The sequence below is a fragment of the Kitasatospora sp. NPDC002543 genome (genome assembly GCF_053594915.1).
In genome coordinates, this window is the sequence record NZ_JBSFWR010000027.1 from 1 (window position 1) to 57,671 (window position 57,671).

At 72.6% G+C, this 57,671-nt stretch carries 36 protein-coding genes (1 of these 36 running past the window's edge); 13 read left to right on the forward strand and 23 right to left on the reverse strand.

Annotation, left to right across the window (positions count from 1 at the left end; genetic code table 11):
- Positions 1-808: 808 nt before the first annotated feature.
- On the reverse strand, positions 809-7,756 hold the full coding sequence (locus ACWD4P_RS14400) for an RHS repeat domain-containing protein (RefSeq protein WP_449779807.1): 6,948 nt from the start codon (positions 7,754-7,756) through the stop codon (positions 809-811).
- 601 nt (positions 7,757-8,357) lie between these two features.
- Here ACWD4P_RS14400 and ACWD4P_RS14405 point away from each other — a divergent pair.
- Positions 8,358-12,638: a LamG-like jellyroll fold domain-containing protein gene (locus ACWD4P_RS14405; RefSeq protein ID WP_449779808.1), complete on the forward strand. Its 4,281-nt coding sequence runs from the start codon at positions 8,358-8,360 to the stop codon at positions 12,636-12,638.
- Positions 12,639-12,851: 213 nt separating this feature from the next.
- Here ACWD4P_RS14405 and ACWD4P_RS14410 read toward each other — a convergent pair whose 3' ends face one another.
- Both ACWD4P_RS14410 and ACWD4P_RS14415 read right to left on the reverse strand, forming a co-directional pair.
- The gene (locus ACWD4P_RS14410) at positions 12,852-13,406 is read right to left on the reverse strand and encodes a hypothetical protein (protein ID WP_449779809.1); all 555 of its coding nucleotides are present in this window, start codon (positions 13,404-13,406) and stop codon (positions 12,852-12,854) included.
- Positions 13,407-13,516: 110 nt separating this feature from the next.
- The gene (locus tag ACWD4P_RS14415) at positions 13,517-20,518 is read right to left on the reverse strand and encodes an RHS repeat-associated core domain-containing protein (RefSeq protein ID WP_449779810.1); all 7,002 of its coding nucleotides are present in this window, start codon (positions 20,516-20,518) and stop codon (positions 13,517-13,519) included.
- 401 nt (positions 20,519-20,919) lie between these two features.
- On the opposite strand from ACWD4P_RS14415, the gene ACWD4P_RS14420 reads away from it, so the two are divergent.
- Positions 20,920-25,428 carry a LamG-like jellyroll fold domain-containing protein gene (locus tag ACWD4P_RS14420; RefSeq protein ID WP_449779811.1) on the forward strand — a complete coding sequence of 1,503 codons (4,509 nt, stop codon included), beginning with the start codon at positions 20,920-20,922 and terminating at the stop codon, positions 25,426-25,428.
- Between the two features lie 107 nt (positions 25,429-25,535).
- Here the strand turns inward: ACWD4P_RS14420 and ACWD4P_RS14425 are convergent, their stop codons facing one another.
- The 4 genes from ACWD4P_RS14425 to ACWD4P_RS14440 form a co-directional block, all read right to left on the reverse strand.
- Positions 25,536-26,267, reverse strand: coding sequence for a hypothetical protein (locus tag ACWD4P_RS14425; RefSeq protein ID WP_449779812.1), 732 nt, complete (start codon positions 26,265-26,267; stop codon positions 25,536-25,538).
- A gap of 90 nt (positions 26,268-26,357) precedes the next feature.
- Complete coding sequence (locus ACWD4P_RS14430; RefSeq protein WP_449779813.1) at positions 26,358-26,999, reverse strand: PadR family transcriptional regulator; 642 nt, start codon at positions 26,997-26,999, stop codon at positions 26,358-26,360.
- A 76-nt stretch (positions 27,000-27,075) separates the two neighbouring features.
- Positions 27,076-27,621 (reverse strand): YcxB family protein, encoded by a 546-nt coding sequence (locus ACWD4P_RS14435; protein ID WP_359828742.1) that lies wholly within the window; start codon positions 27,619-27,621, stop codon positions 27,076-27,078.
- Positions 27,622-27,801: 180 nt separating this feature from the next.
- Positions 27,802-29,844 (reverse strand): oxidoreductase, encoded by a 2,043-nt coding sequence (locus ACWD4P_RS14440; protein ID WP_449779814.1) that lies wholly within the window; start codon positions 29,842-29,844, stop codon positions 27,802-27,804.
- A gap of 318 nt (positions 29,845-30,162) precedes the next feature.
- Here ACWD4P_RS14440 and ACWD4P_RS14445 point away from each other — a divergent pair, with 318 nt between their 5' ends.
- Positions 30,163-31,401 carry an FAD binding domain-containing protein gene (locus ACWD4P_RS14445; protein WP_449779815.1) on the forward strand — a complete coding sequence of 413 codons (1,239 nt, stop codon included), beginning with the start codon at positions 30,163-30,165 and terminating at the stop codon, positions 31,399-31,401.
- A gap of 45 nt (positions 31,402-31,446) precedes the next feature.
- Here ACWD4P_RS14445 and ACWD4P_RS14450 read toward each other — a convergent pair whose 3' ends face one another.
- The gene (locus tag ACWD4P_RS14450) at positions 31,447-32,022 is read right to left on the reverse strand and encodes a TerD family protein (RefSeq protein WP_359828746.1); all 576 of its coding nucleotides are present in this window, start codon (positions 32,020-32,022) and stop codon (positions 31,447-31,449) included.
- 267 nt (positions 32,023-32,289) lie between these two features.
- Between ACWD4P_RS14450 and ACWD4P_RS14455 the strand changes: the two genes are divergently transcribed.
- From ACWD4P_RS14455 to ACWD4P_RS14465, 3 genes are all read left to right on the forward strand, one after another.
- Entirely contained in the window at positions 32,290-32,583 is a 294-nt protein-coding gene (locus ACWD4P_RS14455) for a hypothetical protein (RefSeq protein ID WP_359828748.1), read from the forward strand.
- 81 nt (positions 32,584-32,664) lie between these two features.
- Entirely contained in the window at positions 32,665-32,871 is a 207-nt protein-coding gene (locus ACWD4P_RS14460) for a CopG family transcriptional regulator (RefSeq protein WP_449779816.1), read from the forward strand.
- Between the two features lies 1 nt (position 32,872).
- Positions 32,873-33,220, forward strand: coding sequence for a VOC family protein (locus ACWD4P_RS14465; protein ID WP_359828751.1), 348 nt, complete (start codon positions 32,873-32,875; stop codon positions 33,218-33,220).
- 76 nt (positions 33,221-33,296) lie between these two features.
- On the opposite strand, the gene ACWD4P_RS14470 is transcribed toward ACWD4P_RS14465, so the two are convergent.
- Together ACWD4P_RS14470 and ACWD4P_RS14475 are read right to left on the reverse strand one after the other, a co-directional pair.
- The gene (locus ACWD4P_RS14470; protein ID WP_449779817.1) at positions 33,297-34,970 is read right to left on the reverse strand and encodes a glycerol-3-phosphate dehydrogenase/oxidase; all 1,674 of its coding nucleotides are present in this window, start codon (positions 34,968-34,970) and stop codon (positions 33,297-33,299) included.
- Positions 34,967-35,569 (reverse strand): TetR/AcrR family transcriptional regulator, encoded by a 603-nt coding sequence (locus tag ACWD4P_RS14475; protein WP_449779818.1) that lies wholly within the window; start codon positions 35,567-35,569, stop codon positions 34,967-34,969. The genes ACWD4P_RS14470 and ACWD4P_RS14475 overlap by 4 nt, the downstream gene beginning before the upstream one ends.
- A 74-nt stretch (positions 35,570-35,643) precedes the next feature.
- Here ACWD4P_RS14475 and ACWD4P_RS14480 point away from each other — a divergent pair, with 74 nt between their 5' ends.
- Entirely contained in the window at positions 35,644-37,212 is a 1,569-nt protein-coding gene (locus tag ACWD4P_RS14480) for an FAD-binding oxidoreductase (protein ID WP_449779819.1), read from the forward strand.
- Positions 37,213-37,312: 100 nt separating this feature from the next.
- Positions 37,313-38,221, forward strand: coding sequence for a diacylglycerol kinase (locus ACWD4P_RS14485; protein ID WP_449779820.1), 909 nt, complete (start codon positions 37,313-37,315; stop codon positions 38,219-38,221).
- 187 nt (positions 38,222-38,408) lie between these two features.
- Here ACWD4P_RS14485 and ACWD4P_RS14490 read toward each other — a convergent pair whose 3' ends face one another.
- Complete coding sequence (locus tag ACWD4P_RS14490; RefSeq protein WP_449779821.1) at positions 38,409-39,020, reverse strand: hypothetical protein; 612 nt, start codon at positions 39,018-39,020, stop codon at positions 38,409-38,411.
- Between the two features lie 369 nt (positions 39,021-39,389).
- On the opposite strand from ACWD4P_RS14490, the gene ACWD4P_RS14495 reads away from it, so the two are divergent.
- Complete coding sequence (locus tag ACWD4P_RS14495; protein ID WP_449779822.1) at positions 39,390-40,544, forward strand: Cmx/CmrA family chloramphenicol efflux MFS transporter; 1,155 nt, start codon at positions 39,390-39,392, stop codon at positions 40,542-40,544.
- Positions 40,545-40,753: 209 nt separating this feature from the next.
- On the opposite strand, the gene ACWD4P_RS14500 is transcribed toward ACWD4P_RS14495, so the two are convergent.
- Positions 40,754-41,389, reverse strand: a complete 636-nt coding sequence (locus ACWD4P_RS14500; protein WP_449779823.1) for an NAD(P)-dependent oxidoreductase — start codon at positions 41,387-41,389, stop codon at positions 40,754-40,756.
- A 102-nt stretch (positions 41,390-41,491) separates the two neighbouring features.
- Between ACWD4P_RS14500 and ACWD4P_RS14505 the strand changes: the two genes are divergently transcribed.
- Complete coding sequence (locus tag ACWD4P_RS14505) at positions 41,492-41,869, forward strand: winged helix-turn-helix transcriptional regulator (RefSeq protein ID WP_449779824.1); 378 nt, start codon at positions 41,492-41,494, stop codon at positions 41,867-41,869.
- 348 nt (positions 41,870-42,217) lie between these two features.
- Here ACWD4P_RS14505 and ACWD4P_RS14510 read toward each other — a convergent pair whose 3' ends face one another.
- The 7 genes from ACWD4P_RS14510 to ACWD4P_RS14540 form a co-directional block, all read right to left on the reverse strand.
- Positions 42,218-43,588, reverse strand: a complete 1,371-nt coding sequence (locus ACWD4P_RS14510; protein ID WP_449779825.1) for a DUF2252 domain-containing protein — start codon at positions 43,586-43,588, stop codon at positions 42,218-42,220.
- A 169-nt stretch (positions 43,589-43,757) separates the two neighbouring features.
- Positions 43,758-45,380, reverse strand: a complete 1,623-nt coding sequence (locus ACWD4P_RS14515) for a multicopper oxidase family protein (RefSeq protein ID WP_449779826.1) — start codon at positions 45,378-45,380, stop codon at positions 43,758-43,760.
- On the reverse strand, positions 45,377-45,850 hold the full coding sequence (locus tag ACWD4P_RS14520) for a hypothetical protein (RefSeq protein WP_449779827.1): 474 nt from the start codon (positions 45,848-45,850) through the stop codon (positions 45,377-45,379). Before ACWD4P_RS14520 ends, ACWD4P_RS14515 begins: the two co-directional genes overlap by 4 nt.
- Before the next feature lie 244 nt (positions 45,851-46,094).
- Complete coding sequence (locus ACWD4P_RS14525; protein ID WP_449779828.1) at positions 46,095-48,620, reverse strand: FtsX-like permease family protein; 2,526 nt, start codon at positions 48,618-48,620, stop codon at positions 46,095-46,097.
- A complete protein-coding gene (locus ACWD4P_RS14530) occupies positions 48,617-49,528 on the reverse strand; it encodes an ABC transporter ATP-binding protein (RefSeq protein ID WP_449779829.1) in 912 nt (303 codons plus the stop codon). Before ACWD4P_RS14530 ends, ACWD4P_RS14525 begins: the two co-directional genes overlap by 4 nt.
- 104 nt (positions 49,529-49,632) lie before the next feature.
- Positions 49,633-50,427 carry an aminotransferase class IV gene (locus tag ACWD4P_RS14535; RefSeq protein WP_449779830.1) on the reverse strand — a complete coding sequence of 265 codons (795 nt, stop codon included), beginning with the start codon at positions 50,425-50,427 and terminating at the stop codon, positions 49,633-49,635.
- Positions 50,420-51,463 carry a GNAT family N-acetyltransferase gene (locus tag ACWD4P_RS14540; RefSeq protein ID WP_449779831.1) on the reverse strand — a complete coding sequence of 348 codons (1,044 nt, stop codon included), beginning with the start codon at positions 51,461-51,463 and terminating at the stop codon, positions 50,420-50,422. Before ACWD4P_RS14540 ends, ACWD4P_RS14535 begins: the two co-directional genes overlap by 8 nt.
- A gap of 418 nt (positions 51,464-51,881) precedes the next feature.
- On the opposite strand from ACWD4P_RS14540, the gene ACWD4P_RS14545 reads away from it, so the two are divergent.
- Together ACWD4P_RS14545 and ACWD4P_RS14550 are read left to right on the forward strand one after the other, a co-directional pair.
- The gene (locus ACWD4P_RS14545) at positions 51,882-53,087 is read left to right on the forward strand and encodes a hypothetical protein (RefSeq protein ID WP_449779853.1); all 1,206 of its coding nucleotides are present in this window, start codon (positions 51,882-51,884) and stop codon (positions 53,085-53,087) included.
- Positions 52,994-54,181: a glycosyltransferase family 4 protein gene (locus tag ACWD4P_RS14550; protein WP_449779854.1), complete on the forward strand. Its 1,188-nt coding sequence runs from the start codon at positions 52,994-52,996 to the stop codon at positions 54,179-54,181. Before ACWD4P_RS14545 ends, ACWD4P_RS14550 begins: the two co-directional genes overlap by 94 nt.
- Here the strand turns inward: ACWD4P_RS14550 and ACWD4P_RS14555 are convergent.
- The 4 genes from ACWD4P_RS14555 to ACWD4P_RS14570 all read right to left on the reverse strand — a co-directional run bounded on the left by ACWD4P_RS14555 (position 54,153) and on the right by ACWD4P_RS14570 (position 57,497).
- Positions 54,153-54,515: a hypothetical protein gene (locus ACWD4P_RS14555; protein WP_359827241.1), complete on the reverse strand. Its 363-nt coding sequence runs from the start codon at positions 54,513-54,515 to the stop codon at positions 54,153-54,155. The genes ACWD4P_RS14550 and ACWD4P_RS14555 overlap by 29 nt on opposite strands.
- Before the next feature lie 76 nt (positions 54,516-54,591).
- Complete coding sequence (locus ACWD4P_RS14560; protein ID WP_359827243.1) at positions 54,592-55,248, reverse strand: response regulator transcription factor; 657 nt, start codon at positions 55,246-55,248, stop codon at positions 54,592-54,594.
- The gene (locus ACWD4P_RS14565; RefSeq protein ID WP_449779855.1) at positions 55,233-56,489 is read right to left on the reverse strand and encodes a sensor histidine kinase; all 1,257 of its coding nucleotides are present in this window, start codon (positions 56,487-56,489) and stop codon (positions 55,233-55,235) included. Before ACWD4P_RS14565 ends, ACWD4P_RS14560 begins: the two co-directional genes overlap by 16 nt.
- 96 nt (positions 56,490-56,585) lie before the next feature.
- Positions 56,586-57,497 carry a DMT family transporter gene (locus tag ACWD4P_RS14570; RefSeq protein WP_449779832.1) on the reverse strand — a complete coding sequence of 304 codons (912 nt, stop codon included), beginning with the start codon at positions 57,495-57,497 and terminating at the stop codon, positions 56,586-56,588.
- Between the two features lie 142 nt (positions 57,498-57,639).
- Between ACWD4P_RS14570 and ACWD4P_RS14575 the strand changes: the two genes are divergently transcribed.
- Positions 57,640-57,671 carry the beginning of a LysR family transcriptional regulator gene (locus ACWD4P_RS14575; RefSeq protein WP_359827246.1) on the forward strand. The gene runs 853 nt beyond the window's last position, so only the first 32 of its 885 coding nucleotides appear in the window; the start codon lies at positions 57,640-57,642; its stop codon lies off the right edge, out of view.

Genomic DNA, 57,671 nt, shown 5'->3' on the forward strand with positions numbered 1-57,671 from the left:
TTCCCCCCCCCCCCCCTCTCCCTATATAAAAACCCCACCCCGGGGGGGGGGCCCCCCCCCCCCCCCCCCGCCACTGTCATGCATGCCGACTAGGGCGCCTCAGCACTCCACGGGGTCCCTGTCCACGATCAGAGCCACACGGTCTTCGGCTGGCGCACCGTCGCGCTGGACTGCCACCCGATACTCGCCTTGGAGGTCTCGAGGTATGGACACCGTATAGACAGTGCGTAGCACACCGCCAACGTCGACCGAGTAGCTCTTTCGTGCTGGAATATTTCTTCCCTGGCACGAAATTTGATTGATCGTCTCACCACTGGCCATCAACATGACCGACCACTGGCCATTGTGGAGACTACCTCCGAGAAAGGTTCCGACTCCAGGGTTCCGCCTCGCGGCAATGTCCGCGGATGGATCACATCCACGCGAGATAACCTTCGGTGACGCCGAACATATGGCACCAGTCTTCTCGGCCTGCCAGATCAGCTCCGGGCCGTAGCCGCTGTCGTACTTAGCGACCGTGAACTCGCCACCAGCCGGAGCATTGCCGTTCTCCTCAGCCAACTGCTGGATCTGCCGCATAGAGTCCTCTGGCATCGTCGACCCTGGAGATTCCCCGCCAGCCGATTCGGGTTTCACCAGCGCATCCGGCAGAACATCATGCCCACCATGTGCCCCAGTGCAAGCGCAGGCACCGAACAGCAGGCCCACGAGAACGGTACGAAGCTTCACCAAAAGCATCTCACGTCCCTCATCATCTTCTCCGATCAGCTGTCGATTTCCCGCCTAGAAGCGACCTCGAAACGAGTCGCTAGAGCTCATCGACGTCCCGAACCGCGCTGCGGTCCTCATAGATGACCTCCACCCAGTTGTGGATATAAGTGTTCACCCAGTCCTTCGACGTTACAGTTCCATCCTCGTGATAGTAGGTGGTCCGATAGACCCGCCGAGTGACCAGGGGCGACCACCCCGACAGGGTATTGGCTTTGACGTTCATGTTCTTCGTGATCGTCTTAGCCGTGGTCTTGCTTCCACCCTCGGTCTTGTCCTCCGAGTCCTCCTCGGTCCAGTCCCAGCTGGCCTCGCCGTCCACGCTCCCGAGCTCAACTGGCCCGACCTTGATTTTCGCCTCTGCACCACCCTTCATCTCATGGCCGGACGCCCTCTTCTTGCCGATCTGCCTGTTCCACTGCGTCATATCCGTGGTGGTCATGACCATGGTGCGCACACCATCTGTTGTGGCCCAATCGAAGTCCTTCCCGATCGTCTTGTCCGGGCCCATGGGATCCTGGGCCACGATCTCCGAGGAATGACCGATCACACCCTTCCCGCCATCGGGCACCGCCTGCTCCTTTCTGGGGCTGGGAAGGGTGTTCGTCAGCTTCTGCCTGACGTACTCGGCATAGCCCGCCTTGCGGAGCGGCTCCGACCTCTTGTTCTCCTCAACGATCTCGTTGTACCTCGAGCCCTTCCATTCGTTCTCATCAAGCTTGGTGCCCTTATTGGTGCAGTTGGCGAAGCCGCTCACGCACTCTTCCCACGCCATGCCCGTGGGGTCGGTCTTGTTGACCGGACTGTTGTTGCTGTAGGCGTAGGCGTTCCACTGCTGTGGGTCCTCGGGGAGGAGCAATGGGTCAGGGCTGAGGAAGCGGCCGGTGCTCGGCTGGTACTGGCGGGCGCCGAGGTTGGTGAAGCCGGTGGTGTCGTCCTTGAGGCCGCCGACGTAGCCCTTGTCGCCGGCCCAGGAGTTGGTCGCGCCGGATCCGCGCGCGACGCCGAAGGGATCGGTCCAACGGCGGGTCTCGGTGCTGGTGGCCGAGTCGATGGACAGGGTGCCGGTGTTGTGGTGGTCGGTGAACTGGTAGGTGAGCTTGGTCGGGCCCTGCCTGACCAGGGTGATCCCACCGGGGAGGGTGTAGTAGCGGGTGCCCGTGCTGGTCTTGTTGCCGGTGTCGTAGACGAGTTCGTCCCCGCCGCCGAGGTTGACCGTGACCTTGCCCGGGTTGCGGCGGATCACCTGGTTGCCGTCCGCGTCGTAGACGTAGCTGGTGGTGGAGCTGCCCTGCTTCATCGAGGCGAGCTTGCCCTCGGCGTCCCAGGTCAGCTCCGTGCCGTTGGCCGCGTCGACGGCGTTCCAGGTGGAGGTGCCCCACTTGGACACCCAGCCCGGCGCGTAGACGATGAACTTGCCGTCGTCCTGGACGACCGCGAAGTACTTGCTGTTCGCGCCGATCCAGGTCTGCGAGGACCACAGCGGGACGCGCTGCGGGTCGTAGACCACGAAGTTGCCGTCGTCCTGCATGGTCGCCCAGGCACCCGGGTGGTTCTGGGTGTTGGTCGACCAGGTCACCAGGCCGGTGCGCAGCGAGGTCAGCACGAGGTTGCCGTCGGTCTGCATGGTCAGCTGGGTGGAGTTGGAGCGCACCGACTCACCGGAGTTGAGCACGAAGCCCGCGCCCAGCGTCTTGGTCGCGCCTGGGTTGACGATCTTCGTGGTGTTCCCGGCCGCGTCGTACTGGTTGCTCCCGGGGGTGCTGCCGTTGTTCGGGAAGGTCGACTTCACCGTCGTCGGCACGTGCGGACCGCCGGTGCCGCCGCCCGTGCCGGCCGCAGTGGTCGGCGTGTTGCGGCTGCCCGGGGCCGGGAAGGCCTGGTCGACCGTCAGATCCTTCGACGTGTCACCGGTCGGGTTGTGCATGACCAGCTTGGTGCGGTTGCCGACCGCGTCGTAGGTGTAGTCCTGCCAGTACGCCGCACTGCCACCCACCGTCGTCTTCGCCGGCGCGACCGCACCGGCGGTCGGCGTCGCATTCGCACACGCACCCTGACCGGCCAGGGACGGCGTCGGCTGCGCCAACTTCCCTGTGTCCGACCACGCCGACGTCAGCCGGCCCAGGTAGTCGTGGGTGAAGCACTGCAGGTCGGTCGCGGCCGGGGTGTTGTTCGGGATCGTCCGGATCGCGGTGATCTGGCCCGCCGGGTTGTAGGCGTAGGTGGTGTTCTGGACGGTGCCGGTGGTGGCGGTCTGCTTGTCGACGTACTGGGTCAGCAGGCGCCCGGTCGGCTCGTCGTACGTGTTTGTCGCGACGATCTGCGTACCCCACGGATTCATCGTGGTACGGATGTTACGCCCGTAGGCATCCCAGTCCGCCTGCCGCAGATAGGTGTAGCCGGCCCCACTGATGTCGTTGAGCTCGCCGTAGGACTCGTAGTTGTAGGTGATCGACTCCTGGGCCAGGTCACCCGCCGCGGCGCGCCCGTCAGCGATGATGGAGCCACTGATCGGGTTGTACGCCGCCGTGTAGTCGAAGGTCGCCTGACCGGTCTTGCCGATCTCGCTACCGGGAATGGAGACGGTGGTCTTCGTCGGACGGTAGGCGGCGTCGAAATCGCCAACGGACTTGGTGTACGCCGCGCCCCCGGCACCACCGACGTAACGGGTCGAGGAACTGGCCTGCCCCTTGGCCACGGTGTCGTAGGTGTAGCCGGTCAGCTGGTTCGCCGGGTCTGTCGTTCCGCTGTACGTACCCGTCTTGCGGCCCAGCAGGTCGTACGTCATCGCGATCGTCTGCCCACGCGCGTCCGTCGTGGTCGCGACCCGTCCGCCCGCGTCATACGTACGTGTCGACACACCGGAGTCCGGGTCGTCGTTCTTCACCAGACGACCGCGCTGGTCGTAGGCCAGGCTCCAGCTGTTACCTGCGGCGTCCACCCGGGTCGCCGGCTGGCCATACGCGTTGTAGGTGTACGTGGTGACGTCGGCGTCGGCCGGATTGCCGGTCGCCGTCGGCGTCCGGTACTGCCACAACTGGGTGGTACGACCACGGGCGTCGGTGACCGTGCTGGTCGCGGTCGCACCGGTCGGCGGCGACACGTCGACCCGATCCGCCCCCGGGTACGCCGTGGTGTTCGTGGTCTGCAGCGTGCCCAGCGCCACGAACTGGGTGCTCACCGCGCGCCCCAGGCCGTCGAACTGGATCACGCTCACGCTCGGCACCTTCGCGCCGTCGGGGATCCATCGGGTGGTGTTCGGAGTGGTGGTGTCCTCGTAGTAGTTGTTGTACTTCCGGTTGACGCGCCCCTGCGAGTCGTAGAACGTGTCCGTGATCAGGCGGCCGTGGTAGGAGGAGACCGCCGGATCGTCCTGGGTCTGCACCAGGCGGCCCAGACCGTCCAGGATCTGCACCGACTTTCCGTAGGTCTTGCCGTCCGGACGCAGCGAGTTCGTCGTTGTGGTGGACGGTGACGACATGCCGTTGACGGCGTAGTCGTAGGTGGCGTTGGCGTTGCCCGCCGTGTCCTGTCCCGGAGCCCAGACCGCCTTCAGACGGCCGAGCCCGTCGTAGGTCTTGGTCACTGCGCGACCGTTGGGATCGCTCGTGGTGAGTGCCAGACCGCGCGCAGGGTTCAGCGTGACCGTGGTCGTGCGGGGAGTGCCCTCATCCGGCGCGCCGGCCGGAGCCGGAGTCCCGGTGACCACCTTGTTCGGCAACTCGCCCGGACTCGCCGGGCTGTACACGGTCGTCGTGGTCGCGCCGCCGGGGTTGGCCTTGTCGGTGACCGTCGGATCGGTGGCAGCCGTGGTGCGGCCGTACGTGTCGTAGCCTGCCGTGGCCTTGAGGACGTACTGTGCCGCCCCATTGGCGTCGTAGTGGTCCAGGACCTGGGTCCCGGTGGCCTCGCCCTTGGCTCCGGCACTGCCGAAGTCCTGGCCGTCGTAGAGCGTGCGGGTGCCGGAAATCGTGTTGGCCGACGACGCGTCCGCAGTGCAGGCGTTGGCACCGGAGATCACGAAAACCTCGGAGACCAGGCCGGTCATCTGCTTGTTCGCCGGGGCCGCGTAGCGGTAGCGGGTGCACACATCCGGCGTGCCGTCGGCCGTACTCAGCGAGGTAGTGAGCCGATTGTTGTTACCGGGGTCGGTGGCCGTCACGGTCGAGGAGGTGCGCGTACCGGTCGTGGTCACTGCCGTGGTAGTCGAGGTGACCTTGGTCGCCTGGTACCGGGCCACCAGGTCCGGCAGTCCGGTCCGGGTGCGCGTGGCCTTCGCAACGGGGGCCTCGTACGTGTTCACCGTGTACGAGAGCGGCGAAGCCGGATCGGCGGACACGTCCGCGTAGCTGTCCGTCTCCAGGATCTGGCCGAACAGCCAGTCGGAGTCGACCCGCCCGCCGCTCTTCACGCCCGCGACGGAAGCGGCCTTGGCCTTGCCGTCCGCCTTGTAGTCGCCGTCCATGCCCTGGTAGTAGCTGGTGGTCGACTTCGCCTGCGGCCCGTCCTTGCCGGAGCCGGTCACCGTGGTGACACTGGCGTAGCCGCGGAACTGGTCCCAGGTGCGGTAGTCCGACTCGACCAGCGCACTGTCGCTGCGGTGCCACCCGGCCGGACCGTAGGTGTACGAGGTCGTCGTCGCCACCGCGCCGGTGACCAGCTTGGCGTTCGGGTCGACGGTGACCGTCTCCACCGGATACCGCAGGAACCAGTCGTCCACCGTGGCCTGCACACCGGTGTCGAACCACTTCACCGGGAAGCAGCTCTTGTCGTTGTTGTCCGCCGCGGCCGGCATCCTCCCCGCCGTGCGCGAGCAGGACTCCTTGGCGTACGAGACCAGGATCGAGCCGCCGGTCTCGGTACTGATGACCGCCATGCGCGGGCGGTAGTACCGCGGACGTGCCGGCACCAGGCCGTCGACCCGGTTGGGCAGCAGCTCGTCGGCGAAGGTCATCTCCGGAAGCGCCTGCTCGGCCTGGCCGTTGGCGGTGTCCTTGCCTGTGCGCTTCACCGACTGCAGCCAGGCGATCGGCGCGTTGTCCGTCGCGTTCTGCGGCGTCTTGAACACGTGCTTCAGATCGTAGTGGTCCACGGGGCGGTACGAGCCGCCCGAGCGGATCGACGTCGTGATCCCGTTCAGCCACTTCGTCGACCAGTACGACGGGCTGAGATTGGTGCACGTCCCGGTGTCCGGGCACTGCTTGTCCAGCGGGGCGTCCGGCCAGTTCACCGCGTTCGCCGCTGTGCGCTGCGAAGGGTCGCAGGCCTTGGCATCCGCCGCCAGGCAGCGCTCCCCCGATTCGAAATCGATCTTCGACGCCGCCTGGTAGGTGCCGCCGGCGGTGAGCTGGTCGGACAACAGCTGCCCGTAGCCGATCGAGGCGAGCACACCACCGCGGGTGTACGACGTGTTCGCGCCCTTCCCACTGTTCTGGGCGCCTCCGCGCGCGTACACGTTGGTCTCGGGGGTGTAGGAGTAGGTGGTCAGGTTCCCGTGCGGATCGACCACGTAATCCAGGTTCCACCGCCACGCCGTCTGACACCAGGAACCCTTGCCCTTGGCCGCGTCATAGCACGGGTCACCCGCGTTCGGCGAGTACACCGGCACCGTCCAGGCCGACTTGCTCTCCGGGCCGACCTTACTCGGCGAACCATCGGCCGCCGGAAGCTGGTTGAGGCCGAAGTAGTAGACCACTCCCGCGGTGTCCGTCACCTTCAGGTACGAACCGTTCCAGGTGCCGTTGTTGGCGCCGGTCAGGAACTCGACCTTGGTCCCGTCGTCGTTCTTCAGGTGCCAGGTGCACTTCGACTGCTCGTCGACACCGTTGCCGGCCGTGCAGGAGGCCTCCGGAACGAGTTCACCGGAGTGTCCGCCCAGCGACAGCGTCAGGTTCGCACCACCCCAGCAGTGGTCACCGGACCCCGGGATACCGGCCTTGTCACACACCCGGTAGCCACGCTCGACGAACCCGGAACTCAGATCCCAGCCGTCACCGATCCACGACGCCTGCGCGTTCGTGGACGCCGTCTTCCCGTCCACCGACGCCGAGTCGTAGCCCAGCGCCAGCGTGGGAGCGGTACCTCCGAGGGTCGACGGGGTCACGATCGGATAGCTGTAGGTGAACGACCCCGAGCCGCCGCCCGCCGCCCATGCCTGGCTCGGCGACAGCGGCGTCGCGCTGTAGGTGCCGGTCCCGCTCGAAGGGGCGGCGGTGAGTGCCAGCACCACCTGCGCGGGAGCGGCGGCCAGTGCCGGCGCACCCGCGGACTTGGCCTGAGCGTGCTGCGCCTCGGCCGAGCCGTTCGCGGCCGCGGACAGGTCGATGTCCGCCACGAGCCGCTTGGCCTGCTCGTCGTAGTGCGAGGCGACCGGCGTGCGCACCTGGCAGCCGTCGGCGTCCGGCGTCGTCAACGCGCACTCCGGCAGGACCGCCAGCCCGGCCCGGTGCGCGAAGTCGCCACCGGCACCCATCGATGCCAGGTCGAGCCCCACCCGGACCTTCCCGGGCTGGGCCCCGTCGCCGTTCTGCGACAGCGTCACCAGCGTCGCCGACGCGCCCGCGTCCGGACCGGACCCCGGTGCGGCCGCGAGCTCCACCTGCACGGGCGCGGCGGCAGCCGCATCGCCCGCGCGGGCGACCGGAGCCACCCAGACCGGCAGGTCGCCCGCCTGCTTCGAAGCTCCGACGACGGGATCCCGCCCGTCCGCCGGCCCGGTGTTCCGGTCGGTCGGCGCGTCCAGCGTGACCGTTGCCGTGCCGTGCTTCGGCTGCGTCGCACTCTTCGGTGGCACCCAGTCCGGTGAACCGGTGCTCGGCGAGGACGACTTGGGCTTGTCCGCTGCTCCGGGCACCGAAGCCGTCCGCTGGAGCGGCGTGTTCGGCGGCGACCAGATCTTGCCCTTGCCTCCGTCCGCGGGGGCGGCGACCGCGGTACCGAGCGGCGCGGCCAGCATGCTCAGCACGGCAAAGGAACCGAGAATTGCCATTCGAGGCTTGCGCCACCGGGATGGGGGCTCACTCCATCCGGATTCACCGGGTGGTCTTTCTACTTCGGAAGACATTTTTTACCCCCCAAGAAGAGTCCGCGCCGCGGCTCGACGCGGACAGGATCTCGCAGGAGGGTAGGGGACAAACCATCCAATGGTCGAGCGACTTGAGGAAGGGCTGAGGGTGTGATCGATGTCACATTCAAGAAAATCGGCGAGCCCCCACCAAATCGGACACGCCTCTGAAAATAAGAAGTTGACGGTCCTTTGACCCCAGGCGGTAGTTTGCTGGGCGCCTCTGCACACATCCTTTGCAGAGTCAGATCCTTGTCCTGATCGGGCCCGATCGGGGCATCTCTCGTGGGGGTACTTCGCCATGCCTGCCGCTCCGCCCGGAGCTACAACCGGAGCAAGTCGTTCCAGATATCCGTCACGGACCGCTGTCGCCACCGCGGTCGGCCTCGCTCTGGCACTGACCTCGGTCGCGCCGTTCGCCTTCGCTGACGGCCCGTCGGCCACCATCGGCCTTCCTGCTGACGCCTCGTCCGCCGGTACCGCGGCCGGCAGTCCCTCGGCCATCCCGCCGGAGCTCGCGGCGAAGATGGACGCCGTCGACGCCGAACGCGCCGGCAACAGGCCGCCGATCAGCCCGACCGACCGGGCGATCGCCGAGGCGCAGAAGACCGGCGAGCCCGTCCCGGTCCCGGAGTTGACGGACGAGGTCAGCGAGACCGTCGCGACTCCGGCCGGCCACCTCAAGCGCACCGAGCACGTCGAGCCGCAGCGGGTGAAGCAGAACGGGGCCTGGGCGACGCTCGACGGCGCCCTCGTCCCGGACGGCCAGGGCGGCTACCGCCCGAGGACGGCGCTGTCCGGGGTGCGGCTGTCCGGCGGCGGCGAGGGCCCCTTGGGCACCCTGACCAGCCCCGACGGCGAGACCCTCACCATCGACTCGCCGTTCCCGCTCACCAAGCCGACGCTCGACCCGGGCGGCGAGGCACTGCTCTACCCCGAGGTCGCCCCCGGGGTCGACCTCAAGGTGACCACGTCCAAGTTCGGTGGGCTCTCCACCGTCCTGGTCGTCAAGACCGCCGAGGCGGCGAAGAACCCGGCGCTGAAGAAGGTCCGCTTCGGCACCCGGGGCAAGGGCGTGTCCGTCCGGGCCGACGAGGCCGGCAACCTCACCGCCACCACCGCCGACGGCACGTCCCGCTGGCACGCCCCCAGCCCGCAGATGTGGGACAGCTCGGCCGCCGCTCCGGTGGCGGCCGCCAAGTCGGCCCCCGCGCTGAGCGGTGCGGCGGGCGACGCCCCGAAGCCGCGGACCGAGGCGCGCAGCACCGCCGAGGGGCCGGGCGACGGCGCGAAGATCGCCACCATGTCGACCACCGTCACGGCCGACGCGGTCGAGCTGACCACCGACGACGCGGTGCTCGGCAAGGGCCAGGGCCCCTGGTTCATCGACCCGGCCTGGATCCCCGACCGCAACGTGGCCAACAACTGGACCTGGACCCAGGCCGCCTACCCGGGCAAGGCCAACATCGGTCGGACCACCGCCGGCGGGGACCAGTACGCGCGTCCCGGTGTCGGCTACCAGGGCTACCGGGTCGACAAGGGCATCGAGCGCTCGTACTTCCAGTTCGACACCCACTGGTACCGGGGCGCGATCATCAACCGCGCGACCATGTCGGTGTGGGAGCACGAGTCCTCGGACTTCTCCTGCACCAACAAGTACACCCTCGACCTCTACCTCACCAGCCCGATCAGCGACCAGACCACCTGGAGCAACCCGCCCGTGAACCAGGGCGGCCGGCTCGGCGAGGCCTCGGTCCCGGGCGCCGGTCAGCCGGGCTGCGGCGGCGAGTACCAGTTCAACTACGACGTGACCGGGGTCTACCGCTCCTACGGCACCTCCCTGGACACCCTCACCTTCGGGGTGTTCGCCCGCGACGAGTCCAACACGGCCGCGTTCAAGCGGCTCGGCTACAACCCGGCCGTCGAGATCGAGTACGACCGCGTCCCCAATGTCCCGACCGGCACCTTCGCCTCGCCCGCGCCCACCACGGCCGTGCCGTGGGCGAACAACCAGGGCTGCGGCAACGGCACGATGGGCTGGATGAACTCCGCGTCGGGCTTCAACGGCGCCGTCACCCTGAACGCGACGGTCAGCAGCCCGGTCCAGCAGTCGCTCTACGGCTGGATGGGCATCTGGGACTACGCCGACACCAACCGGGCCGACAGCGGTCAGACCCCCGAGGTGGCCAACGGCGGCACGGCCGCGTTCCAGGTCAAGCAGGGCCTGCTCCAGGACGGCCACGTGTACGGCTGGGACGTGATGGCCAGCGACGGGCTGGTCCAGCGCTCCGCCGGGAGCCCGCCCTGCCGCTTCGGTGTCGACCTGACCCCGCCGACCCTCTCCGTGCCGGACGTCAACTCCCTGCTGCCGGAGACCGAGCTCGACTACAAGCTCCCGCCGTCCGGCAACGGCCAGGTGACCAGGAAGCACGTGGGCCAGCAGGGCCTGGTGCCGTACACCGCGGCCGACCCGTCCCCGGGCGGCAACGCCTCCGGCGTGGTCTGCGCGCGCTGGTCCTGGGACCCGCAGTTCGCCGGGGACGGCTGGTACTGCGGCGGCGGCATCAGTGACGGCTTCCCCGTCACGCTCTCCCGCTGGGGCACCAACATCCTGTACATGCAGGTGATGGACAACGCGCGCAACGTCTCGCCGGTCGCGCAGTACGCCTTCTACGTGCCGTGGAACCCGGACGGCCCGCCGCCGGTCTTCGGCGACGTCACCGGCGACGGTGCCCCCGACATCCTGCAACCCGACCAGGCCGGCTACCTGCGCGCCTACAACGCGCCGGGCAACTCGAAGGTCCGCACCCCGGCCGTGGCGGCCGTCGCGACCCCGGCCGACGCGCCCGGCGGCAAGGGCTGGAACAACATCCAGATCGCCCACCGCGGCACGCTCACCGGCGGCAACAACATCGACGACGTGTTCGCCCACGCGCCCGGTGACCCGGAGCTCAAGCTCTACCCGAACCCCGGGAACACCGGTGTCTACGGCCGGATCGACAAGTCCGTGCCGATCGCCAAGCCGAAGTGCGTGAAGACCTCCACCGAGGACTGCTCCTGGCTGACGGCGGCCGGCTACAACGCCACCGACTGGTCCGGCACGCTGCGCATCGCCGCCCTCGGCGACCCGGTCTCCACCGACCTCGACCCGAAGCTGGGCTTCAAGAACAAGACCGGCCTGCTCACCGTCGAGAGCACCGACAACGGTGCCGACGCGGCCCTCTGGTACTACCCGGCCACCAACGCCAACACCCTGGGCAAGCCCGTCCGGCTGGCCGCGTCCGGGTGGAAGAACAAGGAGCTGATCACCCCCGGCGACTGGGCCAAGCAGGGCCACCCGGGTCTGTGGGCCCGTAACCTCGCGGCCGCCGCCGACGGGCCCAAGGACGACATCCTCGCCTACACCTTCGCCACCGGGACGGTCCTCGCGATCGACAACCAGGGCGTTCCCATCAACGACAGCAACGGCAAGCCGCTGCTCGTCCCGACGCTGACCCAGATGCTGCCGGTCGGCACCCGGATCGGCTGGGTCTCCACCGACACCTACCCGGTCATCGGCTCGGACGGCGACCTCACCGGCAACGACAACCCCGGCCTCTGGGCCCGGAAGACCGACGGGACCCTGGAGATCTGGTGGGGCCAGCCCACCACCCCCGGCAACCCCTCGGCAGGCTTCGGTTGGTTGGCCGGTCCCAGCCCGATCGGGAACATCTCGGTCGCCCCCCAGTGGTGGGCGCTCGACGGCACCGGTGACAGCAGCAGCACCAACACGCTGTACAAGAACGGCGGCGATCCCAAGGCCGCCTACCCCGCCGGGGCCGCACTCACCACCGACCACAACCGCGCGGCGAACAAGGCGACCGCATTCGACGGCGCGACGCTCTACCGCACCACCGCACCGGTCAACTCCGCTTCCAACACCCCGGGTTTGGACACCACCCAGAGCTACAGCGTCTCGGCCTGGGTGAAGATCAACAACACCGACAAGTACCAGACAGCGGTCTCGCTCACCGGCGACAACAACAGCCCGTTCTTCCTGCAGTACTCGACGGTCTTCAAGAACTGGGCCTTCGTCCTGCCGAACGGCGACAACGCGACCGACTGGTACGCCGCGTACGACCGCAATGCCGTCACCACCGCGACGGCCGGCCAGTGGACCCACCTGACCGGTACCTACAACGCCGCGAACGGCATGGCCACCCTGTACGTCAACGGCCTGGCCGTCGGCTCAACCAAGGTGGGAACCGCGTGGAAGCCCCCGGCGGGCAGTCTCAACATCGGCGGCGCCACGTACAACAACGGCGCCGCCGGCGACTACGTCAACGGCGCGATCGGCGACGTCCGGGTCTACCCGTACGCGCTGACCGACCCCCAGGTGAACACCGTCGCCACGTCGCAGTCCATCGTCCACATCCGCAGTGCGGTCGACAAGCACAAGTGCCTGGACAACTGGGGCAGCACCGCGGGCTCGCCGGTGGTGATCTACGACTGCTGGAACGGTGACAAGCAGCACTTCACCACCACCCGGGACAACCAGCTCAAGACCGTGCCGAACGGCCTCTGCCTGGGCACCCGGGACGCCAACGTCATCGACGGCACCCCGGTCGTCTCGCAGCCGTGCAGCAACTCCGGCGCCCAGACCTGGATCCGCCGCTACGACGGCACGCTCTACAACCCGGCGTCGAACAGATGCCTGGACCTACCCGTGTCCAACACTCAGAACACCACCGCACTGGCCGTCCGGCCGTGCGGGATCCAGGCGAACCAGCACTGGATCCTCGACAACGAGACCCCCGCGGGCGTGTAATCCCCCGGAGGCCGGATACCATCGCGGCCCCTCGCCGAGCGCCCTGCGCGTTCGGTGGGGGGCCGCCCTGCGGCAACCTCCTCGACGGCCCGTCGACGGCCTTCCCGGAGGTCGTCTATCACCCGTGAGCCCCGGCAGGGGCGGCGCCGGCCAGTACGAGGTCCGTACCGGAAACCCGCTCGGCTGCTCCCGCTCACCCAAGCCCGCAGCCGCTCAACTCTCCTCCCTGATCTTCGGGTTGACCGTACAGAAGTAGACCCGGCTGGCCTGCCTGTCGAAGTAGAAGCTCCCCGAGTACTGGGTCCGGGTGACCGACTCGTCGAAGGCCCTGCTGTGGAGCCACCTGGTCGGGTCGCCCACCTCGGCGGCGATCTCCTGCGGGACGCCGCAACCGATGGAGACCTCCTCCCACGTCCCCTTCCCCGTGATCTCCGCCAGCGTCGCCGGCTCGACCTGCGCCACCCCCTGCACACTCACGTCGGTCGGCCCGGGTACCCACGTCACGGAGTTCTGCGTCAGCACCCGGTCGACCCACATCGCCGCCGACAGCGAACCCAACTGCGGGAAACGGCGCGTCAGCGGTTCGAGGTCCGTCCGCACCTGCGCCGGAGTCGTGGCGACGGCAGTGGGCCGGCGGTCCACACCCTGCTCGGTGGCTGCCGTCTTCGAGCCGGCTCCGCAGCCCGTGGCAAGCAACAACGCGGCGGGAACCGACATCAGCACCCCGGTCGCAGCCCCACGCCGCCGACTCACCATCATGCGCTTCATAAGATCGTTGTCCCTTGATCATCTGTAACTGGCTGATGAAGTACCGGTCGAATCGGAGAAGTTCGGGTCGGCCGAAAGCCTCGGGCCTCCGGCCGACCCGAACCGGCACGTCACCTGTGCTCCACGCCGTTCCCTCCGCCGCTCTTCGACCCGGTCGCCCCGATCGTCCACGAGACCGTCGTCTCCAGGCCACCGCGGGTCATGTAGGGCTTCGCCAGACCGAGGGTCGCGAACCTTCCGTTCACCGAGTCCGGAGTCCCGGTGCCGATGTCCTTCGCCTTCAGGTTGAAGTCATACCGATCCAGCACGTGGACAGTGAGCTTCATCGTCACCTTGTTCCCCTCCACTGCGACATCGGCACTGCCCCACAGGTGGAAGTCACCAAGGGCCTTCTGCCAGTTCTCCGTCGCCGGATAGAGATGCTTCCCGGCTGCAGTGACAGCGTCTCCCGTCATGCTGAAGGCCTTGCGCCCCGTCTTCAGCGCGATCTTCTCCGCCCAGCGCTGCGCCGATTCGACCTCGTCGTCCACCAGCTGACGTATGTTCTCGTCGTCTTCGTACGCTTTCCCGAAGTTCACCATGTAGTCACTCCCGGACCCGTCCATGTAGTGCATGTAGGCGTCGCCGCTGTCCTCAAAGGTAGAGGCGTTCTTCTGGAAGCCATCGCAGCCCTTCCATCCCGTCTTGCCGCACACCTGTGCCGCAATGCCCTTCATGCGCCATTGGGCGTAGTTCGCCTTGTCACTGTTCGTCGCTTTGACCGAGGGGTCGTACGGGAAGTCGTCCCCGAAGTCGACGTTGGGTTCCGCCGGGGAGCCGATGCGGTACTTGTCGTCGTTCGGATCGGGCGTTGAGACAGGGGCATACATGGCCTGGCAGTCTCGACTGTCGGGCCTCGTCAGGCAGCGGACATCAGGGTCGTACAGCCCCGTGCCGTCGGACCGGTTCAGCGGATCGTTGTGTGAGTACACATACGCGTTCCACTGCTGTGGATCGGCCACCGCCAGAACCGGGTCGGGGCTGAGGAAGCGGCCGGTGCTCGGCTGGTACTGGCGGGCGCCGAGGTTGGTGAAGCCGGTGGCGTCGTCCTTCAGGCCGCCGACGTAGCCCTTGTCGCCGGCCCAGGAGTTGGTCGCGCCGGAGCCGCGCAGGACACCGAACGGGTCGGTCCAGCGGCGGGTCTCGTCGGTGGTGGCCGAGTCGATGGAGAGCGTGCCGGTGTTGTGGTGGTCGGTGAACTGGTAGGTGAGCTTGGTCGGGCCCTGGCGGACCAGGGTGACGCCGCCGGGGAGGGTGTAATAGCGGGTGCCGGTACTGGTCTTGCTGCCGGTGTCGTAGACGAGTTCGTCGCCGCCGCCGAGGTTGACCGTGACCTTGCCCGGGTTGCGGCGGACCAGCTGGTTGCCGTCCGCGTCGTAGACGTAGCTGGTGGTGGAGCTGCCCTGCTTGATCGAGGCGAGCTTGCCCTCGGCGTCCCAGGTCAGCTCCGCGCCGTTGGCCGCGTCGACGGGGTTCCAGGTCTTGGAGTCCCACTTGGGCACCCAGCCCGGCGCGTACACCATGAACTTGCCGTCGTCCTGGACGACCGCGAAGTACTTGCTGTTCGGCCCGATCCACGACTGCGAGGACCAGAGCGGGACGCGCTGCGGGTCGTAGACCACGAAGTTGCCGTCGTCCTGCATGGTCGCCCACGCGCCCGGGTGGTTCGCGGTGTTGGTCGACCAGGTCACCAGGCCGGTGCGCAGCGAGGTCAGTACGAGGTTGCCGTCGGTCTGCATGGTCAGCTGGACGGAGTTGGAGCGCACCGACTCGCCGGGGTTGAGCACGAAGCCCGCGCCCAGGGTCTTGTTGGCGCCCGGGTTGGTGGTCTTCGTGGTGTTCCCGGCCGCGTCGTACTGGTTGGTGCCGGGGGTGCTGCCGTTGTTGGGGAAGGTGGACTTCACCGTGGTGGGCGCGTGCGGACCGCCGGTGCCGCCGCCCGTGCCGGCCGCGGTGGTCGGCGTGTTGCGGGTGCCCGGCGCCGGGAAGGCCTGGTCGATCGTCAGGTCCTTCGAGGTGTCGCCGGTCGGGTTGTGCGTGACCAGCTTGGTGCGGTTGCCGACCGCGTCGTAGGTGTAGTCCTGCCAGTACGCCGCGCTGCCGCCGACCGTGGTCTTCGCCGGGGCGACCGCGCCGCTGGTCGGCGTCGCGTTGGCGCAGGCTCCCTGACCGGCCAGGGACGGCGTCGGCTGGTTCAGCTTCCCCGTGTCCGACCAGGCCGAGGTGATCCGGCCCAGGTAGTCGTGGGTGAAGCACTGCAGGTCGGTCGCGGCCGGGGTGTTGTTCGGGATCGTCCGGATCGCGGTGACCTGACCCGCCGGGTCGTACGCATAGGTGGTGTTCTGGACCGTGCCGGTGGTGGCGGTCTGCTTGTCGACGTACTGGGTCAGCAGACGCCCGGTCGGCTCGTCGTACGTGTTCGTCGCGACGATCTGCGTACCCCACGGGTTCATCGTGGTACGGATGTTGCGCCCGTAGGCGTCCCAGTCCGCCTGCCGCAGATACGTGTAACCGGCCCCACTGACGTCGTTCAGCTCACCGTAGGACTCGTAGGTGTAGTTGACCGACTCCTGCGCCAGATCACCCGCCGCAGCACGCCCGTCCGCCATGATGGAGCCACTGATCGGGTCGTACGCCGCCGTGTAGTCGAAGGTCGCCTGACCGGTCTTGCCGATCTCACTGCCCGGAATGGACACCGTGCTCTTCGTCGGCCGGTAGGCGGCATCGAACTGACTCACGGACTTGCTGTAGGCCGCGCCCCCGGCGCCACCGACGTAGCGCGTAGAAGAACTCGCCTGCCCCTTGGCCACGGTGTCGTAAGTGAACCCGGTCAACTGGTTCGCCGGGTCCGTCGTGCCCTTGAAGGTGCCGGTCTTGCGGCCCAGCAGGTCGTACGTGAAAGCGACGGTCTGACCACGTCCGTCCGTGGTGGTGGCCAACCGGCCCGCGCCGTCGTAGGTACGGGTCGAGACGCCGGTCTCCGGGTCGTCGGCCCTGACTTGGCGGCCGCGCTGGTCGTAGGTGTAGCTCCAGGTGTTCCCTGCGGTATCGGCGCGCGAGGCCGTCTGGCCGCCCGGGGTGTAGGTGTAGGTGGAGACATCGGCATCGGCCGGGTTGCCCGTCGCGGTCGGCGTCCGGTACTGCCACAACTGGGTGGTACGGCCTCGGGCGTCGGTGACGGTGCTGGTGGCGGTCGCGCCGGTCGGCGGCGACACGTCGGTGCGGTCCGCCCCCGGGTACGCCGTGGTGGTCGTGGTCTGCGGCGTGCCCAGGGCCACGAACTGGGTGCTCACCGCACGCCCCAGGCCGTCGAACTGGATCACGCTCACGCTCGGCACCATCGCGCCGTCGGGGATCCACCGGGTGGTGTTCGGAGTGGTGGTGTCCTCGTAGTAGCTGTTGTACTTCCGGTTGACCCTCCCCTGCGAGTCGTAGAACGTGTCCGCGACCAGACGGCCGTGGTACGAGGAGACCGCCGGATCGCCCTGAGTCTGCACGACTCGGCCCAAACCGTCCAGGATCTGGACGGAGGCTCCATAGCTTTTGCCGCCCGCCCGAAGTGTCCGACTGGTGATCACAGACGGGGACTTGGTGCCGTTCACCGCGTAGTCGAAGGTGAAGTTGGCACCCGCCGTCGTGTCACGGCCTGGAGTCCAGACCGCCTTCAGCCGACCCACACCGTCATAGGACTGGATGACTGTATGGGCGTTGACGTCCGTCGTCTCGAGCGCGAGACCACGGGACGGGTTGTAGGTAACGGTACTCTCGCGCCGGGCTCCGGCGTCTGGTGCACCCTCCGGGGCCGGGGTTCCGGTGACCACGCGGTTGGGCAGCTCACCGGGGCCGGCAGAACTGTAGGCAGTAGTGGTGACGGCACCACCCGGGTTGACGCCGTCTCGGACGGTCGGGTCGCTCACAGAGACAACCCGGCCATAGACGTCGTAAGCGGTAGTCGCCGTGGTGACGTACTGGGCCGCACCATTGGCGTCGTAGTGGTCCAGCACCTGGACACCTGTGACCTCGCCCTTGATGCCCGCGTAGCCGAAGCCCTGGCCGTCGTAGAACGTGCGGACGCCGGACACCGTGTTGGCGGACGACGCCTCCGCAGTACAGGCATTGACCCCGGAGACCACGTACACCTCGGACACCAGTCCGGTGATCGCCAGGTTCTCGGATTCGGCGTACCGGGTGCGAGTACACACGTCCGGAGTGGCGTCAGCGCTACTCAGCGAAGTGGTGACCCGGTTGTCCTTCGCCGGGTCCCTGTTCGTCACCGCGGACGAGGTCCGCGATCCCGTCGTGGTCACGGAAGTGGTGGCAGAAGTGATCGTGGTCGCCTGATACCCGGCGACCAGATCCGGGAGACCCGGCCGCTTGTGGGTGGCGGTCGGCTTCAGACCGGCGCTTCGCTCGTAGGTGTTGACGGTGTAGGAGAGCGGCGATGCGCGGTCCGCCGCGGCGTCGGCGTAGGTGTCCGTCTCCAGGACCTGGCCGGACAGCCACTCCTCGTCGGTCCTGCTGCCGCTCTTCACCCCGGCGACGGACGCCGCCTTGGCGCTCCCGTTCGCCTTGATGTCGCCGTTCATGCCCTGGTAGTAGCTGGTCGTGGACTTCGCCTGCGGCCCGTCCTTGCCGGAGCCGGTCACCGCGGCGACACTGGCGTAGCCGCGGAACTGGTCCCAGGTACGGTAGTCCGACTCGACCAGCGCGCTGTCGTTGCGGCGCCAGGCCGCCGGACCGTAGGTGTACGAGGTCGTCATCGCCACCGCGCCGGTGACCAGCTTGGCGTTCGGGTCGACGGTGACCGTCTCCACCGGGTAGCGCAGGAACCAGTCGTCGACCGTGGCCTGCACACCGGTGTCGAACCACTTCACCGGGTAGCAGCTCCTGTCGTTGTTGTCCGCCGAGGCCGGCATGGCCCCCGTCGTGCGCGAGCAGGAGTCCTTGACGTACGACACCAGGATCGAGCCGCCGGTCTCGGTGGTGATGACCGCCATGCGCGGGCGGTTGTAGCGAGGCCGCGCCGGCACCAGGCCGTCGACCCGGTTCCTCAGCATCTCGTCGGTGAAGGTCACCTCCGGCAGCTCCTGCTCAGCCTGGCCGTTGGCCGTGTCCTTGCCCGTGCGCTTCACCGACCGCAGCCAGGCGATCGGCTCGTTGTCCGTCGCGTTCTGCGGCGTCTTGAACTCGTGGACGAAGTCGTACTGGTCCACCGGACGGTAGCCCGCGCCGGAGCGGATCGAGGTGGTGACGGAGTTCAGCCACAGCGTCGACCAGTAGGTCGGGCCGTAGTTGGTGCACGCGCTGTTCTCCAGGCACTGCTTGTCCAACGGGACATCCGGCCAGTTCGCCGCGTTCGCCGCCGTGCGCTGCGCCGGATCGCAGACCGCGCCGGACTTGCAGCGCTCACCGACGGTGAAGTCGATCTTCGCGGCGGGCTGGAACGCGCCGTTCGCCCCGAGCTGGTCGGACAGCAGCTGGCCGTAGCCGATCGAGGCGAGCACACCACCGCGGGTGTACACGGTCAGCTCACCCTTGCCGCCGTTCTGAGCGCCACCGCGCGCGTACCGGTTGGTCTCGGGCGTGTAGGAGTAGGTCGTCAGGTTGCCGTGCGAGTCGACCACGTAGTCCAGGTTCCAGCGCCACGCCATCTGGCACCAGGAACCCTTGCCCTTGGCCGCGTCATAGCACGGGTCACCCGCGTTCGGCGAGTACACCGGCACCGTCCACGCCGACTTGCTCTCCGGACCGACCTTGGCCGGAGTACCGTTCGCCGCCGGAAGCCGGTTGAGCCCGAAGTAGAAGACGGTGCCCGAGGTCGTGTCGGTCACCTTCAGGTACGAGCCGTTCCAGGTGCCGTTGTCGGCACCGGTCAGGAACTCGACCTTCGTGCCGTCGTCCCGCCGCAGACGCCAGGTGCACTTCGACTGCTCGTCGGCGCCGACGCCGCCCTTGACACAGGACTCGTCGTCCGGGACCAGCTCACCGGAGTGGCCCCCCAGCGACAACGTCAGGTTCGCGCCACCCCAGCACTGGTCACCCGAACCGGGAATGCCCGCCTTGTCACAGCCCCGGTACCCGCGCTCGACATACCCCGCGCCGAAGTCCCAGCCGTCGCCGATCCACGACGCCTGCGCGTTCGTCGACGCCGTCTTGCCGTCCACCGACGCCGAGTCGTAGCCCAGCGACACCGACGGCGCCGTACCGCCCAGGGCCGGCGGGACCACGACCGGATAGGAGTACGTGAACGAGCCGGAGGAACTCCCCGCCGCCCACGCCTGGCTGGGCGCCAGCGGGGTGGCACTGTACGTCCCGGTACCGCTCTGGGGAGCACCGGCCAGCGCCAGCAGCAGCTGCGGCGCGGCCGCCACGGTTCCGGCCAAGGCCGCCTCGGACCGCCGGCCCGGCCCGGCCGCGCTCGCCGCCGGCAGCTCGACGTCCGCGACCAGCCGCTTCGCCGCCTCGTCGTAGTACGAGCCGACCGGCGTACCGGTCCGGCAGCCGTCGGCGTCCGGCGTGGTCAGCGCACACTCCGGCAGAACGGTGAGCCGGGCGCGGTGCGCGAAGTCGCCACCGTAGCCGATCGAGCCCAGGTCGATCCCGACCCGGACCTTCCCGGCCTCCACCGCGCCGTCGGCACGCGAGAGCGCGACCAGCGCACCCGGGACGCCCGCCGCCGCAGTGGCCTTCGGATCCGCGACCTGCACCTGCACCGACGCGGCCGGTGCGGCGCCACCGGCGACCGGCGCCAGCCACACCGGCAGGTCGCCGGCCTGCCGGGAGGCGCCCGCGGCGGGCTGCCGCCCCTCCGGCGCCGCGTCGCTCTTCGAGGCCGCCGCCGGCGCGGCGTCGAGCACCACCACGGCCTTGCCGTGCTTCGGCTGCGGCACCGCCTTCGGCGGCACCCAGTTCGGCGAACCGGTCGGCAGAGGCGCCGCCTGGGGCTTGTCCGCCTTTCCAGGGACCGAAGTGGTCCGCTGGAGCGGCGTGTTCGGCGGCGTCCAGACCTTGTCCTTGCCGTCACCCGAGGGCGCCGCGAAGGCCGGCACCAACGGGGTCACCAGGGAACCCATGACGGCCAGTGAGCTCAGCACCGCCAACCGCGACTTCAGCCGCCTCGGAGGCGGCCCCTCCCGTCCCGCCCCTCGGCGGAAGCGGACAGGTGTCGTCAACATCCCTACCCCCCTGTTTTTCTCACGTCATGTCATGTTCGACCGCACAAGCAGAACGAACGACATCCGGGCGGAGAGTAAAGCGGGGGCAAGCCGCGGGTCTAGGTCAGACCAGGCCCGACGCGACAGTGACGATCATCACAGTTGCTCCGAATCGGGAACCGTCGGGCCAAAGCGGACAGGGTTGCAAAAATCAGAAGTTGACGACCCGTTGACCACGAGCGGTAGTTTTTGACCATCTCTGCACACTTCCTTTGCAGAAATTGGATTCCGCCTGGTCACACCCGATCAGGACATCTCTCATGGGGGACCTCACCATGCCTGCCGCTCCTCCTGGAGCCCGCGCCGGCGCGCGCCGCTCCGGACGCCCGCCGCGACCGGTCGTCGCCGCGGCGATCGGCCTCGCCCTGGCCCTGACCTCGATCGCGCCCGTCGCGGCCGCCGACACCCCGCCCGTGCCGCCCACTCCGGCGGACGCCCAGCCCGCCCCGGTGCCACCGGACCTCACGGCGCGGATGGCCGACGGCGACGCCAAGCGGGCCGGCGACGTACCGCCGACCAACCCGACCGAGAAGGCCATCGCCGAGGCGAAGAAGACCGGCAAGCGCGTCCAGATCCCCGAGTTGACGGACGAGGTCAGCGAGACCTTCGCGACGCCGACCGGTCACCTCTCCCGTACCGAGCACGTCGCCCCGCAGCGGGTGAAGCAGAACGGCGCCTGGGCGACACTCGACGGCACCCTCGTCCCGGACGGCCAGGGCGGCTACCGCCCGAGGACCGCGTCGTCCGGGGTACGGCTGTCCGGCGGCGGCGAGGGCCCGTTGGGCACCCTGACCAGTACCGACGGCGAGAGCCTCACCATCGACTCGCCGTTCCCGCTCACCAAGCCGACGCTCGACCCGGGCGGCGAGGCCCTGCTCTACCCCGAGGTCGCCCCCGGGGTCGACCTCAAGGTGACCACGTCCAAGTTCGGTGGACTCTCCACCGTCCTGGTCGTCAAGACCGCCGAAGCGGCGAAGAACCCCGCGCTGAAGAAGGTCCGCTTCGGCACCCGGGGCAAGGGCGTGTCCGTCCGGGCCGACGAGGCCGGCAACCTCACCGCCACCACCGCCGACGGCACGTCCCGCTGGCACGCGCCCACCCCGCAGATGTGGGACAGCTCGACCGGCGCCGCCCCGGCGACGGTCGCCAAGTCGGCCCCCGCCCTCAGTGGTTCCGCCGCCGAAGCCCCCCAGGCGAAGCCCGAGCAGCGCAGCACCGCCGACAGCCCCGGGGCCGGCGCCAAGGTCGTCGACATGCCGGTCTCCGTCAGCGGCGACGCCGTCGAGCTGACCACCGACGACTCCGTCCTCGGCCAGGGCCAGGGCCCGTGGTTCATCGACCCGGGCTGGATCCCCGACCGCAACGGATCCAGCACCTGGACCTGGACCCAGTCCGGTTACCCGGGCACGGCCAACATCGGGCGGACCGTCGCCAACACCGGTGACCAGTACGCCAAGCCCGGCGTCGGCTACCAGGGCTACCGGACCACCAAGGGCGTCGAGCGCTCGTACTACCAGTTCGACACCCACTGGTACCGGGGCTTCGTCATCAACAAGGCGATCATGTCGATGTGGGAGACGGACTCCGCCGCCTTCTCCTGCACCGACAAGTACACCCTGGACCTCTACGCCACCGGCCCGATCGGCAACCAGACCACCTGGAACAACCCGCCGGGCGTCGTCGGCGGCCGGCTCGGCGAGGCCGGGGTCCCCGGCGCGGGCCAGCAGGGCTGCTCCGGCAAGTACCAGTTCAACTACGACGTGACCTGGGCCTACCGGACCTACGCCACCGGCAGCGACACCATGACCTTCGGGGTGTTCGCCCGCAACGAGTCCGACGCGATGGCGTTCAAGCGGCTCGACTACAGCGCCGTCGTCGAGATCGAGTACGACCGCGTCCCCGACACCCCGACCAACCCGTACGTCTGGCCGGCCCCGACCACCTCGGTGCCGTGGGCCGAGAACCAGGGCTGCAACGGCTCCTTCGGCTGGCTGAACTCCTCCTCCGGGTTCAACGGCGCCGTGTCCCTCAACGCGACGGTCCACAGCCCGGTCCAGAGTTCGCTCGCCGCGTGGACCCACATCTGGGACTACGCCGACCTCAGCGCGGACGTCGACAGCGGCCTGACCCCGACGGTGGCCAACGGCGGCGTCGCGAGCTTCCAGGTGAAGCCCGGCGTCATCAAGGACGGCCACTACTACGGCTGGGGCACCATGGCCGACGACGGCTACGCCCCGAAGTCGGCCTCGACCCCGGTCTGCCACTTCGGCGTCGACCTGACCCCGCCGACCCTCTCCGTCCCGAACTCCGACACCGTGCTCACCGACGGGCAGCTGGCGACCACCTTCCCGCCGTCCGGCAACGGCCAGGTCAGCCGAAAGCGCCTGGGCGAGCAGGGCCTGGTGCCGTTCACCGCGGCCGACCCGACGCCGGGCGGCACCTCCTCCGGCGTGGTCTGCGCCCGCTGGTCCTGGGACCCGCAGTTCGCCGGTGCCGGCTGGGCCTGCGGCAACGACTACCCCGCGAACGGCATTCCCGTCACCTCCGGCCGCTGGGGCACCAACGTCCTGTACATCCAGGTCCTGGACAACGCCCGTAACCTCTCGCCGGTCGCCCAGTACTCCTTCTACGTGCCGTGGAACCCGGACGGCCCGCCGCCGGTCTTCGGCGACGTCAGCGGCGACGGCTCGGCCGACATCCTGCTGCCCGACCAGGCCGGCTACCTCCGGGCGTACAACACCCCGGGCAACCCCAAGGTCCAGGCCCCCGCGGTGGCCGCCGTCGCCACCCCCGCCGACGCGCCGAAGGGCACGTCCTGGAACGACGTCCAGTACGCCCACCGCGGCACGCTGACCGGCGGCAACAACATCGACGACGTCATCGTCCACGCGCCCGGCAGCCCCGAGTTGCTGGTCTACCCGAACCCGGGGAACACCGGCGCCTACGGTCGCATCGACAAGTCCGTGCCGATCACCAAGCCGAAGTGCGTGAAGACCTCCACCGAGGACTGCTCCTGGCTGACGGCGGCCGGCTACAACGCCGCCGACTGGTCCGGCACGCTGCGCATCGCCGCCCTCGGCGACCCGGTCTCCACCGACCTCGACCCCAAGCTGGGCTTCAAGAACAAGACCGGCCTGCTCACCGTCGAGAGCACCGACAACGGCGCCGACGCGGCCCTGTGGTACTACCCGGCCACCAACGCCAACACCCTGGGCAAGCCCGTCCGGCTGGCCGCGTCCGGGTGGAAGAACAAGGAACTGGTCGCCCCCGGCGACTGGGCCAAGCAGGGCCGCCCGGGCCTGTGGGCCCGCAACCTCGCGGACGCCGCCGACGGCGCCAAGCACGACCTGCTCGCCTACACCTTCACCACCGGCACCGTCGCCGCGACCGACAACCAGGGCGCGCCCGTCCTCGACGGCACCGGCCAGCCGCTGCTGGTCCCGACGCTGACCCAGCTGATACCGGTCGGTACCCGGATCGGCTGGGTCTCCACCGACACCTACCCGACCCTCGGCTCCGACGGCGACCTCACCGGCAGCGGCAACGCGAGCCTGTGGGGCAGGAAGGCCGACGGCACGGTCGAGATCTGGTGGGGCCGGCCGACCACCCCCGGCAACCCGTCGGCCGGCTACACCTGGGAGGTCGGACCGGTCACCGTCGCCAACACCCAGGTCACCCCGCAGTGGTGGGCCCTCGACGGCACCGGTGACAGCAGCGGCACCAACACCCTGTACAAGAACGGCGGCCCCGCGACGACCGCCTACCCGACCGGCGCCGCCCTGACCACCGACCACAACCGCGTCGCGGGCAAGGCCACCGCCTTCGACGGCGCGACGGTCTACCGCACCACCGCGCCGGTCACCTCCACCGACACCGCCCCCGGCCTGGACACCACCAAGAGCTACAGCGTCTCCGCCTGGGTCAAGGTCGACAACACCGACGGCTACCAGACCGCGGTCTCGCTGCCCGGCAACGAGGCCAGCCCGTTCTACCTCCAGTACTCGCGGAACTTCAACAACTGGGCCTTCATCCTGCCGAGCAACGACAGCGTGAACCCCACGGACTGGTACCCGGTGTACGACCGCAGCGGGCGCACCGGGGTGACGGTCGGCCAGTGGACGCACCTCACCGGCACCTACGACTCCACCGGCGGCATCGCCACCCTGTACGTCAACGGCCAGGCGGTCGGCAACGCCAAGGTCGGCACCACCTGGAAGCCCCCGGCCGGGCCGCTGAGCATCGGGGGCGTCGCCCCCCGGAACATCGCCCCCGTGGACCTCGTGAAGGGCGCGGTCAGCGACGTGCGGATCTACCCGTACGCACTGACCGACCCCCAGGTGAACACCGTGGCCACCGCCCAGTCCATCGTCCGGATCCGCAGCGCGGTCGACCCGCGCAAGTGCCTGGACAACTGGGGCGGCAACGACGGCGCCCAGCTCCGGCTCTACGACTGCTGGAACGGGGACAGCCAGCACTTCCTGACCACCCGGCAGAACGAGCTCAAGGTCGTGCCCACCGGGCTCTGCCTGGGCACCCGGGACGCCGTCGTGGTCGACGGCACCCCGGTCGTGGCGCAGGCGTGCGGCAACAAGGCCGCCCAGACCTGGATCCGCCGCTACGACGGCTCGCTCTACAACCCGGCGTCGAACAGGTGCCTGAACCTGCACGGGTGGATCACCACGAACGGCTCCGGGCTGAACGTCTGGCAGTGCGCCGACCAGGCCAACCACCACTGGCTCTTCGACAACCAGACCCTCGCGGGCGTGTAGCCCCCGTCCGTCCGGTCGTCGTCGGACCAGCACCGCGGCCCCTCGCCGAACGCCCCGCGCGTTCGGTGGGGGGCCGCCGTGCTGGGTGCGCGGGGCGGCTGAGGGGGTCAGACGCGTTGGCCCTCGGTGGGAGCGGCCGTGGGGGCGGTGGTGCTGCCGGCCTTGACGCCGAGGGTGCGTTCGGCCTTGGCGACGGCGGTGCGGTACTGCATGGAGGCGGTCTGCTCGGTGGAGCCCTGACGTTCGAAGTAGCCGAAGGCCATGGCCACCGTGCCGAAGCGCTCGATGCCGACGTAGCCGTTGAGTTGGACGCCGGCGAGGGTGCCGTCGAGGTGGACGGCGGGGGCGTCCTTGCGGTCGCCGAGGGTGACCGGGGTGACGGTGAAGGTCACCTGGTCGTCGTCGCCGTTGTTGAAGGTGATGCTGTGGCAGGTCTTGAGCGCGTCGGTGACGGTGTTGAAGTCGGCGGTGAGCCGGTCGGGCGCCTCGGCCGCGAGGACCTGGGTGACCATCGGGTTGCCGTCCGGGCCGTCGAGTTCGACCGCGGCGTGCGGGACTTGGCCGCCGGTCTGGGTGGAGCGCATGTTGATCAGGGCGCTGAGCGCGGCGCAGCCCGTGACCGGGCTCGGGTTCCCGCCGGGGCTCGGGCTCTGCGTCACCGGGGTCTCGGTGTAGCCGGGGCCGAGGTCGGCCGCCGTCAACAGGGCCGACTTCAGCTGGTCGGCGGTGGGCAGGGGCGGGGCGGACGCCGCCGACGCCGACAGGGCGGCCGGCCCGAGGGCGACCACCAGGGCGGCGGTCGCGGCGGCAAGGGCGTGGATGGGCCTGGGACGGGACATGCGGGCCCCCGGTCGAGAGTTCGGGCAGGGACAGCCACCAGTGTCCCACCGGGTTCCCGGCAGGGCGCGCGGGCCAGGGGTCTCCGCAGGTCAGGGCTGGTCTTCGGGAGCTGCGAGCGGCGGGTTTCCGGGGCTCCCGGGGGCTTCCGCGGACCGCGAGGACTCCTTGGTCTTCGGCTTCCCCGACTCCCCTGACTCCCCCGGCGCCTCCAGCGCTTCGAGCGTCTCGCTGAGCCACTGCACCCAGAAGGCCTCCAGCCCGATGCCGGCCCGCAGGACGGCGTGCTGGAGCCGGTTCTCGCCATCCGCCCGCTCGGCCGGGAAGTCGCGCCGCTCGATCTCCCGGTAGTCGGCCAATTGCTCCCGGTGCAGGGCGAGATGGCGTTCCAGCTCGGCTGCCAGCCCGTCGGTGCCGACCACCGCGGCTGCCCGCAGCCGCAGCAGCAGGGGCTCCCGGACGGCGCGCGGCGCGGCGCCCTCGGCGGTCCAGCGGGCCAGTTCGGCGCGGCCCTCCGACAGGACCTCGTACTCCTTCTTCTGCCCGCGCACCGGCGTCTCGGGCCGGAGGGCCCGGATGTGTCCGGAGGCCTCCAGCCGGCCCAGTTCGCGGTAGATCTGCTGGTGGGTGGCGGGCCAGAAGAAGCCGATCGACCGGTCGAACCGCCTGGTCAGCTCCAGCCCCGAGGACGGTTTCTCCAGCAGGGCGGTGAGGATGGCGTGCGGCAGCGACATGCCGCCGATCGTACGGGGAGCGGGCAGCGGGACGGGCGGGGAGCGGGCGGGGTACGGGCCGCGGGGCGGGCCGGGCTCAGCCCCGGGTGGGCGCGGGGGCGTGCCGGGCGAGCACGGCGCGCAGCCGGTCGGGGTCGGCGGTGCCGCGCTTGGGCAGGACAGCCAGGCAGGCGTTGTTCTTGTCGCCGCTCACCAGGACGAACAGCCGGGGGGTCTCGACGTGGTGCGGGACCGCCTGCCAGGTCAGGGTGCTGGTGGAGTGGCGGTTGGCGATGGTCACGCCGGACGTTTCCACGGTGGCGGTGAACTCGCCCTTGTCGGCGGTCATCTTGTGGAACTGGCCCGCCTGCAGCCGGGGCGCCCAGAAGAGCAGGGCCAGCGCGGCGAGCACCATGATCACCGGTGGGAAGCCGATGCCCTTGCCGGCGGAGAGGTCGAGCACCGCGATGAGCGGGCCGCACACGACGAGCAGGTACAGGAGCGCCCGTTGGCGGCGGCCCGCACGCGTCGCCCGGGCCCGGGCGGCCAGGGCCTCCCGGAAGTCCTCCACCGTGGGCGTGTACGCCAACTCGATTCGCTCGTCCGTCGCCGGCGCGTACGCCGTCTCGACCCGTTCGTCCATCGGTCCGCTCTCCCCTGTGATCCGCTCTGCGGCCTGCGCACTGCGACCCGCGCCGCGCCGCGCCGCGCCCCGCGCTGTGACCTGCGGATACTAGCAACGACCCCCGGGCCGACGGCGAGTGGATTTCGGGCGGCGCCCCCGGCTCGCGACGGGGGCGCCGACCCTGCGGAACGCGGGGGCTCAGAGCGCCGCGGCCAGTTCGGTGCCCTGCTTGATGGCGCGCTTGGCGTCCAGTTCGGCGGCGACGTCGGCGCCGCCGATCAGGTGCACCGGCAGGCCGCGCTCGCGCAGCGCCTCGTACAGGTCCCGGCGCGGCTCCTGACCGGTGCAGAGCACGACGGTGTCCACGGGCAGCAGGAGTTGCCCGCCGTCCACGGTGATGTGCAGGCCGGCGTCGTCGATCAGGTCGTAGGTGACGCCGGGGACCATCACCACGCCGCGGTGCTTGAGTTCGGTGCGGTGGATCCAGCCGGTGGTCTTGCCGAGGCCGGCGCCGACCTTGCTGGTCCTGCGCTGGAGCAGGTGGACGCTGCGCGGGGGCTTCGGCCGCTGCGGGGCGCGCAGTCCGCCGCGCTCGCGGTACTCCGGGTCGATGCCCCACCTGGCCTGGAAGACGGGCGGGTTGAGGCTCGCCGCGTCGCCCGGGTCGGTGAGGAACTCGGCGACATCGAAGCCGATGCCGCCGGCGCCGAGGATGGCGACCCGCTCGCCGACCGGTGCCCCGTCGCGCAGCACGTCGAGGTAGCCGAGGACGCTGGGGTGGTCGATTCCAGGGATGTCGGCGGGAGTTCGCGGGGTGACGCCGGTGGCGAGGACGAGCTCGTCGTGGCCGTGCTCGGCGAGCTGTTCGGCGGTGACGGTCGCGCCGAGCCGCAGCGTGACGTCCAACTCGGCCAGCCGGGTGCGGAAGTAGCGCAGCGTCTCGTCGAACTCCTCCTTGCCGGGGATGCGTCGGGCGATGTTCAGTTGCCCGCCGACCGTCTCGGCGGCGTCGTACAGGGTGACGTCGTGGCCGCGTTCGGCGGCGGAGACGGCGAAGGCGAGGCCGGCCGGGCCCGCCCCGACGACGCCGATCCGCTTGCGCGAGCGCGTCGGGCCGAGGACGAGTTCGGTCTCGTGGCAGGCGCGCGGGTTGACCAGGCAGGAGGTGATCTGAAGGTTGAAGGTGTGGTCGAGGCAGGCCTGGTTGCAGCCGATGCAGGTGTTGATGGCGTCGGCGCGGTCGTCCCGGGCCTTGGCGACGAAGTCGGCGTCGGCGAGCAGCGGGCGGGCCATCGAGACCAGGTCCGCGCTGCCCTCGGCGAGCAACCGCTCGGCGATCTCGGGGGTGTTGATCCGGTTGGTGGTGACCAGGGGGATGCCGACCTCGCCCATCACCTTCTTCGTCACCCAGGCGAAGGCTCCGCGCGGCACCGAGGTGGCGATGGTGGGGATGCGGGCCTCGTGCCAGCCGATGCCGCTGTTGATGACGGTGGCCCCGGCGGCCTCGACGGCCTGGGCGAGGCGCACGACCTCGTCCAGGGTGGAGCCGCCGGGCACCAGGTCGAGCATGGACAGGCGGTAGACGATGATGAAGTCCTCGCCGACCCGCTCGCGGACCCGGCGGACGATCTCCACCGGGAAGCGCATCCGCCGCTCGTACGCGCCGCCCCACTCGTCCTCGCGCTGGTTGGTGGCGGCGACGATGAACTCGTTGATCAGGTAGCCCTCGGAGCCCATGATCTCGACGCCGTCGTAACCGGCGAGGCGGGCGAGTTCGGCGCAGCGGACGAAGTCCTCGATGGTCTGCTCGACCTGCTCGGCGGTGAGCGCGTTGGGCACGAAGGGGCTGATCGGGGCCTGGAGGGCGCTGGGGGCGACCAGGTCGCGGTGGTAGGCGTAGCGGCCGAAGTGCAGGATCTGGAGGGCGATCTTCCCGCCGGCGGCGTGCACCGCCTCGGTGACCACCCGGTGCTTTTCGGCCTCCTCCTCGGTGGTCAGCATCGCGCCGCCCTCCCAGGGGCGCCCGGCCTCGTTGGGGGCGATGCCGCCGGTGACGATCAGGCCGACGCCGCCGCGGGCCCGCTCGGCGTAGAAGGCGGCCATCCGCTCGTAGCCGCCGGGGGCCTCTTCCAGGCCGACGTGCATCGAGCCCATGATCACGCGGTTGGGCAGGGTGGTGAAGCCGAGGTCGAGCGGGCTGAGCAGGTGCGGGTAGCGGCTGCTGCCGGGGTGGGCGCTCATCGGCGTCTCCTGGGGCGCGGGCGGGGGTGTCGTTGTTACCACAGGGTAGGGGACGGGCGGCGAGGCATGCAACTAGTTGCATAAGGCTCCGCCGGATGGCGCGAAGGCGACACCGGGGCCCACCCGGCGGCGTATCGTCGTGCCCGGAGGTGGCGACGGGCCATCGCGCCCCGGGGGCGCCACGAGGACCGTCGCAGTGAACCGTCGCAAGTAGCCGTCGCAGTGAACGTCGCACGTGACCGTCGCCGGGGACAGTCACGGTGCACCGGCGCCGGGGACCGTCACAGCGAACATCGCGAGCTCGGGAGAGGAGCGGCCGTGCGGGGTGGCTCGGTGGCCGTGGTCGGGGGCAGCATCGCCGGGAGCGCCTTCGCCGGCGCCGCCGCCCGGCTGGGCGCGGAACGGGTGGTGGTGCTGGAGCGCAGCCCCGGCCGGCTGGAGGACCGCGGCGTGGGGCTGTGCACCCACAACGACCGCTTCGACGAGCTGGTCGCGGCCGGCCACCTCGACGCGGACACCCGCCGCCACCGCCTCACCGTCCGCCGCTGGGTCACCCGGGGCACGGCCGGCGAGGGCGACGGACCCGACGGCTGCGGCCGGCTGCTCTGGGCCCAGCCCTTCCCCTTCCACTCCCACCACTGGGGCGTGCTCTGGCAGGCCCTGCGCGAACGGACGCCCCCGCAGGTCGAGTTCCGGCTGGGCGCCACCGTGACCGCCGTCGGCAGCGGGCCGGACGGCGCCTGGGCCGAAGCGGGCCTCGGCCGCGAGTCGTACGACCTGGTGATCGGCGCGGACGGCTACCGCTCGGTGGTCCGCGAGGCCGTCTGCCCGCACGCCGAGCCCGAGTACGCCGGGTACGTGTGCTGGCGCGGCAGCTACGACGACGCCCTGCTCGCCGAGCTGCCCGGCGGCGCGGCGCCCTGGCCGCGGGAGCAGTGCGTCACCGCCTGCTACCCGGGCGGCCAGGTGGTGATCTACCGCATCCCCGGGGTCGAGCCGGGCCGCACCCAGGTGAACTGGGTCTTCTACGCCCCCACCCCCGCCTGGCTGCGGCTGGACGGCCCGACCAGCATCCCGGCGGGCAGCCTCACCGACCCGCGACTGGACGAGCTGAGCCGGCTCGCCGAACGGCACCTGCCGCCGTACTGGGCCGGGCTGGTCACCCTGACCCCGCGCGAACGGACCTTCCTGCAGCCGATCTACGACCTGGCAGTCCCGAACCGCACGGCCGGCCGGCTGCTGATCGGCGGGGACGCGGCCACCGTGGTACGCCCGCACAACACCAGCGGCGCAGTGAAGGCGATGCAGGACGCCCACGCCTTCGAGCGGGTGGGGCGCGAGGCCGGCTCCTGGTCGGACCTGCTGACCGCCTACGACCGCGAACGGACGGCGGCCGGGCGGGAGTTGGTGGAGCTGGGGCGCACCCTCGGCCGGGCCCAGGTCACCGGGGCGCCGGACTGGTCGGGGATGGACGAGCCGGCCATGACCGCCTGGTGGCGGCAACAGTTCACCGGCGGAGGGGGTTTCGGCGGCCACGCGCTCGGCCGTACCGGCTGAGCGTGCGCCGCGGCCGCCGAATCCCCGTCAGTTCACCGCGGACGGTCAGACGTTGACGCCGTAGTCGGTCGCGATGCCGCGCAGGCCGGAGGCGTAGCCCTGGCCGATGGCGCGGAACTTCCACTCGTTGCCGTTGCGGTACAGCTCGCCGAAGACCATCGCGGTCTCGGTCGAGGCGTCCTCGGTCAGGTCGTAGCGCGCGATCTCCAGGCCGTTGGCCTGGTTGACGATCCGGATGAACGCGTTGCGCACCTGGCCGAAGTTCTGCAGCCGGGCGTCGGCGTCGTAGATCGACACCGGGAAGACCACCTTGGCCACGTCGGCCGGGACGCGGTCCAGGTCGACCTTGATCTGCTCGTCGTCCCCGTCCCCGCCGCCGGTCAGGTTGTCGCCGCTGTGCTCGACCGAACCATCGGGGCTGCGCAGGTTGTTGAAGAAGACGAAGTGCTGGTCCGAGACCACCTTGCCCAGCGCGTTGCACAGCAGCGCGCTGGCGTCCAGGTCGTAGTCGGCCCCGGTGGTGGTGCGCACGTCCCAGCCGAGCCCGACGATCACGGCGCTCAGACCGGGCGCCTCCTTGCTCAGCGAGACGTTGCCGCCCTTGGCCAGCGAAACTCCCACAATGCCCTCCTCGGATCTCTCCCTGTGGACGAATCTACAACACTGTAGAGATCACGAGAATCCGTCTGCGGGTGGGCCCACCCCGGGAATTTCTCCGGGTCGCGTCCGGGAACCACGGGCCGCCCCCGCCCCGGAGGGCCACCCGTCGCGCTCCGCACACCGAGCACCCCCACGCCCGGCCGCCCTAGACTGGCAGTGGCTTTCCCTCCTTTCCCTCCTCCCCGGGCCCGTTCGCCGCAGGCCCGGGCCCGGTCGCCGGAGGTCCCGATGCGCCAGCGGTACAGCTTCCACCTCGACCAGGGCGGTCACTCGGTGACCGTCAACGTCCGGTCCGGCTGGATCACCGAGACCGAGCTGCTGGTCGACGGCAAGGAGTGCGCCTTCCACCGGGTCCACGGGCACGGCGTCTACCCACTGACCCTCGCCGCCCAGGTGGCCGAGGAACCGCCGAAGCCGCTCGCGGTACGGTTGGACCGCACCGGCGTGGCCGAGCATCCGCTCTCCTGCGTGCTGGAGCTGACCGGCGCCGAGCACCCGATGCCCGAGCGCACGGCGCGCTGATCCGGCCGCCGCCTCCACCGCACCACCCGAAACACCCCCATAGGGGACATTGCTAGCAAGCTACAGTGCTAGCCTAGGGGTGTGGGAAACGAGGATGTGAAGCAGTTCAACGTCTACCTGCCGATCGGGCTGATCAAGCAGGTCAAGTTCCGTGCCATCGAGCAGGAGCTGTCGCTCTCGGCACTGGTCGCCGAGGCGTTGCGCGCCTACCTCGACGCCCCCGCCGTTCAGCACGACGAGCACCAACAGCACGAGCAGCCGTCCGAGCGATCCGCCGAGGAGAACTGAGATGACCACCGAGGGCATCGAAGCCGTGTTCATGGAGACCCACAACTGGGGCAAGGCCGCGAAGTTCTTCCAGGGGCTGGGCTACGAGCTGGAGTTCGCCACCGACCACAACTCCGGCCAGCTGCGCAAGGGCGACAGCCCCACCCTGTTCATCGCCGAGATCCCGGCGGACCGCGAGCCGCAGCTGCAACTGGTGCTCAAGGTGGACGACGCCGAGGCCTTCGGGGCCGGCGAGGGCGTGCAGCTGGAGACCCCGTTCGAGGAGACCCACTTCGGCACGCAGATGGCGACCGTCCGCGACCCCGACGGACGGCTCTGGAGCCTCCAGGCGCAGGCCAAGGCCGAGTAGCGGCACCACAGGCAACGGCACGACGGGCGGGCCGGTACGGCGATCAGCCGTACCGGCCCGCCCGCGTTCGCTCGCGCTACCGCAGCTCCGCCACGATCTCCTCGACCGCCTCGCGGGCACGCCCGGCGTCGTCGGCGACCAGCCCGATCCGGGTGCGGCGATCGAGCACGTCGGCCGCGTCCAGCGCGCCCTCGTGGGTGACGGCGTAAGCGATCTCCGCGCGGGTCACGTCCAGGCCCTCCGCGATCGGCGTCGCCTCCCCCGCCGCCAGCACCTCGTGGGCCGCGCCGCCGTGACGGGCGAGCAGCGAGGCGGGCACCGGACCGCCGACCCCCTCGGCGGCGGGCAGCGGGCGGCTGTCCCGGTGGCCGGGCGCACCGATCAGCGGCAGCCGGGCCGTCCAGCACGCCCGGGCGGGCAGACCGCGCAGCCGCACGGCCTCGTCCACCGCGTCCTCGGCCATCCGGCGGTAGGTGGTGAGCTTGCCGCCGACCACGGTGATCACCCCGGACGGGCTCTCCAGCACCGCGTGCTCGCGGGAGATGTCGGCGGTGCTGCCGTCCCCGGTGTCGATCAGCGGGCGCAGCCCGGCGTGGGCGCCGATCACGTCCGCCCTGGTCAGGGCGGTGTCGAGGGCGGCGTTGACGGTGTCGAGGAGGAAGGAGAGCTCGGCCTCGGTGGGCCGGGGCTCGTCCGGGATCGGGCCGGGGGCGTCCTCGTCGGTCAGGCCGATCGCGACCCGGCCGAGCTGCTGCGGCAGGGCGAAGACGAACCGGCTGGTGGAGCCGGGCACCGGCACGGTGAGGGCGGCGGTCGGGTGGCCGAGCGCCCCCGCGTCCACCAGCAGGTGGGTGCCCCGGCTGGGCCGGAGCCTGATCGAGGTGTCCACCTCGCCCGCCCAGACGCCGGTGGCGTTGACCACCGCACCGGCCCGTACGGTGAGTTCCCGCCCGGTCAGGGTGTCGACCAGCCGGGCCGAGGTGCCGGTGACCTGCTCGGCGCGGACCCTGGTCAGCACGCTCGCCCCGTACTGTGCGGCGGTCCTGGCCAGCGTGACCACCAGCCGGGCGTCGTCGACGAGCTGGCCGTCGTGGGCGACCAGCGCGCCGCGCAGCCCGTCCGTCCGTACGCCCGGCACCAGCCGGCGGGTCCGCTCGGCGTCGATCCGGCGCACCCGGGGCAGCAGCGCGCCCGGGGTGCCGGCCGTCAGGCGCAGCGCGTCGCCGGCGTGGAAGCCCGTGCGGATCAGCGCGGCCTGGCCGGGGCGCAGCAGGTCCGGGAGCAGCGGCACCAGTTGGGGCAGCGCCCGGATCAGGTGCGGGGCGGTGCGGGTCATCAGCACGCCGCGCTCGACGGCGCTCTCCCGGGCCACCTTGATCCGCCCGGAGGCGAGGTAGCGCAGGCCGCCGTGCACCAGCTTGGAGCTCCAGCGGCTCGTGCCGAAGGCGAGGTCGCGGGACTCGACCAGCACCGTGCGCAGGCCCCGGGAGGCCGCGTCCAGGGCCACTCCGGCGCCGGTGACGCCGCCGCCGATGACCAGCAGGTCGATCCGGGGGTCGTCGCCGAGCGCTTCGAGCTCCAGCGTGCGGCGGGAGGCGTCGAGCCGGCCGGTGCCCGCGTACGGGCCGGCGTGCGGTCCCGCGGACGGGCCCGCCGTCCGTCCGGCGCCGCGCCGGGCGTCCGGGCCCGCGTCGCGTCCGGCGTCACGTCCGGCGCCGCGACCGGCGGCCGGGCCTGCGGTGGGGGTCATGGCGCGAGGTATCCGTTCAGTGCTCTGGCCAGTTCGCGCCGCCAGGCCGCCTCGGGCAGGAGGGTGGCGACCATGCGGTGCGACTGGACGGTGGACTGGGCGATCAGCAGGACCATGGCGGCCAGTTCGAGCGGCTCGCCGGCGCGGATCGAGCCGTGTTCCTGGCCCTGCTCGATGCCGGTGCGCAGCGCCTCCAGCAGGCCGCGCTGGCTGGCGCCGAGCCGCTCGACGACGTACCGGAGCAGCAGGTCGGAGTCGTCGGAGCGCAGCAGCGCGCCGATCACCGGGTGGTCGCGCAGGCGGACGGCGATCTCCACGGTCCGGTCGACGAAGGCCTCCCGGTCGGGGCCGGCCGGTGCGGCGGCCTCCAGGGTGGCCAGGATCTCCCGGGTGAGCAGGGCGCCGATCACCGCCCGGACGTCCGGCCAGCGGCGGTAGACGGTCGGCCGGCTGACCCCGGCGCGGCGGGCGATCTCGGCCAACTGGGTGCGGCGCACGCCGAGGTGGACGATCAGGTCGGCGGCGGCGTCCAGGATCGTGTCGTCGGTGCTGCGCTCCCCGGCGGCCGGGGTCTGGGGCTCGGCGTTACTACTTGACATGATGTGTGAAACTGTAACGCATGGCACCTGAGACGCAAGCGGGACCGGCCGGCGCCGCACTTCCGCTCCCCCCGATGAAGTGGGACGCCTGGGGCGACCCGGCCCTCGCCAAGGAGCTGTCCGCGGACATCAAGGGGCTGCTCGCCGCCGCCCTCGGCGTCACCGGCGACGCCGCCCCCGGGCCGAGCGCCGACGAGGTCGTGCTGCACCCGTCCCGGATCTCCGCCGAGGACCTCGACGCGCTGGCCGGCGCCGTCGGCGAGGCGCACGTCAGCGCCGCCGACGCCGACCGGCTGCCGCGCGCCGGCGGCAAGTCCACCCCCGACCTGCTGCGCCGCCGCAGCCGCGACCCGCAGGACGCCCCCGACGCCGTCGTGCTGCCCGGCACCGAGCAGGAGGTCGCCGCCGTCCTCGCGGTCTGCGCCGAACGCCGCATCGCCGTCGTCCCGTTCGGCGGCGGCACCAGCGTCGTCGGCGGCCTCGACCCCGAGCGCGGGGCCTTCGGGTCCGTCGTCTCGCTCGACCTGCGCCGCTTCGACCAGCTGCTCGACCTCGACGAGACCTCCGGCGAGGCCGTCCTCGGCGCGGGCCTCACCGGCCCGGCCGCGGAGGCGCTGCTCGCCGAGCGCGGCTGGGAACTCGGCCACTACCCGCAGAGCTTCCGCTACGCCACCATCGGCGGCTTCGCGGCCACCCGCTCCTCCGGCCAGGACTCCGCCGGGTACGGGCGCTTCGACGAGATGGTGCGCGGGCTGCGCGCCGTCACCCCCGCCGGGGTGCTCGACCTCGGCCGGGCCCCCGCCTCCGCCGCCGGCCCCGACCTGCGCCAGCTCTTCCTCGGCTCCGAGGGCACCCTCGGCGTGATCACCGCCGTCCGCCTGCGCGTCCACCCGCTGCCCGCCGTCAAGGCCTACGAGGCGTGGAGCTTCCCCGACTTCGCCACCGGTACGGCCGCGCTGCGCGCCGTCGAGCAGCAGGGCACCGGCCCGACCGTGATCCGGCTCTCCGACGAGGCCGAGACCATGATCAACCTGGCCATGACCGAGCAGATCGGCGGCGCCCCGGCGGTCACCGGCTGCCTGGCCGTCACCGTCTTCGAGGGCAGTGCCGCCCAGGTCGCCGCCCGGCAGCAGCTCACCCGCGACGTCCTGCTCGCCGCCGGCGGCAACTCGCTCGGCGAGGGCCCCGCCCACGCCTGGGAGCACGGCCGGTTCAACGCCCCGTACCTGCGCGACTCGCTGCTCAGCGCCGGCGCCCTGTGCGAGACCCTGGAGACCGCGGCGAGCTGGAGCCGGCTGCCGGCCCTGCGCACCGCCGTCACCGAGGCCCTCACCGCGGCCCTGCCCGGATCCCTCGTGCTCTGCCACATCTCGCACGTCTACCCGACCGGCGCCTCGCTCTACTTCACCGTCGTCGCCGCCCTCGGCGAGGACCCGCTCGCCCGCTGGGGCACCGCCAAGCGCGCCGCCGGGGACGCCATCCTCGGCGCGGGCGGCACCATCAGCCACCACCACGCCGTCGGCGCCGACCACCGGCCCTGGATGAGCGACGAGATCGGCGAGTTGGGCGTACGCGTCCTGCGGGCCGTCAAGGCCGAACTCGACCCGGCGGGCATCCTCAACCCGGGCAAGCTGATCCCGTGAACGAGCGATGGGGGTACCCCCGGCCGGAGGCTGGGGGAGAGCGAACCGTCAAGAGGTGCGCGTGGGCGCATGCCCCCGGCGAGCGCGGCGAGGCGGGCGCATGAGCGAGGTGAGAACCGTCCGCAGGGTCGCCGTTCTCACCAACCCGGCGGCGGGGATCGGCCACGCCGAACCCGCCGCCCGCCGGGCCACCGCCCGGCTGCGGGCCCTCGGCGTGCACGTCGACCCGCACGCCGGGCGCTCCCCCGAGGACGCCGTCCGCCTCGCCCGCGAGGCGGCGGCCGACGGGGTGGACGCGGTGGCCGTGGTCGGCGGCGACGGCATGATCAACCTGGCCCTCCAGGCCCTGGCCGGCACCCCCGTGCCGCTCGGCGTGATACCCGCCGGCACCGGCAACGACCACGCCCGCGAGTACGGCCTGCCGATCGGCGACCCCGAGGCCGCCGCCGACGTCATCGCCGCCGGCCGCACCCGCGGCGTCGACCTCGGCCGGATCACCGGCCCGGACGGGGCCGTCCGCTGGTACGGCTCCGTCCTCGCCACCGGCTTCGACTCGCTCGTCAGCGACCGCGCCAACCGGCTGCGCTGGCCTCGCGGACGGATGCGCTACAACCTGGCCATCGTCGCCGAGTTCGCCAACCTGCGCCCGCTGCCGTTCCGCATCACCCTCGCCGACGGCACCGTCGTCGAACGCGACCTGACCCTCGCCGCCGTCGGCAACACCCGCAGCTACGGCGGCGGGATGCTGATGTGCCCGGACGCCCTGCCCGACGACGGGCTGCTCGACGTCACCCTCGTCGACGCCATGCCCCGGCTGCGGATCGCCCGCTTCTTCCCCACCCTCTTCAAGGGCACCCACACCACCCACCCGGAGGTCACCACGCTGCGGACCGAGTCCCTGCGGATCGAGTCCCCCGGCATCACCGCCTACGCCGACGGCGAGTTCATCGCCTCGCTCCCCGTGGACGTGGCGGTGGCCAAGGACGCCCTGCGGATCCTGGTGCCGTGAGCCGCCGGCGCCGCGGCCCGGTTCCCCGGACCGCGGCGCCGGAACGACGGTGACCGCAGGAGCGCACCCCGGGACCCGCGATCCGCTCACAAGCCCCGCCGGCCCCGGGCGAACCGCCAAAGGGAACGGGTCCGCACACTCCCATGAGTGCGCGGACCCGTTGCCACCGCGGGGCCGGACCGGGCTCCTAGACGACGGACTTCAGCTCGCCGACGCTCTCGGTGAGGACCGGCTTCCCGGTGGCCTGGTCGACGGTGAAGACCCGGTGGCCCGCGTCGGTGGTGATCCGGATGCGGTCGGCGCCCGACCACTCCGCCGAGACGAACATGCCCTGACCCAGGAAGCCGCCGTTCCTGAGCCTGATGACGTCCCAGCGGCGGGTCGAGAGCCCGCTGCCCGCCTCCACGCGGATGACGTAGGTTCCGTCGTAGCCCTCCGGATCGTCATGGTGGGCCACCCGCAGGACGTGGTCCGCCCGCTGCGGGGAGGCGGCACGGCTCACCTCCTGGACCTTCGGGCCGAACGGCAGAAGGAGGTGCTTGCCCCCCGCCAGCAGCAGCCCGACGACGGCGAACGCCGCCGCCACCCCGCCCACGACGTCCCACCGGCCGCGGACCACGACCGCGGCCAGCAGCAGGACGGCGGCGACGCCGAGCATCGCCCACGGCCGGTTCAGGACGTCGGCCGCCACCGCCCGCCCGCCGTCGCGGGACTCCACGTGCCCCACCGCCCACAGCACCGGAGGCACCAGCAGCGCGGCGGCGGCCACCACGCCGCCGGCCTTCCCACGGTTCGTCATCAGGACCCCCTTCGGTTTCCGGGCATCCTAGAAGGCGTGATCATCCCGAGCCTCGACGGGCCTGGCGATCGGTTCACCGGCCCCCCCTGCCCCGCCCCCCTGGACGCCGCGGTCCTGAGGCCCGACACCGGAGGCCGGAAAACCAGGTGCCCCGGCGGCACCGGGCCGGGTAGCCTGCGGGGCATGTCGAGCCCTGAGGCATCCAGGGTGGGGGCTTTCGGTCACGCGCCGACGGCCCCCTGAAACCCGGAGACCCCTGAACCGAACACCGGGTTCCGAGCGAGCGCCACGCCTGCGCCGCCCGGGGGTCGAGCGTGCCGTGACGAGACGGCCCCTTACTCGTCCGCACCGCCTCCTCGGAGCCTCTCGATGCCCTTCCCGCTCTATCTGCTCGCCCTGGCCGTGTTCGCCATGGGCACCTCGGAGTTCATGCTCGCCGGGCTGCTGCCCGGTCTCGCCGCCGACCTCGGCGTCCCCGTCGGTACGGCCGGCGGGCTCACCTCGGCCTTCGCGGTCGGGATGGCGGTCGGCGCGCCGCTGATGGCCGGGCTGGTCCGCGGCCGGCCCGGGCGCGGCAGCCTGCTCGGGTTCGTCCTGGCCTTCGCGGCGGCGCACGCCGTCGGGGCCGTCACCGCGAGCTTCCCGGTGCTGCTGGCCACCCGGGTGGTCGCCGCGTTCGCCTACGCCGGGTTCCTGGCCGTGGCCCTGACCACCGCCGCCGCGCTGGTCCCGGCCGACCGCAAGGGGCGGGCCCTGGCCGTGCTGCTGTCCGGGACGACGGTGGCGACGGTCGCCGGCGTCCCGGGCGGGGCCGTGCTGGGCGCGCTGTTCGGGTGGCGCGCCGCGTTCTGGGCCGTCGCGCTGCTCTGCCTGCCGGCCGCCGCGGGCATCGCCAAGGGCCTGGAGCCGCACGGTGGTTCGGCCGACCACCCCGCCGCACCGGCGCTGCGCGCGGAGCTCGCCGAGCTGCGCCGACCGCCGCTGCTCCGCGCGATGCTGCTCGCCGCCCTGGTGAACGCGGCGACCTTCGGCGGCTTCACCTTCCTCGCCCCCGTGGTGACCGGCCCGGCCGGCCTGGGGAGGCTGTGGGTGCCGGTCGCGCTGGTGCTGTTCGGGGCCGGGTCGTTCGCCGGCGTCACCGTCGCCGGACGGCTCGCGGACCGGCACCCCGGCCGGCTCCTCGCCGTCGGCGGCCCGCTGCTCCTCGCGGGCTGGCCCGCGCTGGCCCTCCTGGCACACGCTCCGGCCGCCCTGCTGCCGCTGGTGTTCCTGCTGGGCGCGCTGTCCTTCGCGGTCGGCGGCACGCTGATCACCCGGGTGCTGTACGAGGCGGCGGGCGCCCCCACCCTGGCCGGCGCCTGCGCGACCGCCGCGCTCAACCTCGGCGCCACCGCGGGCCCGCTGCTCGCCGCCGCCACCCTCGGCACGGCGGCCGGCGGCCTCGGGCCGTTCTGGGCGAGCGGCCTGCTGGTCGCCGCCACTCTGCCGATCGCGGCGCTTCGGCGCCGGGGCGAGAGGAACTGATGGATCGTCAGACTGCTTCGGGCCGAAGCGGGTTGGGGCCACGGCAGGAACGGAACGGGAAACGGCCGGTTTCCTGGAGGCGGACGTGGCGCGATTCTGCGCCGGCCCCGAAGATCCGGATCCGGCGATCCGGTACGCCCCCCAGTGACCACTCAAAGTGACTCAGCCCTACTCGCTCGGCGGCCTCTGGAGCCGCCTGTCTGCTCCTGTCATGCCCCTTCGACGCCGACGTGCATGCGGTGGTGACGAGGGGCGTCGATCTCGTCGAGCAGGGCGAGCGCGAAGTCACCGTGGGAGATGCGGCTGGCCATGTTGACGCCGGCCATGGAGTACCGGCCGGAGCCCGCCCCGGCTTCATCGAAGTCGCCGGCCGGGCTGACGATCAGCCAGTCCAGAGCGGTCACCGAGGCACGCAGCACAGCTGCCCCGGCCGCATGAGCGAGGCAGAAGGGCCGGTATTCCTGCGGAAAGCCCGGGGTGTCCATCAAAGGCATCCCGTCGCCGGTCTCAAGTGTTGCCGCCAGGCCGACGGCAACCAACCGTCCCACACCCGCTCGCGCCAGCCCATCGACGAGAGCGTGGGCAGCGGCTGTGAAGAAGACATCGGGCTGGGCGCCGGCATCGTAGGCGGCCATGATCGCGGCGTCGTGCCCGGCCGCGAGATCGGCAACAGCGTCGGCGTTGGTGACATCACCGGTCAGGATGCGAACTCCCGCGCCTTCAAGGTCCTGGTACTTGGCCGGGTTCCGGACGACAGCGGTGACGTGGTGCCCCCGGTGGAGGGCCTCGCCGACAACGGCCCGCCCGGCGCGCCCGCCTGCCCCGAAAACAATGATCTCGCTCATGGACTACCCGCCCCGTCTCTCAAGAAGCTCTGCCTTTCGACGTGCCTGAGCAAGGTAGCCGCACTCATGGTTACCTCCTGGATACCGCACTACGATGCCTCTGTGACCAAGCCTCTGGACCCGGAGATGTTCGACCCGCTCTGCCCCTCTGACCTGGTGCCGATCCGCGTGGGGGACAAATGGGCAGGAATGATCATCCAGTGCCTCGTGGGCGGCCCCCGACGGTTCTCTGAACTACGGGTCCCCCTGCGGAGCATCACGCCCAAGGTGCTCACACAGTCACTCCGGGCGCTGGAGCGTGACGGCTTCATCGTCCGAACGGTCCATGTGGGACCCGCCCGGCACGTCGAGTACGAACTGACCTCGCTCGGCCGGAGTCTCCTTGACCTGCTGGACGCGGCACGCGCCTGGGCAAAGGCACACCTGGACGAACTCGTCGACGCCCGCGAAGCGAGATCGCCCGCCAACCGCACCAGCTGATTCAGCGTTGCCCCGCCTCACTCGCGGTGATCTCATCCGCGACACGGCAACGAATACGCGACACATCAACATGCGACCTCACCAGTCCCGAGGCCGGTGCACCTCCCCCTGGTGCGCGGACTCGGCTGACCCAACTGCCCGATCCCGCCGCTGAAGTCCCGCGCCCCGCGCCGCACGAGCCCCCGCCACGGCCCCCGCCACGGACGCGCGAGGTGGGGCGGCGAACACGGTCTCCCGCCCGCCGAACGGGGCGGCGCCCGCGGTGGCGCACGTCCAGCAGTCGCGCCCCACCGGAACGCCGGGGTGTGCGAACGCCGGGGTGTGAACCCGGTGTTCGCGCGCCCGGCGTCACACGCCCGGGGTCGCCGCCAGCCGGCCGTCCGCGATCGCCGCCACCAGGTCGCCGTGGTCGGCGGCCGTCCGGTCGGCGTAGCGCAGGGCGAAGTCGGCGACGGCCTCGGCGAAGGTGTCCGCGCGGCCGAGGTAGCCCGCGATGGCGAGGCGGTCGCCGGTGCGGGCATGGGCGCGGGCGAGGGTGCGGCCGCAGAGGTCGGCGTAGCTGCGCAGGCCGGAGGGGCGGAGGGCGGTGATGTCCGTCGAGCCCTTCATGTCGCGCAGTTGGCGGCCGTAGAAGTGACGCCCGGCCGGGCCGGTGGTCCAGCCGAGGAAGATGTCGCTGGCGGCCTGCATCAGGTGCTGTCCGGTGACGACCCGGTGGCCGCCGTGGTGGGCGGCCACCTCGGCGGCCACCCTCGCCTCCGCCCGCAGCGGCGGCAGGTGCTCTTCCAGCACCGAGCGGCCGGCCTCCTTGAGTTGGAGGAACAGCGGGTCGTTGCCGCCCTGGCCCTCCAGCAGCACGATGAAGCAGCGGGTGCCGACGCTGCCCACGCCGACCACCTTGGTCGCCGCCTCGACGAAGCGGTAGCGGTCCAGCAGCACCCGGCGCTCCTCCGGGAGGCTCGCCCGGTAGTCGGCGAACACCTTGCCGATGCCGCGCAGTCCGTTCCGGTCCAGCGGTTCGATGAGCGGCGGCGCGCTGATGATCCGGCGCCGTCCGTCCCGTTCCTCGGTGAGCTTGCCGAGCGCCTGGAGGCTGGTGCGGCCGCGGGCCCGGGCGAGGTCGGCCTCGGCCCGTCGGCGCTGCCCCGGCTTGCGCAGCAGGGCCGGCAGGTCGGCGGTGTCCACCCGGGCGTACCAGACGTCGAGTTCACCCATTCCGGCCAGTCGCCGGACGGCGCCGGCGTAGCCCTGGACGGCGGCGAGCGCGGCCCGGCGTACCTGCTCCTCGTCCTGGCGGTTGTCCCGGGCGGCGACGGCGACGCTGGCGGCGAGCCGTTTGACGTCCCACTCGAAAGGGCCGGGGTGGGTCTCGTCGAAGTCGTTGACGTCGAAGAGCAGCGCGCGTTCCGGCGAGGCGTACACGCCGAAGTTCAACAGGTGGGCGTCGCCGCAGAGTTGGACGGTGATCCCGGTGTCGGGGAGGGCGCCGAGGTCGGCCGCCTGCACGGCGGCGGCGCCGCGCAGGTAGGCGAACGGGCTCTCGGCCATCCGCCCGCGGCGGATCGGCAGCAGCTCGGCGACCCGGTCCTCGCACTGCCGTTCCAGCACGCCGAGCGGGTCGGGCCGGTCGGCGGCGGGGATCCACCGGCCGTGGGCGGAGCGGGAGACGCGGTCCCGGGCGGCCCGGCCGCGCCGGCGGCGTTCGGCGGGGGTGGACATGCGGCGGCTCCGTCCGTCGGCGACTGCTCCTCCGCACGTTAGACAGGAGTGCCGGAGGGCGCAGCGCGCGCCCTCCGGCACTCCGCCGTCCGGGTGATTCCGGCCCGGGTGATTCCCGCCCGGACGGTGCCGGTCCGGACGGTGCCGGTCCGAGCGGTGCCGTGCGCGCTCAGCGCACCGTGAAGTCCGCCATCATCGCCATGTCCTCGTGCTCCAGGTTGTGGCAGTGCAGCATGTACGCGCCCGTGTAGTCGGTGAAGCGCACCAGTACCTCCACGGCCTCGGCCGGGCGCAGGTCCACGGTGTCCTTCCAGCCCGCGTCGTACGGCCCGGGGTCCGCACCGTTGCGGCCGATCACCTGGAAGTGGTCCAGGTGGACGTGGACCGGGTGGTGGAGGTCGGTGGAGAAGCGCCAGAGTTCGACCGCGCCGAGGGCGGGTGTGGCGATGGTCCGGCCGGGTTCGTACGGGACGCCGTTGATGGTCCAGCCGTCGCCGCGGCTGCGCCGGAAGGTGAAGTCGCGGGTGGTGGTGGCGGAGGAGGCGTCCAGGGTCTCGACGGTGGCGAGCCGGTCGGGCACCGTCGCGTCGTCGGTGACCTGCTTCGCGGTGACGTCGAAGCGCATCACCTCGGCCGTCCGTCCGCTGCCGAAGCGGTTGACCAGCCGGACCTGGGTGCCGGGTGCGTAGCGGGAGAAGTCGACCACGACGTCGAAGCGTTCGGCGGGGGCGATCTCGATCCCGTCGTGCCGGACCGGGGCGGCGAGCAGGCCGCCGTCGGAGCCGATCTGGACCAGGGCACCGCCGCCGGCGGGCTGCGGGTCGAGTTCGAGCCGGTAGAGCCGGGCGTTGGAGGCGTTCAGCAGCCGCAGCCGGTAGCGGAGCCGGTCGACGTCCAGCCGGGGCCAGGGCGCGCCGTTGACCAGGATGACGTCGCCGAGCACGCCGTTGGCGTAGGCGGCGGTGACGCCCGGCTCGGCGAGCTGGGGGTCGGTGGCGGGGTAGCGGAAGGAGCCGTCGGCGGCGAAGGAGCGGTCGGTGATCATCAGCGGCAGGTCGCGCTCGCCGCGCGGCAGCGGCAGCGCGGCCTCCTCGTCGTCGTGCACGAGGTGGAAGCCGGCCAGTCCGCGCCAGACGCCGGGGCCGGTGAAGCCCATCCGGTGGTCGTGGTACCAGAGGGTGGCGGCGCGCTGCTTGCCGGGATACGTGTACGTGCGCTCGCCGGTGGCGGTCGTGCCCGCCGCGTGACGCATCCCCGGCATGCCCGGCATGCCCGCCATGCCCGCCATGCCCGCCATGCCCGCCATGCCCGCCATGTGGCCGGCCCGCTCGGCGGCGTCCGCCGAGGTGCCCACCGGCAGCAGCAGGTCCACCGGGTAGCCGTCGCTGTCGGCCGGGGTGTGGCCGCCGTGCAGGTGGGTGACGGAGGGCACCGGCAGCTCGTTGCGGTGCGTGACCACGGCCGTCCGCCCGGAGCGGGTGACCACGGTCGGCCCGGGGAAGCTGCCACCGTACGTCCAGGCCTCCGTCTTCACCCCGGGCAGGATCTCCAGCTGGGCGACCCGCTGGGTGATCTCGTAGTGGTCGCCCGTCCCGTCGGTGCGCACGGGCTGCAGTACGGTCGGCACCGGCAGCGCGGCCAGGAAGGCCTCCGGCAGGTCGAGTTCGCTGCTGAGCAGCTGCCCGGGCCGGCCCTCGGCGAGCAGCCGGGCGGCGGAGGGGACGGCGACGGCGGCCAGGGCGCCCGCGCCGAGGACGGAGGCGCCGATGCCCAGGAACCGGCGCCGGTTCACCGGGACACCTCGACCGGGCCGCCGGGGCGCGGCAGCCGTCCGCTGCCGTCCGGGCCGGCGACGATCCCGGCGTCCCGGGCGGGCAGCGGCAGCCGCCAGGCGCCGACCAGGCCGAACAGCACGCCGCTGACCAGCAGCACGCCGAGCGTGACGTGCACGCCGAGCGCCCGGGCGTAGCCGGCGGCGATCTGGCCGATGACGGCGACGGTGAGCAGGGCGGTGGTCCACAGCGGCCAGAGCGGGCCCCGGCCGGGCCACCGGACGGCGGCGGCCACCGCCAGCTGGACCACCACCAGGGTGCCCAGCATCATCGCGTTGCCCTCGTGGTCCTTGAGGGAGTCGTAGGTGCCGTTGAGGAAGCTGCCGGCCAGCATGACCTGGAGCAGTGCCAGCAGGGCCAGCAGGGTGGTGGAGGTGCGCAGCAGGATCAGCGGCCAGCGGGGGGCGGGGGCGGCAGGAGGACTGCTCATGTCGGGCTACTCTCTGCGTCGGCGGTCCGGCGGGGTGCGGCGAGAGCGTAACTGATCCGACGTCACCATCAGCCTCAATAATGGTCGTTGGACTATCATGTGGCCCCGATGCCGCCCGCTCGGGCCGTCGTTCTCACCCGAAGGAGGGGCGCCCTCGAGTCGTCCTTGAGTGCGCCCCTCCGGGGCCGGTCACGATCCGCCACCGGCCGGGGCCTCCGCGGCCCCGGCCGGTGGCCGGATCCCGCTACTGCCGCGCCGCGCCGAGCGTCGCCGGCCGGGTCCGCAGCAGGGCCCGGACCGGCACCCCGGTCGCCGCGAGGCAGAGCAGCACGGCTCCGACGGCCAGCGGCAGGGCGAGCATCGGCGGGACGTACGGGGCGGCGTTGGCCACGCCCCGGGTGACCGGCACCAGGGTGACCCCGGCGATCGCCGCGCCGACCGCCAGCCCGGTCGAGGCCACCAGCAGCGCCTCCCAGCGCATCATGCCGCGCACCTGGCGCCGGGTAGTGCCGGCCAGCCGCAGCAGCGCGACCTCACGACGCCGGTCCAGCACCGTCATCACCAGGGTGTTGGCGGCGCTGACGGCGGCGAACCCGCCGAGCACCGCGGCCATCACGGTGTTGGCCCAGCCGTTCAGCTCCAGGCTCTTGTCCGCCTGGGCGACGAACCCGGCCCGGTCGGTGACCGCGGCCCCGGGCAGGGCGCCCAGCCCGGCGGCCACCGCCGCCGGGTCGGCGCCCGGGGCGTCGGCGACCAGCACCTGGCTGTCGTACCCGGCGGTGACGTGCGCGGCCACCGCGGCCCGCGGCAGCAGTGCCTGGCCGACGCCGAGCCCGCGGTCGTACACCGCGACCACGGTGGGCCGTACGGCGGTGCCGTCGCCGAGCCAGAGCGGGACCTGGCCCCCGACCTTCGCGCCGAACTGGTCGGCCAGGGAGGAGCTCAGCGCGATGGTGTCGGGGCCGCGGCCGAGGTCGGCGAGCGTGCCGCTGCGCACGCCCAGGTCGAGCACCTTCGGCAGCCCGGCCGGGTCCCCCTCGACGCCCAGCACGGGCGCGGAGCCCAGCAGGCCGCCGGCCTTGATGACGACGCCGGTGCGCAGCACGCCGACGGCGGCGTCCACCCCGGGCACCCGGGCCGCGCGCTCGGCCGTCCCCGCGGGCAGACCGGGGCCGGTGGTGCCGATGACGTGGTCGGCGGTGACGCCGGCCCTGACGTTCTCGCCGGCGGTGTGGCGCACGGTGCTCTGGAGGATCAGCAGGGTGCCGCAGAAGGCGGTGACCAGGACGATCGGGGTGATCGCGGAGGCCAGTCGGCGGGCGTTGGCACGGGTGTTGTCGGCGGCCAGCGAGCCGGGCGCGCCGCCGGCCCGCAGCGGGGCGCCCAGCACCACGGCGGCCGCCCGGGCCAGCCAGGGGCCGAGCAGGGCTACGGCCAGCATGAAGCACATCACCACGCCGAGCGCGGTCTGGGCGGCCTTGGCGCCGTCGAGGGCGGTGGCGACGACGGCGGCCGCGCTGCCCCCCGCGACGAAGACCAGTCCGAAGGCGGTACGCACCCGGCCCGGGCGGGGCGGTTCGACGGCGGCCTCGCCGAGCGCCTGGGCGGCGCGCATCCGGGACGGCCGGCGGGCGGCCAGGGACCCCGCCGCCAGCGCGGAGAGGGTGCAGACGAGGACGGCGGCGAGCATCGGCAGCGGGCCGACGTCCAGCCGGACGCCCGCGGGGACGGCGCCGCGCTCGACCAGCTGGTCGAACCACCAGCGGGCGAGGGCGATCCCGGGCAGCGCGCCGAGCGCCGCGGCGAGCGGCGCGACCAGCACCGCCTCGGTGGCGATGGTGCGGCGGATCTGGCGCGGGGTCGCGCCGATGGCGCGCAGCAGGGCGAACTCTCGGGCGCGCTGGCCGGTGGCGAGGGCGACGGTGCTCATCACCACGAAGATCGCGGTCATGGCCGCGTAGCCGCCGAAGCTGCCGCCGATGCCCACCAGCAGGGTGCGGGCGTCGCCGAGGGCGGGTTGCTCGACCTCGCTCCGGTCGTCCCCGGTGAAGACCCTGGCGTCGTCGCCGACGGCCTGGCGGACCTGCGCGGCGAGCGCGCCGGGGCTCACCCCCTCGCGGGGCTGCACGGCGACGGCGTCGATCCGGCCGGGGTGGCCGGAGAGCCGGTCGGCGGTGGCGTCGGCGAACCAGGCGGTGGGGCCGGCCTGCTGGGCGGCGGCCAGGCCGGAGACCCGGTAGCTCGCGGCGCCGCCGGGCGCGGTGAGCGTGATGCTCGCGCCGGGCGCGAGCTTGGCGGCGCGCGCCGTCTCCGCGTCCAGCACCACCTCGTTCGCGCCGGGCGCGCGGCCCTCGACCAGGGTGTCGCCCGGCCCGGCGATGCCGAGCGCCGCGAAGCCCCGGCCGGTCAGGGCCGGCGACCGGTCGGTGGCGGGCAGCGGGAAGGCGGTGTCCGGGCGGGCGGCCGCGACCCCGGGCAGCGCGGCCAGCCGGCCGGCCAGCGCCGTGTCCGTCCGGGCCCGCTCCGGAGTGGCCTGCTCCACCGTCTCGGTGTCCTCGCCGACCTTCGTCCTGATCTTCACCGCCTGCTCGGCCGCGACCACCACCGGGGCGTCCGCGTACCGGGTGGGCTTGAGGCCCGCGGTCAGACCGGTCTGCATCAGCACTCCGCAGGCCGTCACCACGGCGGCGCCCAGCAGCAGGGCGACCAGGGTGCCCACGAAGGACGCGGGACGGAAGCGCACCGAAGCGCGCGCGAGTCCGTTGGTCACGCCGCCGCTCCCACCGGGCGGGCGGTCAGCGCGACCATCCGGTCCGCGACGGCCTGCGGCGTCGGGTGCGGCAGGTCGTCCACGACCGCGCCGGCGGCCAGGAACAGCACCCGGTCGGCGAAGGAGGCCGCCACCGGGTCGTGGGTCACCATCACCACCGTCGCGCCGAGCGAGTCCACGGCCTGGCGCAGCAGGGCCAGCACCTCGTGCGCGGTCCGGGTGTCGAGCGCCCCGGTCGGCTCGTCGGCGAACACCACGTCCGGACGGGTGATCAGCGCGCGGGCGATCGCCACCCGCTGCTGCTGGCCGCCCGAGAGCTGGCCGGGCCGCCGCCGGCCGTGCTCGCCCAGGCCAACCCGCTCCAGCAGCTCCCGCGCCCGGCCGCGGTCCTGGCGCTCCCCGGCCAGGCGCAGCGGGAGCAGCACGTTCTGCTCGACGGTCAGCGAGGGCAGCAGGTTGAAGGACTGGAAGACGAATCCGATCCGGCTGCGGCGCAGCTCGGTGAGCCGGTTCTCGCTCAGCGCGGTGATGTCCTCGCCGCCGAGCCGGACCTGCCCGGAGTCCGGGCGGTCCAGGCCCGCCGCGCACTGGAGGAAGGTGGACTTGCCGGAGCCGGACGGGCCCATCACCGCGGTGAAGCTGCCGCGGGCGAGCGCCAGGTCGATCCCGCGCAGCGCCTGCACCGCCGTCTCGCCGCGCCCGTAGCCGCGGTGCACCCCGCGCAGCTCGATCGCGGGCGCCGCCTGCGCGCCACCGCCGTACGGGGCCGTGCCGTACGGGGCCCCCGCGTACCCGTCCGCGTCGTACGGAGCGGCGCCGTGGTCGGCGCGGCCGTGGCCGTGTCCGTCAGGGCCGTACGGGTCCGTCCCGAACTCGTCGTTCCTGCGGCGGTCTTGGCGGCGTGCCATGGGGAGCCTTCCTTCGGTTCTGCGTCGCTCGTCGTCAACGTCTTCCAACCTAGGAGCGACGGACTCCGCGAACCATGCAGGCCACCGGCGGACCGATGGTGGGGTTATCCCCCCACCCGTTCGCCGGAAATCCCCAGGTAGGAGGCGTGCAGCTCGGCGAGCACCGGGTGCGCGGGGTCGAAGGCGGTGCCGTCCACGGCCGCCAGCGGACGCACCCCGACGCCCGCGTTCACCGCGAAGGCGGCGGAGAAGCGGTCCAGCCGGCCGACGGGCAGCGGCTCACGGGACTGCGGCCCCGAGTACGCGGCGGACAGCAGGGCCTCGGTGACGCCGGGCAGGCTCGGGCCCTGCGGCCAGACCAGCGCGTCCCCGGCCAGGAAGCCGACGTTCCAGGTCGCGCCCTCGACCACCAGGCCGTCCTCGCCGACCAGCAGCACGTCGTCGAACCCCGCCAGTTGGGCCTGCCGGCGATGGCGCACCAGACCGAACAGGCCGACGTGCTTCACCTCCGGAAGCTCCCGCCGGTAGGTCGCGGTGCGGACCCGCAGCGGGGCCGGCGCGGACGCCCCGGCCGGGCGGGTGGTCACCAGCAGGGCGGGCACCGCCGGGGCCGCGGGTCGCTCCAGGCCGAGCGCCGGGTCGTACACCGTGACCCGGACGATCACCGGCGCGCCGTCGGCGGGCAGCACCGCGCCGATCCGCTCCCGCACCGCCGCCCGGTCCAGCTCGGCGCCGAACAGCACCCGGCAGTCCCGGACCAGCCGGTCCAGGTGCAGCGACAGACCGCGCACCCGGCCCCCCTCGGCGCGCAGGGTGGTGAAGTGCCCGTAGTTGAGCAGCCCCAGCGCGGCCAGCCGCGCCGGGTCGGCGGGGGCGCCGTCGATCTCGATCTCAGCCATCCCCCGAGTCTGCCAGCAGCGGCGACGCCGACGGGCCCTGCTCCGGCAGCACGGCGCCCGGCAGCGCGGAGCCCGGCTGTACCGACCCCGGCAGCCCCGAACCGGGCAGCCCGGCGCCCGGCAGATCGGAGCCCGGCAGCGGCACCGGGCGGTACGGGCTCACCATCCGCCGGCCGGCCGCCCGGGCCTCCCGCTCGAACTCCTCGATCCGGTACGCCAGGCCCTCCGGCTCCCCGGCGTCCGACCAGCGCCACGCCTCCGACCACCACTGCGGGCCGCGCACCAGCGGCCGGCCGGCCAGCGCCAGGTACAGGGCCAGCGTGGAGCGGGCGTACGCGTGCACCCAGCCGTCGCAGCCCCGGTAGTCCGCCGTCTCGTCCAGCCGCAGCCAGCGGCCCTCCTGCCCGGCGGCCAGTATCGGCACCCAGCCGCCCGAGCGGTCCGCGACCAGCAGGAGCAGCCGGCCGTCCTCCTCCCGCACCCGGTGCCGGGGCAGTTGGGGCATCCGGGCGAAGGACAGCGAGCGCTTCCAGCCCACCACCCACAGGCCCCGGCGCAGGTAGTAGCGGACCGCCGGCTGCCAGCTCCAGTGCGCCTCCAGCCGGAACCCCGGCAGGCCCTCGGCGGTGGCCGCCGCGTACACCTCGTCCAGGGCGGCGGCGGCCAGGCCCCGGCCGCGCGCGTCCGGGGCGACGTAGAGGGAGGAGACGGCCAGCTGGCTCGGGCCCTTGGTCCAGTTGTCCACGGCGACGGTGCCCACGACCGTGCCGCCGTCGTCCTGGATCCAGTAGCGGCGCCGGTACAGCTCCCCGCCCGGCCACTCCCGGCCGCTCTCCCCGAGCCGCTCCCGCCACCCGCGCTCCGCCTGCGGCGCCAGCCCGTCCGGGTCCACCAGCTCGCCCAGCCCGCCCTCCACCAGGGACGCCAAGTCCCAGAGCGCGAACCGCCGTTCCTCCCCCGGCCCGGCCGCCCGCAGCCGCGGCCCCGCCGCCAGCCGGTCCTGCGCCCGCTCCACCGCCGCATCCCACGACCTCACCACACGGCGAGGATAGCGGTGCGACGGGGACGATCAGTAATCCGCCCGCCACCGAACGTCAGTACGGGCCGGGCGCCCGGGTTCCGGGCCGGACGGACCCGCCCGCCGCCCTGCCCGCCGCCCTGCCCGCCGTCCCGGTCGCCGCCCCGGTCGGCGCCCGGACCGAGGGGCCGGCGGCGTGACGGCACGGGGCTCCGCCGGGTGGCGACGGCCCACGGCGGCCCGCCGTACGGCCCACGGCCGCTCGGCCCGCGCCCGCCGCGGGCCACCGCAGAGGTAGGGAAAACCCGACCACGGGACTCGACTTGACCGTGATGACCCCGCCGGCCTGCGGCGATGCAATGAACGGGTGACGAAACGGGCGTGGTGGTGGTGCGGCGGGTGGCTGGCCGCGGCGGGGTGGGCGGGGGCGTTCCCGATGGTGTCCGGGCTCGGGCCGCACCGGAGTTGGGGGGCCTGGGCGGCCTGCGGGTACCTGCTCGCGGCGCTCGTCGCGGTGACGGCGCGGCGGCGCGGGCCCGGGCTGTCGGTGGCCGTCGCGGCCGTCGGGGCGGTGCTGGTGCCGCTGTCCGTGCTGGTGCTGAGCGGGCAGGGGCAGAGCGAGGTCGGGGTGATCGAGCGGTCCGGGTCGCTGCTGCTGCACACCGGCACGCCGTACCTGGACGGTCCGCGGACCGTCGCGGAGTACGACCCGTACCTCCCGGGGATGGCCCTGCTGGGCCTACCCCGGGCGCTGTCGGGCGGCTCGCCGCTGGGTGACGCCCGGCTCTGGTGCGCGGCGGTGTTCCTGGTCTGCGTGCTGCGGACGGTGCCCGCCGGGCGCCGGCTCGGTGCCGCCGCGCTCGTCGCCTCGCCGGTGGTCGCGCTGCCGCTCTGCGTCAGCGGGGTCGACCTGCCGCTCACCGGCCTGTGCCGGCTCGCCCTGGTCCGTGCCGCCGAACGGCGGCCGGTGGCGGCCGGGTTGGCGCTGGCCGCCGCCTGCTCGCTGAAGTGGACGGCCTGGCCCGCGCTCGCCGTGGTGGCCGCCCTGCTGGCGGCCTCCGCCGGTCGGCGCGCCGCGCTGCGCGGGACGGCCGTCGCGGTGGGGGCGGCGGCGGTGGCGGTGCTGCCGGTGGCGCTGCGCGCGCCGGGCCCGCTGGTGGAGCAGGTGTTCGCCTTCCCCATCGGGCGCGGCCGGCTGGCGACCCCGGCCGCCAGCCCGCTGCCCGGGCGGCTGCTCGCCGATCTCGGCCCGGCCGGCTGGTACGTCTCCGTCGGCCTGCTGCTGCTCGCCGGACTCGCCGTCGGGGCCTCCCTGTTCGTCCGCCCGCCCCGCACCGCGGCCGCCGCGGCGCACCGGCTGGCCCTGGGGCTGTCGGCGGCCTTCCTGCTGGCGCCCGCCGGGCGGTTCGGCTACCTCGCGCTGCCGCTCGTCCTCGTCCTCCTCACGTTCCCGCCCTCCACTCCGAAAGGCCTGCCATGGGCACCACCCTCGTCGTCACCAACGACTTCCCGCCGCGCCAGGGCGGCATCGAGACCTTCGTCAAGGCCATGGCCGACCGCGTCCCCGGCCACGACGTCGTGGTCTACACCTCGGCCGAACCCGGCGCGGAGCGCCACGACGCCACTCTCCCCTACCCGGTGATCCGCGACCGCGCCCGCACGTTGCTGCCGACCCCGCGGGCCACCCGCCGGGCCGCGGAACTGGCCCGCGCCCACGGCTGCGACCGGGTCTGGTTCGGCGCCGCGGCCCCGCTCGCCGCGATGGCGCCCGGCCTGCGGCGGCTGGCCCCGGGCGTCCGCCGCACCGTCGCCACCACGCACGGCCACGAGATCTGGTGGGCCCGCACCCCGGGCGCCCGCGCCGTGCTGCGCCGGATCGGCCGCGGGACGGACGTGGTGACGTACCTCGGCGCCTACACCCGGGCCCGGATCGCGCCCGCGCTCGGGCCGGACGCCCAGCTGGCGCGCCTGGTGCCGGGGGTCGACCCGTCGGTCTTCCGGCCCACGGCCGCCGGGGGCCCGGCGACCGCCCCGGTGGTGCTGTGCGTGGCGCGGCTGGTCCCGCGCAAGGGCCAGGACGTGCTGATCCGCGCGCTGCCCGCGATCCGCCGGGCCGTCCCCGGGACGACCCTGGTGCTGGTCGGCCGGGGCCCGGACGAGAACCGGCTGCGGGGCCTGGCCCGCCGCCTCGCCGAGCCGGGCGGCGTGGTGTTCGCCGGGGGCCTCGACCACGCCGGGACGGCCGTCCACTACGCCGGGGCGGACGTCTTCGCGATGCCGTGCCGCACCCGCCGGCTGGGCCTGGAGGCCGAGGGCCTGGGCATCGTCTTCCTGGAGGCGGCCGCCGCCGGGCTCCCGGTGGTGGCCGGCCGCTCCGGCGGTGCCCCGGACACCGTCCTGGACGGTGTCACCGGGACGGTCGTCGACGGCCGGTCCCCCGCCGCCGTGGCCGCCGCCCTGACCCGGATCCTGCTCGCCCCGCCCGCGGAGCGGGCCCGGATGGGCGCGGCGGGGCGGCGCTGGGCCGAGGAGCACTGGACCTGGGAGGCCTCGGCGCGGCGGCTCACCGAGCTGCTGGACCCCGCCCTGCCCCTGCCCGACGCGGCCGCCCCGGAGGCTCAGGACACCCGGGGCGCTCAGGCCGGCCCGGACGCTGCGGATGCCGCACCCGCCGCCGCGGGCGCCACGGACGCCACGGCGGCCCGGGTCACTCCGGCTGCCCGCGCAGGTGCCTGACCAGTCGGGCGATCGCGGCCGCCCCGCCGTTGGCGTGGACCGCCGCCACCCAGTTCCGCGCCTGGCCCGGCAGGTCGTCCCGGCCCGGGCAGGAGAAGCTGAACAGCCAGACGTGGGCGGCCACGTCGCGCTCGGGCAGGGCCCGCCACTCCTCACCGCCGGCCGCCGTCAGCACGTCCTGGCAGGCCGCCAGCGCCTGGTCACCGTCGCCCGCCCACTCCTGCCTCAGCCACAGCAGGAAGTTGGCCTGGGCCGTCGTGTTGTCGTCCTTGGTCGCCTCTCCCTTGAGCAGCCGGTTGACGATCGCGCTCTGCGGTTCCCGTGTCCTCGCCATGCCGCCATCGTTCCGGCACCGCGACCGCCCTGACAAGGGGGTCGGCCCTGCGCGGGCCGCCCCCGCCGCTCCCCCGTCACGCCCCCCGCAGGTGCGCCAGCACCGCGAGCACCCGCCGGTTGCCCTCCGTCGGGTCCAGGTCCAGCTTCATGAAGATGTTCCCGCAGTGCTTCACCACCGAGGCCTCGGTGATGCTCAACCGGCCCGCCACGGCCTGGTTGTTGAGGCCCTCGGCCATCAGCGCGAGCACCTCCCGCTCGCGCGGGGTGAGGCGGGCCAGCGGACGGTCCGCGGACTGGCCGCGCAGCAGCACCCGGACCACCTCGGGATCGATCACCGTCTCCCCGTCGGCGACCCTCCTCAGCGCGTCCAGGAAGTCCGCGACATCACCGACCCGGTCCTTCAACAGGTAGCCCAGACCGGCCGGTTGGGCTCCGGCGGCGGCGAGCAGCCGGGTGGCGTACGGGGTGGCCACGTACTGGGAGAGGACCAGCACGGGCAGGCCGGGGTGGCGCTCGCGCAGCGCGAGGGCCGCGCGCAGTCCCTCGTCGGTGTGGTCCGGGGGCATCCGGACGTCGGTGACCACGATGTCCGGCCGGTCGGCGTCGACGGCCGCGGCGAGCGCCTCGGCGTCGCCGACGGCGGCGGTCACCCGGTGGCCGCCGAGGGCGAGGAGTTCGACCAGTCCGGCGCGCAGCAGCACCGCGTCCTCGGCGATCACGACCCGGAGCACGGGACCTCCAGCCGCAGCGTCGTCGGGCCGCCCGTCGGGCTCGTCACCATCAACCGTCCCTTCAGCAGTGCCACCCGGTCGGCGAGTCCGGCCAGTCCGGCCCCGGCGGCCGGGTCCGCCCCGCCGCGGCCGTCGTCGGTCACCTGGACGACCAGCCGCCCGCGAGAGACCCGCCCGTGGACGGTGATCGCGCCGGCACCGCTGTGCTTGGCGGCGTTGGTGAGCGCCTCGGTGACGGTGAAGTAGGCGGTGGTCTCCACGGACGGGTGCAGCCGCTCCGGGAGGTCGATGTCGGTGGCCACCGGGATCGGGTGCCGCAGCGCGACCTCGGCGACGGCGGCGGCGAGCCCGTGGTCGGTGAGCACCTGCGGGTGGATGCCGCGCACCAGTTCGCGCAGCTGCTCCAGCGCCTGCCGGGCCTCGCCGCGCGCCCGGGTGACGAGCTCCGCCGCCCGGCCGTCCTGGCCGCGCAGCTCGTACTCGGCGAGCCCGAGGGTCATGCTGAGCGCGACCAGCTGCTGCTGCGCGCCGTCGTGCAGATCGCGCTCGATCCGGCGCCGCTCGGCCTCGAAGGCGTCGGCCAACCGGGCGCGGGAGCGGGTGAGTTCGAGCACCTGGCGGCCGAGGTCGTCCTCCCTGGGCCCGAGCAGGAAGCGGGCCAGCGCCACCTCGGCGACGGTCAGCAGCGCCCCCGTGTAGGCGCAGAGCAGCAGGCCGGCCAGTCCGGCGGCGGAGAACGGCAGCGCGGCGAGCGGACCGGGAACGGCGTGCCCGGGGATCAGCATCACGGTCTCCGGCGCGAGCGCCCACACCACCAGCGGGGCGAGCGCGTAGAGGCCGGAGAGCACCAGCAGCACGGTGAACCCGAGCGAGGCGGCGGCCAGGACGGTCGAGGCGAGCACGGCGTGGGCGAGTTCGCGCCGGGTGGCCCGCTCGCGCAGCCGGGTACGGACCCGGGCGCGCCGGCCCGCCCCGGGCAGGCTGCGGTGCGGGTCGGGCAGCGGGACCGGCTCGACCAGCCGCAGCCGCCACCGGGCCACGGTGGCGGTCGGGATCCCGATGAGCGCCAGGGCGACCAGCACCGGCATGCCGACGCCGACCACCCACAGGCCCAGGCCGAGCACCAGGAGCACCACGAGGACCATCAGCAGCAGCGGCCCGAGCAGTGCGCTGCCCAGCAGGTACGCCCAGCAGCGCGGCACCCAGGAGGTGAAGGGGAAGCGCAGCGGGTGCGCCCACAGCGCCTCGCGGACGGCCGACGGCTGCGGCTCCTCGCCGCTCCCGCCGTCCTCGGCGCCCTCGCCGTTCCGGTCTCTCCCCCCGCTCACCCGTTCACCCTAACCGACCGGCTGACGGCCCTTCGGGGCCGGAACCCGGGCCCGGCGCGGCCGGGTCAGGGCGACGGCCGCGATCACCAGCACACCGCCGGCCAGGGCGTTCCAGCCCACCGGCTCGTGCAGGAGGGCCGCGCCGAGCGCCGTCGACCAGAGCGGCATCACATAGGTGACGGCGGAGGCGACCGTCGGCCCCGCGCCCCGGACCAGCGACAGGTTGAGCAGGTACGCCAGGCCGGTGCCGACCATGCCGAGCACCAGCAGGGCGAGCGCGGGGCCCGCGCCGGGCCACCGCGGGGCGCCCGCGGCGAACGGCGCGACCACGGCCAACTCGGCTGCGGCGCAGGTGACCTGGAGCGCGGAGAGGGTGGTCACCGACTCCGGGCGGCCGGACAGGAAGCGGCGCAGGTAGGCGAAGCCCGCGCCGTAGCAGCAGGCGGCGGCCAGGCAGGCCAGCGCACCGGTGGTCGCCCCGGCGCCGAGGCCGCGCCAGACCCCGAGCACGGTGAGCACGCCCAGGAAGCCGAGCCCGAGGCCCGCCAGCCGGCGGACGCCCGGACGGCGCTCCTCGGGGACGGTCAGCACCGCGAACAGCAGGGTGAACAGCGGGGTGCTCGCGTTCATCACCCCGGCGAGCACCGAGCTGACCCTGGTCTCGCCGAACGGGAAGAGGGTGAACGGCACCGCGTTGAGCAGCACCGCCACCACCGCCGAGTGCCCCCACAGCACCCGGTCGCGCGGGGCCCGCTCGCCGCGCACCACGAGGATCGCCCACAGGGTGGCCGCGCCCAGCAGGCAGCGCCACAGCGCCACCCAGAGCGGCGGCGTCCCCGCGTCGACCGCCACCTTGATCAGGGCGAAGCTCGCGCCCCAGATAGCCGACAGGGCCGCGAAGCCCGGCATCCAGCGCCGCACCCCCACCACCTCCGTTCCGTCTCCGTCCGACCTCTCCGCGCCGACGCGCCCCGGTGATCCGGGCCGTCGGCTGGACAGAGCGTGGCCCGGCACCGGAGCATGAGTCCAACAAGTGACAGTGCATCCGCGATGAGGAAGTCTCATGACCTCGGACGTCAACCTGGCCCAGCTCAG

Excerpts from the sequence above, each read along its gene's own strand:
- ACWD4P_RS14550 (WP_449779854.1), top strand. The coding sequence starts at position 52,994 with ATGGCCGACCGCGTCCCCGGCCACGACGTCGTGGTCTACACCTCGGCC.
- ACWD4P_RS14430 (WP_449779813.1), bottom strand. The coding sequence starts at position 26,999 with ATGTCGCTGCCGCACGCCATCCTCACCGCCCTGCTGGAGAAACCGTCC.
- ACWD4P_RS14485 (WP_449779820.1), top strand. The coding sequence starts at position 37,313 with ATGAGCGAGGTGAGAACCGTCCGCAGGGTCGCCGTTCTCACCAACCCG.
- ACWD4P_RS14455 (WP_359828748.1), top strand. The coding sequence starts at position 32,290 with ATGCGCCAGCGGTACAGCTTCCACCTCGACCAGGGCGGTCACTCGGTG.
- ACWD4P_RS14420 (WP_449779811.1), top strand. The coding sequence starts at position 20,920 with ATGGGGGACCTCACCATGCCTGCCGCTCCTCCTGGAGCCCGCGCCGGC.
- ACWD4P_RS14520 (WP_449779827.1), bottom strand. The coding sequence starts at position 45,850 with ATGAGCAGTCCTCCTGCCGCCCCCGCCCCCCGCTGGCCGCTGATCCTG.
- ACWD4P_RS14495 (WP_449779822.1), top strand. The coding sequence starts at position 39,390 with ATGCCCTTCCCGCTCTATCTGCTCGCCCTGGCCGTGTTCGCCATGGGC.
- ACWD4P_RS14465 (WP_359828751.1), top strand. The coding sequence starts at position 32,873 with ATGACCACCGAGGGCATCGAAGCCGTGTTCATGGAGACCCACAACTGG.
- ACWD4P_RS14500 (WP_449779823.1), bottom strand. The coding sequence starts at position 41,389 with ATGAGCGAGATCATTGTTTTCGGGGCAGGCGGGCGCGCCGGGCGGGCC.
- ACWD4P_RS14480 (WP_449779819.1), top strand. The coding sequence starts at position 35,644 with ATGAAGTGGGACGCCTGGGGCGACCCGGCCCTCGCCAAGGAGCTGTCC.
- ACWD4P_RS14425 (WP_449779812.1), bottom strand. The coding sequence starts at position 26,267 with ATGTCCCGTCCCAGGCCCATCCACGCCCTTGCCGCCGCGACCGCCGCC.
- ACWD4P_RS14400 (WP_449779807.1), bottom strand. The coding sequence starts at position 7,756 with ATGGCAATTCTCGGTTCCTTTGCCGTGCTGAGCATGCTGGCCGCGCCG.
- ACWD4P_RS14440 (WP_449779814.1), bottom strand. The coding sequence starts at position 29,844 with ATGAGCGCCCACCCCGGCAGCAGCCGCTACCCGCACCTGCTCAGCCCG.
- ACWD4P_RS14510 (WP_449779825.1), bottom strand. The coding sequence starts at position 43,588 with ATGTCCACCCCCGCCGAACGCCGCCGGCGCGGCCGGGCCGCCCGGGAC.
- ACWD4P_RS14475 (WP_449779818.1), bottom strand. The coding sequence starts at position 35,569 with ATGTCAAGTAGTAACGCCGAGCCCCAGACCCCGGCCGCCGGGGAGCGC.
- ACWD4P_RS14490 (WP_449779821.1), bottom strand. The coding sequence starts at position 39,020 with ATGACGAACCGTGGGAAGGCCGGCGGCGTGGTGGCCGCCGCCGCGCTG.
- ACWD4P_RS14530 (WP_449779829.1), bottom strand. The coding sequence starts at position 49,528 with ATGGCACGCCGCCAAGACCGCCGCAGGAACGACGAGTTCGGGACGGAC.
- ACWD4P_RS14555 (WP_359827241.1), bottom strand. The coding sequence starts at position 54,515 with ATGGCGAGGACACGGGAACCGCAGAGCGCGATCGTCAACCGGCTGCTC.
- ACWD4P_RS14545 (WP_449779853.1), top strand. The coding sequence starts at position 51,882 with ATGGTGTCCGGGCTCGGGCCGCACCGGAGTTGGGGGGCCTGGGCGGCC.
- ACWD4P_RS14415 (WP_449779810.1), bottom strand. The coding sequence starts at position 20,518 with ATGGGTTCCCTGGTGACCCCGTTGGTGCCGGCCTTCGCGGCGCCCTCG.
- ACWD4P_RS14410 (WP_449779809.1), bottom strand. The coding sequence starts at position 13,406 with ATGAAGCGCATGATGGTGAGTCGGCGGCGTGGGGCTGCGACCGGGGTG.
- ACWD4P_RS14535 (WP_449779830.1), bottom strand. The coding sequence starts at position 50,427 with ATGGCTGAGATCGAGATCGACGGCGCCCCCGCCGACCCGGCGCGGCTG.
- ACWD4P_RS14470 (WP_449779817.1), bottom strand. The coding sequence starts at position 34,970 with ATGACCCCCACCGCAGGCCCGGCCGCCGGTCGCGGCGCCGGACGTGAC.
- ACWD4P_RS14435 (WP_359828742.1), bottom strand. The coding sequence starts at position 27,621 with ATGGACGAACGGGTCGAGACGGCGTACGCGCCGGCGACGGACGAGCGA.
- ACWD4P_RS14405 (WP_449779808.1), top strand. The coding sequence starts at position 8,358 with ATGGACGCCGTCGACGCCGAACGCGCCGGCAACAGGCCGCCGATCAGC.